The organism is Bradyrhizobium sp. USDA 4541 (assembly GCF_024171085.1).
GTDB lineage: Bacteria > Pseudomonadota > Alphaproteobacteria > Rhizobiales > Xanthobacteraceae > Bradyrhizobium > Bradyrhizobium australafricanum.
In genome coordinates this window covers 4,771,307-4,826,942 of record NZ_JALJZF010000001.1, presented here as the reverse complement: position 1 = coordinate 4,826,942, position 55,636 = coordinate 4,771,307, and the positions used below count along the sequence as shown (strand labels likewise).

At 64.8% G+C, this 55,636-nt stretch carries 52 protein-coding genes and 1 pseudogene (2 of these 53 cut by a window edge); 22 read left to right on the top strand and 31 right to left on the bottom strand.

Annotation, left to right across the window (positions count from 1 at the left end):
* Positions 1–60: the 3' end of a hypothetical protein gene (locus J2R80_RS22635; RefSeq protein ID WP_076825660.1), read on the top strand. It extends 261 nt beyond the left edge of the window; 60 of the gene's 321 nt are visible here — the last part of the coding sequence; the start codon falls outside the window, past its left edge; its stop codon occupies positions 58–60.
* Between the two features lie 30 nt (positions 61–90).
* Here J2R80_RS22635 and J2R80_RS22630 read toward each other — a convergent pair whose 3' ends face one another.
* The 5 genes from J2R80_RS22630 to J2R80_RS22610 all read right to left on the bottom strand — a co-directional run bounded on the left by J2R80_RS22630 (position 91) and on the right by J2R80_RS22610 (position 2,285).
* The gene (locus J2R80_RS22630; RefSeq protein ID WP_076825662.1) at positions 91–588 is read right to left on the bottom strand and encodes a GNAT family N-acetyltransferase; all 498 of its coding nucleotides are present in this window, start codon (positions 586–588) and stop codon (positions 91–93) included.
* Between the two features lie 34 nt (positions 589–622).
* Entirely contained in the window at positions 623–1,054 is a 432-nt protein-coding gene (locus tag J2R80_RS22625) for a DUF1801 domain-containing protein (RefSeq protein WP_076825664.1), read from the bottom strand.
* Positions 1,055–1,100: 46 nt separating this feature from the next.
* Complete coding sequence (locus J2R80_RS22620; RefSeq protein WP_076825666.1) at positions 1,101–1,334, bottom strand: hypothetical protein; 234 nt, start codon at positions 1,332–1,334, stop codon at positions 1,101–1,103.
* Positions 1,335–1,533: 199 nt separating this feature from the next.
* Positions 1,534–1,965 carry an SRPBCC domain-containing protein gene (locus J2R80_RS22615; protein ID WP_057018633.1) on the bottom strand — a complete coding sequence of 144 codons (432 nt, stop codon included), beginning with the start codon at positions 1,963–1,965 and terminating at the stop codon, positions 1,534–1,536.
* On the bottom strand, positions 1,962–2,285 hold the full coding sequence (locus tag J2R80_RS22610) for a helix-turn-helix transcriptional regulator (RefSeq protein WP_016846748.1): 324 nt from the start codon (positions 2,283–2,285) through the stop codon (positions 1,962–1,964). Before J2R80_RS22610 ends, J2R80_RS22615 begins: the two co-directional genes overlap by 4 nt.
* 741 nt (positions 2,286–3,026) lie before the next feature.
* Between J2R80_RS22610 and J2R80_RS22605 the strand changes: the two genes are divergently transcribed.
* On the top strand, positions 3,027–3,779 hold the full coding sequence (locus tag J2R80_RS22605) for a carbonic anhydrase (protein ID WP_057018635.1): 753 nt from the start codon (positions 3,027–3,029) through the stop codon (positions 3,777–3,779).
* Between the two features lie 112 nt (positions 3,780–3,891).
* On the opposite strand, the gene J2R80_RS22600 is transcribed toward J2R80_RS22605, so the two are convergent.
* Positions 3,892–4,677 (bottom strand): 2-keto-4-pentenoate hydratase, encoded by a 786-nt coding sequence (locus J2R80_RS22600; protein ID WP_057016665.1) that lies wholly within the window; start codon positions 4,675–4,677, stop codon positions 3,892–3,894.
* Positions 4,678–4,785: 108 nt separating this feature from the next.
* Entirely contained in the window at positions 4,786–5,814 is a 1,029-nt protein-coding gene (locus tag J2R80_RS22595; protein WP_253639452.1) for an aldehyde reductase, read from the bottom strand.
* Positions 5,815–5,912: 98 nt separating this feature from the next.
* Here J2R80_RS22595 and J2R80_RS43760 point away from each other — a divergent pair, with 98 nt between their 5' ends.
* Together J2R80_RS43760 and J2R80_RS43755 are read left to right on the top strand one after the other, a co-directional pair.
* The gene (locus J2R80_RS43760; RefSeq protein WP_200844524.1) at positions 5,913–6,134 is read left to right on the top strand and encodes a hypothetical protein; all 222 of its coding nucleotides are present in this window, start codon (positions 5,913–5,915) and stop codon (positions 6,132–6,134) included.
* A complete protein-coding gene (locus J2R80_RS43755) occupies positions 6,128–6,340 on the top strand; it encodes a winged helix-turn-helix transcriptional regulator (protein WP_371852102.1) in 213 nt (70 codons plus the stop codon). The genes J2R80_RS43760 and J2R80_RS43755 overlap by 7 nt, the downstream gene beginning before the upstream one ends.
* 30 nt (positions 6,341–6,370) lie before the next feature.
* Here J2R80_RS43755 and J2R80_RS22585 read toward each other — a convergent pair whose 3' ends face one another.
* The 3 genes from J2R80_RS22585 to J2R80_RS22575 all read right to left on the bottom strand — a co-directional run bounded on the left by J2R80_RS22585 (position 6,371) and on the right by J2R80_RS22575 (position 8,602).
* The gene (locus J2R80_RS22585) at positions 6,371–7,177 is read right to left on the bottom strand and encodes a phytanoyl-CoA dioxygenase (protein WP_253623683.1); all 807 of its coding nucleotides are present in this window, start codon (positions 7,175–7,177) and stop codon (positions 6,371–6,373) included.
* A gap of 238 nt (positions 7,178–7,415) precedes the next feature.
* A complete protein-coding gene (gene dksA / locus J2R80_RS22580; RefSeq protein ID WP_170991616.1) occupies positions 7,416–7,781 on the bottom strand; it encodes an RNA polymerase-binding protein DksA in 366 nt (121 codons plus the stop codon).
* Between the two features lie 209 nt (positions 7,782–7,990).
* Positions 7,991–8,602: an NAD(P)-dependent oxidoreductase gene (locus J2R80_RS22575; protein WP_057016668.1), complete on the bottom strand. Its 612-nt coding sequence runs from the start codon at positions 8,600–8,602 to the stop codon at positions 7,991–7,993.
* A gap of 104 nt (positions 8,603–8,706) precedes the next feature.
* On the opposite strand from J2R80_RS22575, the gene J2R80_RS22570 reads away from it, so the two are divergent.
* A complete protein-coding gene (locus J2R80_RS22570; RefSeq protein ID WP_028337693.1) occupies positions 8,707–9,093 on the top strand; it encodes a helix-turn-helix domain-containing protein in 387 nt (128 codons plus the stop codon).
* A 51-nt stretch (positions 9,094–9,144) separates the two neighbouring features.
* On the opposite strand, the gene J2R80_RS22565 is transcribed toward J2R80_RS22570, so the two are convergent.
* Entirely contained in the window at positions 9,145–9,558 is a 414-nt protein-coding gene (locus J2R80_RS22565) for a flagellar assembly protein FliX (protein ID WP_253639451.1), read from the bottom strand.
* Between the two features lie 268 nt (positions 9,559–9,826).
* Here J2R80_RS22565 and J2R80_RS22560 point away from each other — a divergent pair, with 268 nt between their 5' ends.
* The 4 genes from J2R80_RS22560 to J2R80_RS22545 all read left to right on the top strand — a co-directional run bounded on the left by J2R80_RS22560 (position 9,827) and on the right by J2R80_RS22545 (position 12,377).
* On the top strand, positions 9,827–10,951 hold the full coding sequence (locus J2R80_RS22560; RefSeq protein WP_038385504.1) for a flagellar basal body P-ring protein FlgI: 1,125 nt from the start codon (positions 9,827–9,829) through the stop codon (positions 10,949–10,951).
* Positions 10,951–11,307, top strand: coding sequence for a flagellar assembly peptidoglycan hydrolase FlgJ (gene flgJ, locus J2R80_RS22555; protein WP_168854999.1), 357 nt, complete (start codon positions 10,951–10,953; stop codon positions 11,305–11,307). The genes J2R80_RS22560 and flgJ overlap by 1 nt, the downstream gene beginning before the upstream one ends.
* Before the next feature lie 19 nt (positions 11,308–11,326).
* Positions 11,327–11,830, top strand: a complete 504-nt coding sequence (locus J2R80_RS22550; protein WP_229191934.1) for a hypothetical protein — start codon at positions 11,327–11,329, stop codon at positions 11,828–11,830.
* A 160-nt stretch (positions 11,831–11,990) separates the two neighbouring features.
* Positions 11,991–12,377 carry a hypothetical protein gene (locus J2R80_RS22545; protein ID WP_076825676.1) on the top strand — a complete coding sequence of 129 codons (387 nt, stop codon included), beginning with the start codon at positions 11,991–11,993 and terminating at the stop codon, positions 12,375–12,377.
* 18 nt (positions 12,378–12,395) lie between these two features.
* Here the strand turns inward: J2R80_RS22545 and J2R80_RS22540 are convergent, their stop codons facing one another.
* The 3 genes from J2R80_RS22540 to J2R80_RS22530 form a co-directional block, all read right to left on the bottom strand.
* Positions 12,396–12,761 (bottom strand): hypothetical protein, encoded by a 366-nt coding sequence (locus J2R80_RS22540; protein ID WP_016846761.1) that lies wholly within the window; start codon positions 12,759–12,761, stop codon positions 12,396–12,398.
* Positions 12,762–12,789: 28 nt separating this feature from the next.
* Positions 12,790–13,155 (bottom strand): flagellar biosynthesis regulator FlaF, encoded by a 366-nt coding sequence (gene flaF, locus J2R80_RS22535; RefSeq protein WP_016846762.1) that lies wholly within the window; start codon positions 13,153–13,155, stop codon positions 12,790–12,792.
* 207 nt (positions 13,156–13,362) lie between these two features.
* Complete coding sequence (locus tag J2R80_RS22530; RefSeq protein WP_253639450.1) at positions 13,363–14,532, bottom strand: flagellin; 1,170 nt, start codon at positions 14,530–14,532, stop codon at positions 13,363–13,365.
* On the opposite strand from J2R80_RS22530, the gene J2R80_RS22525 reads away from it, so the two are divergent.
* Positions 14,519–14,671, top strand: coding sequence for a hypothetical protein (locus tag J2R80_RS22525; protein ID WP_159109478.1), 153 nt, complete (start codon positions 14,519–14,521; stop codon positions 14,669–14,671). The two genes, J2R80_RS22530 and J2R80_RS22525, sit on opposite strands and share 14 nt — an antisense overlap.
* A gap of 227 nt (positions 14,672–14,898) precedes the next feature.
* Positions 14,899–15,330, top strand: a complete 432-nt coding sequence (gene flbT / locus J2R80_RS22520; RefSeq protein WP_028337700.1) for a flagellar biosynthesis repressor FlbT — start codon at positions 14,899–14,901, stop codon at positions 15,328–15,330.
* A 136-nt stretch (positions 15,331–15,466) separates the two neighbouring features.
* Here the strand turns inward: flbT and J2R80_RS22515 are convergent, their stop codons facing one another.
* From J2R80_RS22515 to J2R80_RS22495, 5 genes are all read right to left on the bottom strand, one after another.
* A complete protein-coding gene (locus tag J2R80_RS22515) occupies positions 15,467–17,350 on the bottom strand; it encodes a flagellar protein (protein WP_253639449.1) in 1,884 nt (627 codons plus the stop codon).
* A gap of 7 nt (positions 17,351–17,357) precedes the next feature.
* Positions 17,358–19,235, bottom strand: a complete 1,878-nt coding sequence (gene flgK, locus J2R80_RS22510; protein ID WP_168855002.1) for a flagellar hook-associated protein FlgK — start codon at positions 19,233–19,235, stop codon at positions 17,358–17,360.
* Between the two features lie 46 nt (positions 19,236–19,281).
* On the bottom strand, positions 19,282–21,114 hold the full coding sequence (locus tag J2R80_RS22505) for a flagellar hook-basal body complex protein (protein ID WP_057016673.1): 1,833 nt from the start codon (positions 21,112–21,114) through the stop codon (positions 19,282–19,284).
* Between the two features lie 183 nt (positions 21,115–21,297).
* Positions 21,298–21,798: a peptide-methionine (R)-S-oxide reductase MsrB gene (msrB, locus tag J2R80_RS22500; RefSeq protein WP_057016674.1), complete on the bottom strand. Its 501-nt coding sequence runs from the start codon at positions 21,796–21,798 to the stop codon at positions 21,298–21,300.
* Positions 21,799–21,874: 76 nt separating this feature from the next.
* Complete coding sequence (locus J2R80_RS22495; RefSeq protein WP_253639448.1) at positions 21,875–23,371, bottom strand: FAD-binding oxidoreductase; 1,497 nt, start codon at positions 23,369–23,371, stop codon at positions 21,875–21,877.
* A 95-nt stretch (positions 23,372–23,466) separates the two neighbouring features.
* On the opposite strand from J2R80_RS22495, the gene J2R80_RS22490 reads away from it, so the two are divergent.
* Together J2R80_RS22490 and J2R80_RS22485 are read left to right on the top strand one after the other, a co-directional pair.
* Entirely contained in the window at positions 23,467–24,009 is a 543-nt protein-coding gene (locus J2R80_RS22490; protein ID WP_253639447.1) for a histidine phosphatase family protein, read from the top strand.
* Positions 24,010–24,166: 157 nt separating this feature from the next.
* Positions 24,167–24,592, top strand: a complete 426-nt coding sequence (locus tag J2R80_RS22485) for a universal stress protein (protein WP_016840840.1) — start codon at positions 24,167–24,169, stop codon at positions 24,590–24,592.
* A gap of 232 nt (positions 24,593–24,824) precedes the next feature.
* On the opposite strand, the pseudogene J2R80_RS22480 reads toward J2R80_RS22485, so the two are convergent.
* A pseudogene (locus J2R80_RS22480) lies at positions 24,825–24,950 on the bottom strand (IS5/IS1182 family transposase); the annotation flags it as partial.
* 640 nt (positions 24,951–25,590) lie between these two features.
* A complete protein-coding gene (locus J2R80_RS22475; RefSeq protein ID WP_253639446.1) occupies positions 25,591–26,682 on the bottom strand; it encodes a transporter in 1,092 nt (363 codons plus the stop codon).
* A gap of 399 nt (positions 26,683–27,081) precedes the next feature.
* Between J2R80_RS22475 and J2R80_RS22470 the strand changes: the two genes are divergently transcribed.
* The 3 genes from J2R80_RS22470 to J2R80_RS22460 all read left to right on the top strand — a co-directional run bounded on the left by J2R80_RS22470 (position 27,082) and on the right by J2R80_RS22460 (position 32,651).
* Complete coding sequence (locus J2R80_RS22470; RefSeq protein WP_253639445.1) at positions 27,082–28,056, top strand: formylglycine-generating enzyme family protein; 975 nt, start codon at positions 27,082–27,084, stop codon at positions 28,054–28,056.
* A 32-nt stretch (positions 28,057–28,088) separates the two neighbouring features.
* Positions 28,089–29,729, top strand: a complete 1,641-nt coding sequence (locus J2R80_RS22465) for an arylsulfatase (protein ID WP_375162659.1) — start codon at positions 28,089–28,091, stop codon at positions 29,727–29,729.
* Positions 29,730–30,224: 495 nt separating this feature from the next.
* The gene (locus J2R80_RS22460) at positions 30,225–32,651 is read left to right on the top strand and encodes an arylsulfatase (protein ID WP_253639443.1); all 2,427 of its coding nucleotides are present in this window, start codon (positions 30,225–30,227) and stop codon (positions 32,649–32,651) included.
* A gap of 239 nt (positions 32,652–32,890) precedes the next feature.
* On the opposite strand, the gene J2R80_RS22455 is transcribed toward J2R80_RS22460, so the two are convergent.
* Positions 32,891–35,431 carry a bifunctional diguanylate cyclase/phosphodiesterase gene (locus J2R80_RS22455; RefSeq protein WP_253639442.1) on the bottom strand — a complete coding sequence of 847 codons (2,541 nt, stop codon included), beginning with the start codon at positions 35,429–35,431 and terminating at the stop codon, positions 32,891–32,893.
* 294 nt (positions 35,432–35,725) lie between these two features.
* Positions 35,726–35,887, bottom strand: a complete 162-nt coding sequence (locus tag J2R80_RS22450; protein WP_080583391.1) for a DUF1127 domain-containing protein — start codon at positions 35,885–35,887, stop codon at positions 35,726–35,728.
* 257 nt (positions 35,888–36,144) lie between these two features.
* Between J2R80_RS22450 and J2R80_RS22445 the strand changes: the two genes are divergently transcribed.
* A complete protein-coding gene (locus tag J2R80_RS22445) occupies positions 36,145–37,488 on the top strand; it encodes a PLP-dependent aminotransferase family protein (RefSeq protein WP_253639441.1) in 1,344 nt (447 codons plus the stop codon).
* A 90-nt stretch (positions 37,489–37,578) separates the two neighbouring features.
* On the opposite strand, the gene J2R80_RS22440 is transcribed toward J2R80_RS22445, so the two are convergent.
* Positions 37,579–37,935, bottom strand: coding sequence for a hypothetical protein (locus J2R80_RS22440; RefSeq protein WP_253589849.1), 357 nt, complete (start codon positions 37,933–37,935; stop codon positions 37,579–37,581).
* 86 nt (positions 37,936–38,021) lie between these two features.
* The gene (locus tag J2R80_RS22435) at positions 38,022–38,669 is read right to left on the bottom strand and encodes a hypothetical protein (RefSeq protein ID WP_375162605.1); all 648 of its coding nucleotides are present in this window, start codon (positions 38,667–38,669) and stop codon (positions 38,022–38,024) included.
* Between the two features lie 44 nt (positions 38,670–38,713).
* On the opposite strand from J2R80_RS22435, the gene J2R80_RS22430 reads away from it, so the two are divergent.
* Positions 38,714–39,148 (top strand): hypothetical protein, encoded by a 435-nt coding sequence (locus tag J2R80_RS22430; RefSeq protein ID WP_076825714.1) that lies wholly within the window; start codon positions 38,714–38,716, stop codon positions 39,146–39,148.
* Between the two features lie 14 nt (positions 39,149–39,162).
* On the opposite strand, the gene J2R80_RS22425 is transcribed toward J2R80_RS22430, so the two are convergent.
* Positions 39,163–41,565 (bottom strand): EAL domain-containing protein, encoded by a 2,403-nt coding sequence (locus J2R80_RS22425; protein ID WP_253639439.1) that lies wholly within the window; start codon positions 41,563–41,565, stop codon positions 39,163–39,165.
* Positions 41,566–41,712: 147 nt separating this feature from the next.
* Positions 41,713–43,101 carry an MFS transporter gene (locus J2R80_RS22420; RefSeq protein WP_253641019.1) on the bottom strand — a complete coding sequence of 463 codons (1,389 nt, stop codon included), beginning with the start codon at positions 43,099–43,101 and terminating at the stop codon, positions 41,713–41,715.
* Between the two features lie 640 nt (positions 43,102–43,741).
* Here J2R80_RS22420 and J2R80_RS22415 point away from each other — a divergent pair.
* Together J2R80_RS22415 and J2R80_RS22410 are read left to right on the top strand one after the other, a co-directional pair.
* On the top strand, positions 43,742–44,818 hold the full coding sequence (locus J2R80_RS22415; protein ID WP_253639438.1) for a YbhN family protein: 1,077 nt from the start codon (positions 43,742–43,744) through the stop codon (positions 44,816–44,818).
* A 102-nt stretch (positions 44,819–44,920) separates the two neighbouring features.
* Entirely contained in the window at positions 44,921–46,888 is a 1,968-nt protein-coding gene (locus tag J2R80_RS22410; protein WP_375162604.1) for a hypothetical protein, read from the top strand.
* Between the two features lie 166 nt (positions 46,889–47,054).
* On the opposite strand, the gene J2R80_RS22405 is transcribed toward J2R80_RS22410, so the two are convergent.
* Positions 47,055–47,621, bottom strand: a complete 567-nt coding sequence (locus J2R80_RS22405; RefSeq protein WP_253639437.1) for a DUF2147 domain-containing protein — start codon at positions 47,619–47,621, stop codon at positions 47,055–47,057.
* 137 nt (positions 47,622–47,758) lie between these two features.
* Positions 47,759–48,787, bottom strand: a complete 1,029-nt coding sequence (locus J2R80_RS22400) for an NAD(P)/FAD-dependent oxidoreductase (RefSeq protein WP_057016688.1) — start codon at positions 48,785–48,787, stop codon at positions 47,759–47,761.
* A 164-nt stretch (positions 48,788–48,951) separates the two neighbouring features.
* Between J2R80_RS22400 and J2R80_RS22395 the strand changes: the two genes are divergently transcribed.
* Positions 48,952–49,413 carry a thioesterase family protein gene (locus J2R80_RS22395; RefSeq protein ID WP_076825837.1) on the top strand — a complete coding sequence of 154 codons (462 nt, stop codon included), beginning with the start codon at positions 48,952–48,954 and terminating at the stop codon, positions 49,411–49,413.
* Between the two features lie 6 nt (positions 49,414–49,419).
* Here the strand turns inward: J2R80_RS22395 and J2R80_RS22390 are convergent, their stop codons facing one another.
* Entirely contained in the window at positions 49,420–49,740 is a 321-nt protein-coding gene (locus tag J2R80_RS22390) for a 2Fe-2S iron-sulfur cluster-binding protein (RefSeq protein ID WP_016841525.1), read from the bottom strand.
* 161 nt (positions 49,741–49,901) lie between these two features.
* Positions 49,902–50,279, bottom strand: a complete 378-nt coding sequence (locus J2R80_RS22385; RefSeq protein WP_076825720.1) for an Hpt domain-containing protein — start codon at positions 50,277–50,279, stop codon at positions 49,902–49,904.
* A 382-nt stretch (positions 50,280–50,661) separates the two neighbouring features.
* Here J2R80_RS22385 and J2R80_RS22380 point away from each other — a divergent pair, with 382 nt between their 5' ends.
* Positions 50,662–55,636, top strand: partial view of a negative regulator of septation ring formation gene (locus J2R80_RS22380; protein WP_253639436.1) — the 5' portion only. 1,043 nt of this gene lie beyond the right edge of the window; only the first 4,975 of its 6,018 coding nucleotides appear in the window; its start codon is at positions 50,662–50,664; the stop codon falls past the right edge of the window.

The following is a 55,636-nucleotide window of genomic DNA, read 5'->3' as shown; positions in this document are numbered from 1 at the left end:
GAGCAGGCGTTCCAGAAGAACGCCGGCAAGGCCGGCCAGGCGGTCGACATCTCGGCCTAGCTTGCCTGCGCGGGAGCGCGACGGCCGCATTCACGCGTCGGGCCTGTCGCTCAGGACAATGAAGACCTTGCCGCCGAAGTCGTATCGCGCGACCTCGCGCATGCCGAGCCGCAGATGCGCCTTGAGCGAACGCGGGTTGTCTTCCCTGATGAACAGGATTGCCTCGCGGCCGGGGAACGTCGCCTGAAGCTTCGCGTACAACGCATCCAGCACGCCAAGGCCGCGCGCGTCCCGCGAGACGCACACCGGACCATAAACATACGCATCTGCCCGCCCCGGCCAGGCCTTCAGCATGGCCTGCACCGGCGGCGCCTCGCCATATCCCTTCTCCGATGTCAGGAGCGCGCCGAGCAGTCTGCCCTCATCGTCGGTCGCGACGACGATCGATTGCCCGCTTGCAATGCGCGTCTCGATCACGTCGCGCGGCCATTGCCCGAGCAGCATGCCACCGTGCTCCCCGTTGTTGGCCGTCAACAGCGCGGAGATGGCGTCCGCATCGGACAATGTGGCGAGCCTGGTCTTGATCATCGCGGATGGATCGCGAGCACCATGGCGGCGCAGCTCACGCCTTCTTCTTTGCGGTCGCGCGGGTACCCGCGGCCTTCTTTGCCGGCTTCTTCGCAGATTTCCTGGATTTGGCCTGGTTGAGTTCGATCGCAGCACGAATGAGCGTCTTCAGCGCAGGGGCGTTGATCTTGTCGCCCTCGAACAGATCGATCGCGCGCCGCGCATTGCCCTCGAAGCCGGTGTTGAACAGCTTGTCGGGGTCGGGCAGCTGCGCGCCATACATGAAGGTCAGCTTGACCTTGCCCTTGTGGGCGTTGCCGACCGCAATGATGCCGTCGCGCGACCACACCGGGCTGCCCATCCACTTCCACTCCTCGATGATCTCAGGATCGGCGGCGAGGATGCTCTTGCGCAGGCTGGCGAGCGTCTTGCCGCGCCAGTCGGTGAGGTCCTCGATCATCCGGTCGATACGTTCCGATGCCGTCATTGCTGTCTCTCGCGCCTCATCCGCCCCAAGTCGTCACGTCATGCAATCACACTTGGGACGCGGACGTCGATCCCCCATGCTGACGCCGCGGCGACAGATATGGCAACGCGAACAGATAAAGGCCGCTGAGCAGCATGAAGATCAGCGGGAACAGCGCTAGCAAGCCGATCCAGACCGCCTGCTGCTGCAGGACCATGGCGACGATGTTGATGATGACGGCGACCGTGAAGGCGATCGAGAGCCAGCGGTGCGATTGCCGGATCCAGTTGTTCCAGTTCAATGTGACCTCCTGTTGGTGAGTGAATGATCCAGCGTCATTGCGAGGAGCTTCCGACAAAATTGCAGAGCAATTTTGCGCTGAAGCGACGAAGCAATCCATCTATCCGTGTATGCGGCACGATGGATTGCTTCGCGGAGCCTGTCATCGGGCGGCGCTATGCGCCGACCCGTTGGCTCGCAATGACGAGAGAGAGAGGCCGTCAACCTTGCCGCGCCATCAGCTGATCGAGATTCTCGAGGAACTGCTTCCATCCGGCATGAGCGCCGCCATAGGCCTGCTTCTGATGCGGCTGGAAGCCGGACTGCTCGACGCGCAGATGGGTGCCGGTCGCCGTCGGCGTCAGCGTGAAGACCACAACGCTCTCGAGATTGTAGGCGGCATCCGCATGCACGAAATTCCAGGTGTAGGACAGCGTCCTGTGCGGCTCCACAGCGAGCACCTTGCAGTCCAGCACGCCGCCCCACTCGCCGCGCAGGTTGAAGCTGTGCCCGACCTCGGGCTTGAAGTCGTTCTTCATCAGCCACTCCTCCATCAGATGCGGTTGGGTCAGCGCGCGCCAGAGCTTTTCCGGCGGATGAGGAAATTCACGCTCGACGATCGCGGAACGCGTTTCAGCGGTGGTCTTGTTCATTGGTCCATCCTTTTGAGGAGATCTTCGAGGTGGTCGAACCGGTTCTGCCAGAAGCCCGCCATCTGGCTGGTCCAGTCGATCAGCGGCGCCAGCGCGCCGAGTTGCGCGCTGTAATGGGTCTGCCTGCCTTCATGGCGGTCGCGCACCAGCCCGGCCTGCTTCAGCACGCCGAGATGCTTCGACACCGCCGGCTGCGAGATCCTGGCGCGGGCCGTCAGCGCGCCGACGGTCTGCTCGCCCTCGCGGCACAGGCGCTCGAAGATGGCCCGGCGGGTCGGGTCTGCAAGGGTTCGAAACAGGATGTCGTGAGCGTCGGGCATTTGCGATCAATAACCCATTGGTTATGGATTGACGTATAACCAACCAGCTATGGATGAGTCAATCGCAAACTTCGCGCGATGGCACACCAAGACCGCCCGCGCCTTTCATAACCAGCAGGTTATCCGGTGGCACCGATCGGCCCGTCGGGCAACTCAGGGCGGAACGAAGAGCAAAGCTCGGGCAAATCATGTCGCGAGAATGCGGAAGTTTGACTCACAGATCGCGCAACACATTCCATGTCGTCCTGGCGAAAGCCAGGACCCATTACCCCAAATGAGCGTTGTTGCGCGATGCTGGGGCCACGATCCCGCTCATCATCAAGTGCGGTGGTTATGGATCCTGGCTTTCGCCAGGACGACGATCGTGTGTGTGTGGAATCCGCTCTGTCATCACCCGGCTCGCCGCCTCCGCTGAAGCTTCGGCGCGCCAAGGGTGCATGGCCTCGTCGAAGCCTTGGCGAAGACGGGACCGGGCGATCCAGTACGCCGCGGCCGCTCGGCTCAAGCATAGCCGTCTCTGCAATACTGGATCACCCGCTTTCGCTTTAGCGGGTCATCACACCGCGCTGTTTGACATCTTGAATTGCGAGTCGTCCTCACCGTCATCCCTGCCTTGTGCGCAATTGCACATGGGAGCAGGGACCGAGCATGAAACCGTGTCGTTGCGGTGGCACTGCGCATGATCTACAACCTTTGCACGGACGCGATTGCTATTCTCGGATAATTTTACGGAGATTCTTGATGTGCCAGCTTTGCGAAATCGCAGCTCCCACCCAGACCTCCCGGCGCCGCTTCCTCGCTGCCGCGGCCTGCACCGCCGCCAGCCTCGCCCTTGCCCCGCCGGTTTCCGCCAGGGAAACCAAATCGCCGCCGAAGCCGCAGAATGTGCTGGCGCCGGACGCGGCGCTGGAGCGGCTGGTGAAGGGCAATCTGCGCTATGTCGAAGGCGTCTCGCGGCGGCATGATTTCAAGCACGAGCGCGAGGCGCTGGCCGGCGGACAGAATCCGTTCGCCGGCATCCTGAGTTGCGCGGACTCCCGCATCGCACCGGAATACGCCTTCGACACCGGCCGCGGCGATCTGTTCGTCTGCCGCATCGCGGGCAATTTTGCCAGCGACGAGACCATCGCGAGCCTGGAATATGCATCGGCCGTGCTCAACGTGCCGCTGTTCATGGTGCTCGGCCACGACAGTTGTGGGGCGGTCGACGCCGCCATCAAGTCGCTGAAGGACAACACCACCCTGCCCGGCCATCTGCCCTCGCTGGTCAATGCGATCGCACCGGCGGTGAAGGCGACCGAGGGCAAGGGAGGCGACCGGCTCGCCAACGCCATCAGGCAGAACGTCATCGACAACGTCGCGAAACTGAAATCGGCGACGCCGATCCTTAGCGCCGCGGTCGATCAGGGCAAGCTCAGGGTGGTCGGCGCGGTCTATCGGCTGACCGACGGCAAGGTCGAACTGGTCACGGACGCCAAGCGCCCGGCGACTTGAAAGTCAGGTGAATTCAGTAAAGTCAGGTCAAGGTCGCGCAACACACTCGGTGTCGTCCCTGCTTTCGCACGGACGACGTCCTTATGTGGAGGCAGGCTCGCACAACGTCACCTCACGTAAAGGCCGCTTCCACCTTGCCGAGGCCGTCGAGCTCCATCACGACCGTGTCGCCCGCGTTCAGCCACACCGTCTTGACCAGGCTGCCAGTCAGTACGATCTGGCCGGCATGCAAGCCACGGCCTTCAGTGGCGAGATGATTGGCGAGCCAGGCGAGCGCGTTGTGGGGATGCCCGAGCACGTCGGCGCCGGTGCCGCGGCCTTCTTCCTTGCCGTTGACGATCGCGCGTCCCGCGACCGCGCGCAAATCGGGCACGGTGATGCGCGGCACCTCCTCCCCGAGCACGCAACCGGCGGCGAAGAAGTCGTCGGCAATCAGCGTCGGCGCGCCCAATGTCTCCCATTTGACGTAGCGGTCGTCGACGATCTCGATCGCGGGATAGTAGGCATCGATCGCTTCCGCGACCCATTCGGCGGTGAACGGCGCCTCGCTGGGAGCGAGATTGCGGGCGAGCCGCACCGCGATCTCGCACTCGACGCCGACATGGACGAACTCGGCCGCCGGCAGCCGCACGCCGCTGTCATGCACGACCTTCTCGAACACGCCACCGACGCAGGGGTGCGGGATGTTGATATATTCCTGCATCACCGCGCTGGTGCAGCCGATCTTGTAGCCGACGAGGCTGCCGACGTGTGGCTGCATCAGAGCGTGCAACGCGTACTGCACCTGATAGCCTTCGGCCTCGTCGCGCGGCACCACGTCCTTCGGAAGCGCCTTGAGCGGCGCCCGGCTGCGGCGCGCGCTGGCAATCGCCTTTGCGGCCGCGAGGACCCGATCCATCTGCGCAGCCTCCCTGGTGTTCTCGGCGGCGCGGTGGCGCCTCCGTCTGCTCGCTGCAATTCAGCACTCGCCGACGCGTCTGGCAAGCACGCTGCACGGGAGCTGCCGTCAGGCCTTGACGAGGCCGAGCCGGATCAGGCTCTCCGCGGTCGCGACGATCATCTCCTCATTGCCGCGCGGGCGCCAGCCGAGCAGGTGCTGCGCCTTGGCGCTGGTCGCGCGGCGCACCTTGCCGAGCAGCGGCAGCGCGGCACGGGCCATCGGGTTGCGCCGTGCGGCGAGCCGCATCATCCAGTCCGGCGCCTGGAACCGCGGCACGCGCCGCGCCTTGCTGCCGAGTTTTGCGCGCAGCACTCGGGCGACCCCGAGGATCGACATGGTCTCGCCGGCGACCGCCAGGAAGCGCTCACCGCTGGCCTCGGGCGACATCATGGCGCGCAGATGCAGGTCGGCGACATCGCGGACGTCGACGAGGCCGAAATGGATCCGCGGCACCGCCGGCATCGCGCCGTCGAGCAGCGCCTTGATGATGCCGATCGACTCGGAGAAATCGGCACCGAGCGCCGGGCCGAACACCGCGGTGGGGTTGACCACGGCAAGCTCGAGGCCATTGCCCTGGCGCGCCACGAAATCCCAGGCGGCGCGCTCGGCCAGCGTCTTGGATTTCGGATAGGCCTGCACGCCCTCGCCATCGAGATTGGACCATACGGTCTCGTTGAACGGCGCCGCCTGCGGCGGATGGCCGTAACCGATTGCCGCGAACGACGACGTCACGACCACGCGCTTGACGCCGGCGTCGCGCGCGGCGCGCAACACCCGCAGCGTGCCTTCCCGCGCCGGGACGATCAGCTCGTTCTCGTCCTCGGGCACACGGGCGCCGAGCGGTGATGCGACATGCAGCACGTAGTCGCACCCGGTGACCGCTTCGCGCCAACCGTCGTCGCGCAGCAGGTCGGCGGTGACGAAGCCGACCTGGTCGGGCGCCAGCGCGCCACCCTCGCGCAGCATCGCGATCACGTCGTTGCTGCGACCCGGATTGCGCACCGTCGTTCGCACCGCATGCCCGTTGGCGAGCAGCTGCAGAATCGTATGCACGCCGATGAATCCCGATCCGCCTGTGACCAAAACCGTGCTCATGTCCCTGCCCTCTTCATGGTTCGGCGGATCGGCCCAACATTGCACTGCCCGCCCTGCACAGGCCGCATCTGGTCACTATCTGATCTTGGACAAGTAGGATGAAATTCGAGACCGGTATGGAAAACAATACCAGCGATATGTGTGACGGCGGTGAATGCGAGAGCTGCCCCACCGACCCCAATGTGCTGATCGAATTCAAGCACGCGATCCATGCGCTCGGGGGGAAATGGAAGCTCGAGATCCTGTTCACGCTGATGAATGGCGTGTGCGGTTCGGCGCGCTGCGCCGCGCGCTCGCGCCGATCACCCAGCACATGCTGACTGCGCAGCTGCGCGAGCTCGAGCGCGACGGCCTGGTGGCGCGCAGGGTGCTCGCCGAGAAGCCGCTGCAGGTCGAATACGAGCTGACGGATTCGGCCTGGAGCCTGACGCCGGCTTTCCGCGAATTGCTGGCATGGTCGAAGACGTTCGGCCCGCGCCGTCAGGCGGAGGCAAGCGAGGCGATACTCGGAGCCGGGTTGGCCTGAATATCGCCTCGCCTTCAGATCGGCGTCCGATCACTCCATGCCAAGCGCCTTTCGGATCGCGATCTCGACCGGCGAATACGCGCCGTCCGCACGTTCCAGCCGGTACGGTTCGCCGGCAGCGAGCGACGGCTGGGCCATGAAGCGCGGCGTCGTGCCCCGATGCTTCTGCGCGGCATGCACCAGCAACGGATGGCACAGATAGACCGTGCCGGCCTCCCCGGTCGCGAGCGCGACCTCGCAGTCGGCGCCGACATCGTCGAGCACCATGCGTGCGCGCCCGGCCTCGCCCGCCGGCGCGAGGTGGCGCGCCATCGGCCAATGCGAGCCGACCCTGATCCGGGTCGGCGCGTCGTCCTCGCCGACGTCGGAGAACAGGAACAGCATCAGCAGCGCCCGACCGCGCGAGACGACATTGGCCCGCCAGGCGGAGAAGTCGCTGCGCTCGTTCGGGTCGCAATCCTCGCCGGGGAAGCTGACGTCGATGTGCCAGCCAGCATCGCCGGGATCGTCCGGATGCGGGAAGCGCACCGGAAAGGTTCCGATGTCGTCGCGCGGACGCCAGCGGCCGGGACCGGCGATCTGATCGAACGCCCGGTGCAGTAGCGGCGTGTTGATCGCTTCGCGAAACGGCGTACCGCCGTAGCCCGGCAACCGGATCACCGGTTGGGTCCAAGTCAAAGGGTCGTGCTCGCTGCATGGCAGGTCGCGCCACATGATGGCGCGTCCCCGGTCGGCGAGTTCCCGGGGAAAGGCGCTGTCGATCCGGACAAAGCCCTGTTGGATGAATTGCTCGATCTGCGCGCCGTCAAGCGCACGCGCGTCGTTTCGATGGGTCATGATTGTCTCTCAAACTGTCGCCAGCCATCGATGCTCCGCGATGCGCGGAACCTGACCGGCTCATTCGGTTTCACTGGAATCCCAGGAGCGAAAGCTCGTGGGGCCGCTCGGCGCTTCCAGGAGGAAGCGGGATCAGCCCAGCAAAAACACCGAAGCGATGCTGAGAGTGCGTGTCATCATGGCGGCGCGAACGTACAACCGGTACGCGCCGGCAGCAATCCGTGGCGATCCGTCGCCACTATTCGTCGCGATAGACCTTCTCGCGCTTCTCGTGGCGTTCCTGCGCCTCCACCGACAGCGTTGCGATCGGGCGGGCTTCGAGCCGCTTCAGCGAGATCGGTTCACCGGTCTCTTCGCAATAGCCGTAGGTGTTGTCTTCGATGCGCTGGAGCGCCGCGTCGATCTTGGAGATCAGCTTGCGCTGACGGTCGCGGGCACGAAGTTCGATCGCGCGGTCGGTTTCCGAGGACGCTCGGTCCGCGAGGTCGGGATGATTGACGTTCTCTTCCTGCAACGTCTGCAACGTGACCTTCGATTCGCGGAGGATTTCATCCTTCCAGGCCAGCAGCTTGGCGCGGAAATAATCGCGCTGCCGCTCATTCATGAAAGGCTCTTTTTCAGTCGGCCGGTAGTTCTTCAGCTTTTCCAAAGGCAGCCATGTCCCTGTCAGGCGGAGGGAACACAACTCCTCCGCGCGGCGCCTTATATAGCCACGTCATGTGACAGACAATATCTGCCACCGCGAAAGGCGGGCCGCCCCCAAGGCCTTGCACAGGCAAACTTATCCGCCCTGCCCGGGGACGGCCCTGCCCCTCAATAGCCGACCGTGAAACGCCGGCGAATATGGGCCGGGCGCTCGATTTCGTCGGCGAGTGCAACTGCGAAATCCTCGAAGGAGATCGAGCTTTTGCCGTCGGCGGCGGTCAGGAGCTGGTCGGTTCCGAGGCGGAACTTGCCGGTCCGCTCGCCGGCCACGAACAGCGCCGAGGGCGACAAGAAGGTCCAGTTCAGGTCCTTCTCCTGGCGCAGCAGGTCGAGGAATTCAGCCCCCTTGGAGGCCTCGGCCTTGTATTGGGGCGGAAAGTTGGGGGTGGTCACCAGGCGGACGCCCGGCGCCACCTCGAGGCTGCCGGCGCCGCCGACCACGAGATAGCGGCCGACCCCGGATGCCTTGGCCGCCCCGATCAGCTTGGCGGGGTCGCTGACCAGGAAATGGATCGAGCTGATCGCGGCATCGTGGCCGGCCCACAGCGCGGCCAGGGCGGCCTGGTCGTTCGCGTCACCCTTGCGGGCGGCGACATTGGGCAGGCTGGCGATCTTCTCAGGGTTGCGGGCGATGGCGGTGACGGCGTGGCCGCGGCGGGCGAGTTCCGCGGTGATGCGCGAGCCGGCCTGGCCGGACGCGCCGGCGATGGCGATCTTCATCTCAAGTCTCCGATTGATGGTTTCCAATGGTGACTAGATAGCGAAAAGGATGTAGGTGTGAAGAAGGCACTCTCGCCTCACCTGATCACGCCGGAGTAACCGCGATGAAAGCCACGAGCCTCAAGCCGGACGCCTATGCCGCCAATTGCCCGACGCGCCAGATCCTCGACCGGGTCGGCGACAAATGGGCGGTGCTGATCCTGCTGCTGCTGCGCAGCGAGCCGATGCGCTTCAACCAGCTCCGACGCGCGATCGAAGGCATCTCGCAGAAGATGCTGTCGCAGGTGCTGAAAAGCCTGGAGCGCGACGGGCTGCTGCGCCGCCGGGCGATCGCAACGGTGCCGGTGACGGTGGAGTATTCAATCACGCCGCTCGGATCGACGCTCGCCGAAGCCGTCGATCCGCTGCGCGACTGGGCCGAACGGAATCTGAAGGACGTGCTGGCCGCGCAGCGCCGCTACGACGCGCAGCGCAAGGCGCTGGCGGCCTGAGGCACCTGCAGGCACCGGCGGCGTCGGACAGGTGAGTTGATCGGGAGGAGCCTAGTATTGCCCGGCCTTGGCGAGCTCGACCTCGACGCGCAGTTCGATCTCGCCGAGCACGGCATCGAGGCCGGGGTCGCCGGAGGATTCCTTCAGGCTCGCCGCGGCGTCACGCAGCCGGTTCACCGTGGAGGAATCGAAATTGCCGGACAGCAGACCGAGCTTGAGCGCATCGAGCACGTCGAGCGCGCCCTTGCCGCGGGCCACCGAGCGCTTGCGGCGCTCGGTCGGGTCCTCGACGCCCTGCAGCGCGAGCAGCGCATCGAGGCTGGCGGCGGCCTTCGGCGCCGCGGTGGAGCGGACCTCCTCCTGCGCGGTCGTCGCATCCGGCAGCGAGAAGCCGCTCGACGAGGCGCGCCGCGAGGCGCTGGTGGACGTGCCAAGCGTGGTGCCGTTCGGTCCGTAGATGCGCATCGTCGTGATGATCCCGCAGGCCTGAATGGGCCGAGCATCGCTGTTTTATGGTTAACGGCGCGTAAACGACCCGGCAATTTCTGCCGCCGCGCGGCAGTTTCGCGCTCCCTGGCGAACCGGAGCAAAATGACGACCCGACAATTTCGATAAATATATCAACACATTGCCCAAGCGAAGCAGAGTGGCACGCAGCTCGCATGGTTAATGGCGGATCGCCGTCATGGGAGTGTCGCGCGATCCGCGAGTTCAGTTCGAGGGGAGCATCGGGATGCCCGGCATCCGCATCGCAAATCTGTTCGGAGTGGCCTGCGCCGCGCTGCTGGCGCTGGCGGCCTCCGTCATGCCGGCGGCCGCGACGTCGCGGATCAAGGATCTCGCCAATATCGAGGGCGTGCGCCAGAACCAGCTGATCGGCTACGGCCTCGTGGTCGGCCTCAACGGCACCGGCGATACGCTCAACAACATCCCCTTCACCAAGCAATCGCTGCAAGCGATGCTCGAGCGCATGGGCGTCAACATCCGCGGCGCCACCATCCGCACCGGCAACGTCGCCGCGGTGATGGTGACCGGCAATCTGCCGGCGTTCGGCACCCAGGGCACGCGCATGGACGTCACCGTCTCGGCGCTCGGCGATGCCAAGAACCTGCAGGGCGGCACCCTGCTCGTCACCCCGCTGCTCGGCGCCGACGGCAATGTCTATGCGGTGGCGCAGGGATCGGTGGCGGTCGCCGGCTTCGCGGCCGAAGGTGCCGCCGCCAGCGTCGTGCGCGGCGTGCCGACCGTCGGCCGGATCGCCAACGGCGCCATCATCGAGCGCGAGATCGAGTTCGCGCTCAACCGCCTGCCCAATGTGCGCCTCGCGCTGCGCAACGCCGACTTCACCACCGCCAAGCGGATCGCCGCTGCGGTCAATGACTATCTCGGCGTCAAGACCGCCGAGCCGATCGATCCCTCCACGGTGCAGCTTGCGATCCCGACGGAGTTCAAGGGCAACGTCGTCGCCTTCCTGACCGAGATCGAGCAGCTGCAGGTCGATCCCGATCTGGTGGCCAAGATCGTGATCGACGAGCGCTCCGGCATCATCGTGATGGGCCGCGACGTTCGCGTCGCCACCGTCGCGGTCGCGCAGGGCAATCTCACCGTCTCGATCTCCGAGAGTCCGCAGGTCAGCCAGCCCAATCCGCTGTCGCGCGGCCGGACAGTCGTGACGCCGCGCACCAGCGTCGGCGTCAGCGAGGACGGCAAGAAGTTCGCAGTGGTCAAGGACGGCGTCTCGCTGCAGCAGCTGGTCGACGGCCTCAATGGCCTCGGCATCGGACCGCGCGACCTCATCAGCATCCTGCAGGCGATCAAGGCCGCCGGCGCGATCGAAGCCGACATCGAGGTGATGTGATGGCGAGCCTGATCAACAGCACCACCGGCAGCATGCCGAACAAGGCGTTGATGCCGATGTTCAACGGCCGCCCCGATCCCGTACTGCAGGACGCGCTGAAGAAGGTGACGCCGCAGCAGGCCGCCAAGGCGAAGGCGACCGCGACCGATTTCGAATCGATGTTCCTGAATTCGATGTTCTCGCAGATGACGACCGGCCTGAAGGGCGATGGCCCGTACGGCGACACCGTCGGCACCGGCGCATGGCGGTCGATGCTGACCGACGAATACTCGAAGAATTTCGCCAAGGCTGGCGGCGTCGGCATTTCCAACGAAGTGTTCCGCTCGCTGATCCTGCAGCAGGCGAACAAGGGCTAGGGTTTCAAGGAGCAGCGCGATGAACCAGCGTCCACAGCAGCCGCGGCCAGTAGCATCCGCCCCCGCCGCGCGGTCCGCGACGTCGACGCCGCCGGACGTCGCGCGTCTCGCCAACGAGCTGACCGAGGTGATGAGCGGCCTGCTTGCCGTGATCGAGCAGGAGACCGAGTTCGTCCGCGCCGGCAAGATCCGCGAGAGCATGCGGCTCGAGCCGCAGAAGTCCGAGCTGTCGCGGCGCTACATGCTCGCGGTGGAGCATCTGAAATCGATGCAGAAGATGCTGTCGCAGACCGATCCCGAGCTGCTCGCGACACTGCGCCGTCATCACGAGACATTCCGCGCCATGCTGCAGGTCAATTTGACCGTGCTCGCAACGGCGCACGCCGTCTCCGAAGGCATCGTGCGCGGCGTCAATGCCGAGGTGCAGCGCCGCAACATTCCGAACACCTATACCGCAAGCGGACAGCGCGCCACGCCGGGCCCGCGCAACATGACGCCGATCGCGGTCAGCCGCACGCTCTGACGCCTACGCCTACAATTTAGCTCAATTCGACGCCGCCCAGGCAGCGCGGCATTCAGCGTGTTTTCTAACAGCCTGTTGAGAGGTTCCCCGTAGAGTTGCGGACCGTGAGGGGTTGGGATTTGACTCAAGCAAACTAGTGCCTGTGCACTACGAGGCTGCCATGAGTACAGATTTCAACATCAAGCCGGTGGGGGCACCGGTCGCGGCGCCGATGGTCTCTCCCACGAGCGATACGGCGCAGAAGGCGGTCAAGACTGAACTGCCGGCGAGCCAGAGCGTCACCGCTCCGGAGCCGAGCGTGCGCGTCACCATCGATCCCGACGCCGTCAACGCATCGATTTCAAACCAGGCTCCGTCGGTCAGCGACCAGGTCATCATCGACCGCGACGCGCGCGCCGTGGTCTATCAGGTGGTCGATAATCGCACGAATTTGGTGGTGAGGCAGTTTCCGGAAGAAGCCGTATTGCGCCGCCGCGCCTATTTCCACGCGCTCGATCTCAGCAAGGACGCGCCGACGCGGGTGCGCGCCACCGATCGTCGCGCCTAGACGCGGAGCAACGACCGCTCAGGTCTTCTGCGTGGCGTAGGCCTTGTCGAGATAGGTCGCCCCGGTGGCCGGATCGGTGACGACATTGGCGATCAACGCCGTCCCCTGCTGCACCAGCGCGAACTTGGTATCGCCGATCCGGAACCCGCCATCCTTGATCAGCACGTCCTGATACTTGCTGGTGCCGTCGCTCTGGTAGTGGACCTTGGCGCGGAAGCCATCGACGTTCGACACCGAGATGTTGAACGACTTGTTGTTGGCGTACTTGCCGCTCCAGCTGCCCTCATAGAGGTTCGGATCGACGGCCACATAGGGCGTCTTCGACGGGACCGTCAGGCCGGCGGCCTTGTAGTTGGCCGACAGGATGCTCAACACGTCGGCCATGCCGAGGGCTCCGTCAGGAATCGATCGATCAGCCGCGACCCGAGAGGCCGGCAGCGATATTGCAGTTGATATCGATCAGCGACTTCAGTTTCGCCGGATCCGGATTCATCTGGATGTCGACGGTCTGCTTCATCACGAACACGCCGATATTGGCGATGTTCTGGCGAATCTCGAGCGGCTGCGGATTGTCGTCGCCCTGCGCGGCACTGAGAAAGATCGACCACAGCCGGCGGTTGAACAGCAACGCGTGATCGAGCGCCTTGTCGGGACCGTTCCAGTTCGTCTGGACTTCCTGCAGCTGCCGCGCGGCCTTCAACAGCGCCTGCGCTTCGATTTCACGTGGGGACGCCGTCGTCGTGGAGGTACGAGCGTAGGCCTGGGCTGCATTCGACATTCAATGACCTCGATGGGATGCGGATTTCTCGAGCCGCGAAGACGCAATTCTAGCGCCCGATATTTATGCATCCGGCGCCTTTAAATATGGTTAGCAGGCGTTACGAAATGCGTCGTTCTGACGGCATGGACAGACACCGTAATATCCCGGAGACAAAAGAAAACGGCGGGGTTTCCCCCGCCGTTCTCGAAGCACTTGCCGGCGCGCTTAGCGGAGCAGCTGCAGCACGCTCTGCTGGCTCTGGTTGGCGAGCGCCAGCGCGGAGACCGCGATCGACTGGCGGGTCGACAGCGCCTGGCTGTTGGCCGCTTCCTCGTTGGTGTCGGCCAGCGTCAGGTTGGACGAACCGGTCTGCAGCACGTTGATCAGGTTCTTCGAGAAGTCCTGACGGATCTGCACGATCGACAGGTTCGAACCCAGCGTCGAGGCTTCGCTGCGCAACGCGGAGCTCGCCGAGCTCAGCGACGAGATGACGCTGTTCGCCGAGTTGTTGTCGAGGAAGTCGGTGCCGGCGGTCAGCGCCTTCAGTCCGAGGCCGCTGGCATTGAAGGTGACGCCGGTGATGCTCAGCGTCGACCTTCCGGTCTCGTTGAAGGTCAGCTTCAGGCTGTCGCCGTTCAACAGGTTGATGCCGTTGAACGAGGCGTCCTGCGCCGTGGTCGTGATCTGCGCGATGGTGTTGTTGTACTGCGTCACCAGAGCGGCACGCGCCGACTGCGAGGCCTGGTCGGCGACCGGGGCCGTGCCGGCCGCGCTGAACGTCGCGGTGCCGCCGCCGGTGTTGGTGAAGGTCACCGCACCGATCGTCGAGGACGCCGCGTCATTGGTCGTGGTGATGACAAGCTTGTTGGAGCTGTCGAGGCTCGCCGTCAGGTTGCTGGCCGCCAGCGACGTGTTCAGCTGCGCCAGCGACGTGCTGGCCCCGAAGGTGAAGCTGAAGGCGGGTTGGCCGGCCGAAGCCGCGATCGCCAGCACGTCACCGCTCTTGATCGTGGTGCCGTCGACGAGGTTGGCAGACGTGCCGCCGAGCGCCGCAGTCGAAGTGACCTGCGACCTGGTGGTGTAGCCGGTCGGGCTCTGCAGCACCTGGTTGGCGATCGACTTCGCGGTATCGACCAGCTTCTGCAGCGAGGTGATGCCGGTGTTGGCGGCCTGCAGCACCTGCACGCCGTTGCCGATGCCATCGAGCAGGTTGTTGATGTCGCTGGCGCGGTTGTCGAGCGATTGCGCGGTGAAGAAGTTGGTCGGGTTGTCGAGCGCCGTGTTGACCTTCTTGCCGGTGGCAAGGCGGTTCTGCGTCGTGGAGAGCAGATCGGCGGTGGACTGGAGGGAGAGGAGGTTCTGGCGAACGGAGGAGGAGAGAATGATATCGGACATTTTCATACCTTTCTGGTGTGAAACTGAGGAAAAAGCCGCTCCAATCCTTTCTGATCGGGCGGATGGCCGATCCTGCGGTCTGGCCGCGAAGGAAAAAGAAATCTCCGGCACGGTATTTGAGACAAAAGCCGAAGAATAAAATTGTCACCATTGGGCGAGGTTCGCCCCGAAAACTACTGAGACGACTGACAATTCCGGCTAGATAACGACGCTAGCGCCCGCCCCTCGTTCACCAAGCATTAACCATCATGGGAAAGGATCGCTGTCGCATCGGCCCCTGCCCGCAACGGCGGCTGCTAAGCAGTGCCGAACCACTTCGCTCCGCCAGCGAAGACATCGCGCGACTGCAGGCAAAGGAGAACGGTCATGGCCCTGAAGGTCGAACTCAAACCGAACGAACGCATCATCGTCGGCAATTGCGTGATCACCAACACCGACCAGCGCGCCCGCCTGCTGATCGACGGCGACCGCATCCCGATCCTGCGCGAGAAGGATATCCTGACGCCCGAGACCGCGGACACGCCGGCGAAGCTGATCTATCTCGCCGTGCAGCTGATGTATCTATCGCCGGACCCGATGGCGCACCACCCGACCTATTTCAGTCTGGTGCGCGACATCATCACCGCGATGCCGAGCGCATGGCCCTTCATCGAAAGCGTCAACAACTTCATCCTCAACGGCGACCTCTATCACGCGCTGAAGGAATCCAAGAAGCTGATCGCACACGAAGAGAAGCTGCTGGAAACCGCGCGCGACCAGCAGAACGCCGAGCGGGACGACACACGCAAGAGCGCGTAGAGCTTCTTGTTTTGACGCGTTTTCTTTGCGCGAACCGGCGTCCGCTTCGCTTGAAAACGCTCCAGCCCCACTCGCCTCAACGAAAAAGGCCTCCGCGCGGAGGCCTTTTTGCTGGCTGGAGTTCAGGAGCGCGCGATCAGCTGATCGGCAGGTATTTCAGGAGCGTCGTCTGATACAGCATCGACGTGGTCTGGTACGACGCCTGCAAGCTGGTTTGCAGCGCCAGGATCTTGGTCGCGACCTCGTCCTGATTGACGCCCTCGACCGAGTCGAGCATCGTTTCCGCCATCCCCTTCAGCTGGGTCTGCCGATCGGTGGCCGCCTTGGTCGCGGTCTGGGCACCGGCGAACTCGGCCTGCACGTCCTGGATCTGCTGCTGACCGTTTTGCGGGGCGAGGTTGCCGCTCACGCGCTGCGCGAGCGCCGTCACCTGCGCGCTCGCATTCGGGTTGCTGGCATTGGTGGTGACGGCTGCGTACACCGCGACGTTCTGCAGCAAATAGCGGAAGGCCTGCTCGTTGGCGCGCGCGCCATACTGCACGGTGATCGACTGATCGACCTGGGCGACCGCGGTGCCGCGCGCCGACCCCGGGCCATTCTCGCCGGTGTACCAGTAGACGGTGTTGCCGGGCGTGCCCGCGACCAGGTTGGTCGCGGTGTCGAACGGCGGTCCTCCTACCCTGAGCGGCGCCGGCGCTGCGGTGGTGTTGTTGGCGATGCCGAGCGCGCCGAGCGCGGCGGTGTTGGAGCTCGAGATCGACAGGCTCTCGCCGTCGGCGCCGTGCAGGGTGATCGCGCCGTTGCTGATGGTCGACGGGTTCTTGGTGCCGCTGATCTGGTCGATCTTGGCCATCAGCGTCTGCACGCTGTCGGTGACGTTGACCTGGTTGCCGGTGGCGCCCGAGGCCACGAAGGTGATCGGCGTGCCGTTCACCGTGATGGTATCGCCGGCGGCAAAGCTCGTCGACAGCGAGTCGGTGCCCGCCGTCCCCGACAGCGCCGTGGCGCCGCTGATCGGCGCCGGCGGCGTGTTCTGGTTGTTGACCGCCGCACCCGAGACGGTTGCGACCGGATTGAAGAAATTGTTCGACGCCGCCACCGCGGACGCCGCGACCAGCGACGTGTCGCTCAACGTCTTGATCGACGAGGTCAGCGTCGATTGCAGGTTGGCCGTCGTCGCCGCGGTGTCGGCGCCGATCAGGAACGAACCGGCGGGCGGCGGGTTCGTCGTCGTCGCCGTGAGTTCGATCGCTTCGGTGGTGCCGTCGGGCAGCGTGAAGTTGAACTTGATCTTGTCGCCGTCCTTCGGATTGACGGCGCCGAGATCGACCGACGCCGACTTCGGCGTGCCGGTCGGCTGCGTCACCGTGGCGCCACCCGTCAACGACGACTGCACCGACAAGAGGTTCAGGCCGAACGGCGAGCCGTCCTCGGCGATACTCGTGACCGTCGTGGTCGCCGGCGGCGACGAGACGCTCAGGCGCCCCATCATGCCGGCGCCCTGATCGGCCTGCTTGCGCTCATTGATGAGCTGCGTGAGGCCGGCCTGGGTAGCCGTGCCCTTGAGCATGGTATCGGCGGACACCGTGGCCGGCGTATCCATCGCGCGGCCGGAGAACAGATAGCGGTCGCCCGACTGGCTGTTCAGCATCGCGACCGCGTTGGCGAAGGCCGCCTGCGCCGTGATCTGGCCCGAGGTCTGGCCGCTGTCGTTGAGCGTCAGCGTCGCCGTCGTCGCGGCGTTCTTCACCTGGGTCCCGACGTCGGACAGGCCCTGCAGGGTGAGGTTAGCGACACTCAGGCGCGTGTTGAGGTTGGTGGCGGTATCGGAGAATGCGTTGATGCCGCTGATCTGCGCGCGCAGGCTGAGCGCGAAACCGCGATCGAGCCCCTGCCCCGCATAGGTCGTCGATACCTTGCCGGTCGCAAGCTGCGTCGTCAGGTCATTGAGCTGATTCCGCAGGTTGAGGATCGTGGTGCCGATATAGGAAGTTCTGCCGCTTACGCCGTCGATCGACATGTTACCCTCACGTGAGCTGCAGCAGCGCGTCGTACATCTGCTTGATCGACGACATCACGCGCGCATTGGCGGAATAGGCGTTCTGCAGCGAAAGCAGATGCGCCATCTCCTCGTCCATGTTGACGCCGGAGGTCGAGTCCATCTTGGTCTGCAGCGTGTTCAGCACGACGTCCTGGCCGTCAGCCAGTTGCTTGGCGGCGGTCGCCGACTCGCCCTGCTGGCTGATGAACTGCTTGGCAAAGTTGAGCAGCGTGCCGGTGAACGGCGCGCCTGACGTGCCAAGGCCGGTCTGCGGCGAATAGCTGTACGAGGCGTTCGACAGCTGGTTCAGAACGAGGTTGGCGCGCGTGGTGTCGCCGGCCGGCGTCTGCGGATTGGTCGAGTACACCACCATGCGCGAGGGATCGCCGATCAGGCCGGTGTTGACGCTGATGCGCGCGGCAAGGCCGGTGGTCTGCGAGCCGTTCGCGGTGATCGCGCCGGTGTAGAGTCCGCCATTGTCGGTGAACAGCGGAAGGTGCGGATCGCCCGAGGTCAGCGACGAAACCGTCGACGTGACCGACGCCGCGGTCACATCGGCCTTGTTGACGGCGCCGTCGTCGAGCACGCGCAGCGTCGACCCGGACGGATTGGAGAATTGCAGGCCGGTTCCGCCGAGTGCGCCGTTGAGCTGCGACAGCACCGAGCTCATGCCGCCTGAGAAATCGATGCCCAGCACCTCGTCGTTCGGATCGACGGTCGCGGTATTGCTCAGCGGCAGCACGTTCGGATCGTCGACGCGAATGATCGACAGATTATGCGTGAGGCCGGTGGTGTTGTCCTTGTAGGAGACGTGGATGGTGTTGCCGTTCTGCAGCCCCGAGAGGTCGAGGTCGAAGCCGGACTGCGCCCCCGCCGTCGCCGCGGTGCCCGCGGTCGTCTTGTCCGACAACGCGCTCGACATCGCGGCCGCGAACTGATCGATCTGTGTCTGGGCCTGCGCCAGCGTGTTGTCGCGCAACTCGAGATAGGCGGCGATCTTGCCGGAGCGAATCGAGTTGGTCGACACCATGTCATAGGTGCCGCCATGCGGGAACGTGATGGTGATGGTGCCGACCGTGCTCTTGGTCGGGTCGGTATTGTACAACGTGTTGGGCGTCATCGTGCCCTGGGCGTTGAAGCTGAGCGTCGCGGCCTCGGTGCCGACCAGCTGCACGCCGGAATTGGTGAACACGCTCACCTGGTTCTGGCTGTTGGTGACGGTACGGATGTCCATCAGCTGCGAGAGCTGCGTGACGTAACGGTCGCGCTGATCGAGCAATGCCGCGGTCGAGGCATCGGTCGTGCCGCCATTGGCCGCCAGCTGGACATTGAGGCGCGCAATCTGCTGCAACGCATTGTTGGCGCTGTTGATGGAGTCGCTGATGCCGGCCTCGGCGTTGGCGCGCAGCGTCTGGATTCCCTGCGAAGTCGCGTTGAGCTGCTGCGCCATCGATTGCGCGGCATTGATCACGCCGATGCGGGCCGACTGCGATTCCGGGCTGGTCGACAGCCCCTGCAGCGCGGTCAGGAACTTGTTGTAGGCGTCCTCGATCGTGCCGGTGGAGTCGGGATTGCCGTACACGCCCTGCAGATTGGCCAGGAAATCCGAGCGGACGTCGGCATAGGCCGCGCCCGACGTCTCGGTGCGAAGCTGGGTCTGCAGGAATTCGTCGAGCTGGCGGTTGACGCCGGTAATGAGGACGCTCGATCCGTACTGGCCGGTGGTGCCGGTGACCTGGTTGAGCGTCTTCCTGACGTAGCCGGGCGTCTCCGCGTTGGCGACGTTCGACGACACGAGCGAGAGCGAGGCCTGCGTGGCGCGCAGGCCCGACATCGCGGTGGAGAGGGCTTGGCTCAAACCCATGATGTGTACTCGCCTTTACTTCTTCACACGTGCAGCAACGATGCGATCAGCGCACCACGTTCAGGAGATCCTGCACCATCGAATTGGTTGTGGTGATCACCTTGGTGTTCGCCGAATAGGCCTGCTGGGTCACGATCAGCTTGGTGAATTCGTCGGCAATATCGGTGTTCGAGCTCTCGAGCGAGGAGCCGACGATGGTGCCGGCCTTGCCGAACAGCGCCGCGCCGGACTCGTCGGTTGCCTCGAACGCACCGCCGTCGATGCGCTTGAGGAAGTTGGTGCCGTTGAAGGTCGCCACCGAGATTTCAGCGAGGTCGATGTTGCGGCCGTTGGTGTAGTTGCCGACGATGCGACCGTTAGTCGAGACGCTGACCGACTGCAGCTGGCCGGCGGGGAAACCGTCCTGCTGGATCTGGTTCACCTGAACGTTGCCGTTGGCGTCGGCGAACTGGGTCACGCCACCGGAGCCGAAATTGATCACGGGGCTGCCGAGCGACACGCCGTTGACGACGGCATTGGTGAGCGCCACCGAGGAGATCGCCGGCGACATCTGGCCGTTCGAGGCGAAGGTGAAGTTGACGTTGACGTTCTGCCACGAGACCTGCGTGCCGGTCGCATTGGGATTGACCTGATAGAACAGGTTCCAGGTGTCGGTATGTCCGCTGCCCAGCGAGGAGCTGTCGGTCTTGGCCCAGCGGAATTGCAGGTTCACCGGCGCGCCCGACACGTCGTAGGCCGTGACGGCGCCGCCCGAGACGGATTCGTTCAGGAAGGTCGAGTTGTCGTTGCCGATAACCTGGCCGGTGCCGACCGTGCCGCCGCCGCCGCGAACCGCAACCGCCGACCCGGTGAAGCCGAGCGCCGCAAAGGCGGTCGCGTTCGAGCTCGTCACGTTGAGATCGGCCAATTTGCCGGAGTGCAGGGTGATCTTGCCGCCGCTGATCGTCGATGGCGTCGTGGTACCGGTGATCGCGTCGATCTTCGCAAGCAGCGTTCCGATGCTATCGGTGACGTTGAGCTGGTTGCCGGTCGCCCCCGACGCCACAAAGGTGATGACGGTGCCGTTGACCGTGATCGTGTCGGCGGGCACGACGGGCGGGCCCGCAGAGCCGGCGCTGAAGTTGGTATTGATCGAATCGGTGCCGGCTGCGCCCGAAAGCAGGGTCGCGGCGGTAATGGCCACCGACGGCGTCGCCTTGTTGTTTTGCGCGGTGCCGGTGATCGCGGAATCGGTATACGGCGCAGCCGGCGTGCCCAGCACCAACGGATTGTTTCCACTGCTGAACGCGCCCGGCCGGATCAGCTCGGAACCGGGAACCGAAGTGTCGTGCGCGGTGGTCAAGGGATAGGACGCGAGGTTGGCGCGATAGTCGATCTTGGTGGTCTGCTGCGCCGGCAGGAAGTCGTTCTTGAATTGCAGCACCTGCGGCGATGAGCCCGCCGGGTTGCCGGTGGTCGGGTCGATCGGCACGCCCTCGAGATAGTAGCCGGCACCGTTGACGAGATAGCCGTCCTTGTTGAGCTGGAAATCGCCGCGGCGGGTATAGCGGTCGACGCCGTCGAACACCGGGGCGCCGTCGGTGAAGCTGCCGGGCTTCTGCACCGCGAAGAAACCGTTGCCGTTGATCGCCATGAAGGTCGCGACCGATGCCGACTGGACGTCGCCCTGCACCGAGTTGGTCGAACGGGACTGCGCGGTGACGCCGCCGGCAAGTTGCGCGGTCAGCGCGGTCTGCGGCACGAGGTCAAGGAATGAGGTATCGATGCGCTTGAAGGCGGTGGTCTGCGAGTTGGCGATGTTGCCGGAGATGTTTTCGAGCGCGTACGACCCCGCGCGCAAGCCACCGACAGCCGTCGTGAGAGCGCCGAAGATACCCATGACATGTTCTCCAATTCGATTCCCGGCGGCTGGCAATCACAGGAATGGCCGCATCGGCGGAGCATGTCGCAAAGGTCGTGCCACGAAACAAAACGTAACAAAATCATCCGCTTGAAAAAAATGCCCCGGTCGTTCGACCGGGGCACATTTGCCGGGAGCGGCAACAATTGCCGGGAAGGAATGTCAGGTCGCCGATGGCGCCGCCGGGTGAAATACCAGCGCGAAACCGTCCATGCAGTAGCGCAGCCCGGTCGGTTTCGGGCCGTCGTCGAAGACGTGGCCGAGATGGCCGCCGCAGCGGCGGCAATGCACCTCGGTGCGCACCATGCCGAAGGTGCGGTCCGACGTCGTGCCGACCGCATTGTCCAGCGGCTTGTAGAAGCTCGGCCAGCCGGTGCCGCTCTCATACTTGGTCTCGGACGAGAACAGCGGCAGGTCGCAACCGGCGCAGGCGAAGGTGCCCTTGCGGTGCTCCTTGAGCAGCGGGCTCGATCCCGGCCGCTCGGTGCCCTGGTTGCGCAGGATCTCGTATTGCTGCGGCGTCAGCTGGGCGCGCCATTCGGCGTCGGTCTTCTCGATCTCGAATTTCTCGGCGGCCTGCGCCGGCGAGGCGCGCAGCCAGCGGAAGGCGGCGAAGCCGAACAGGCCGGCGACGGAAGCAAGCAGGATGCGGCGATCGATCATCAATCATCTCCGGTGCGGACGGCTCAGGGGGCGTGCCCCGAGGTTCGTCAACAGATACGAATCCCGCCGGCGGACGTTACATCCGCCCGTCGGAGATCCGCTCACTTTCTTGCGAGGCATCCGGATACGGCGCCTCGCCGTCCTCGATCTGCCTGGGCGCGGGCGGACGCGCCGGCCGCACAGCCGACGGGGGTGGACGGCGGAGTGCGGGTCCCCGGGTTCCCGCCCTGAGATTGGCCTCGGCGAGCCGCGCCTCGCGCAGGCGCTCCTTCGCACGCGCACCCTCGCGGTAGCGCGCCAGAACACCCGCCACGGACGAGGCCCCCCTCGCCCACAGGCTGACGAAATGACCGGCGACGCGGCCGGTGGTGCCGCCGGCCCAGACCAGCTCGAACGGCGAAAACAGCCGCCAACGATCGTCACCCCACAGGATGCTGCGCGCGATCAGCTGCCCGGCGAGCGCCGAGGTGTTGAGTCCCTGCCGGCCGAAGCCGCTCGCCACCCACAGGCCTCGGCGCAACTGGCCGATCTGCGGCATACCGTGCACGGTAACGCCGACCGCGCCGCCGAACATCTCCGCGACCGGAACCTTGCCGAGTTGCGGAAACACCGTGGCGACGCGGCGCTGCACCGCCGAGCTGAGGCGCTCCGGCCGTGCGTCCCAGGTGGTCTCGGGGCTGGCCCACAGCAGCCGATCGCCATCGACGACACGGAAATGGTCGATGCCGTCGCTGTCGACGACCGAGCCGGGAAAGGCGATGGACTCCGCCAGCCGCTCCCCGAGCGGCTCGGTCAATGCCGCGTAGCGCCACACCGGCAGCAGCGTATCGGACAGCCGCTTCAACGGCGCACCGAGATGGATATTGCCGGCGAGGACAATATGGTTGGCCCGCAGCCGCGCCGTCGGCGTCACGATGCGTTTGCGGATGCCGGAAAAATCGATGCTGACGACCGGCGTCTCCTCGAAGATCCGCACGCCAGCCCGCGTCGCCAGCGCGGCGAGGCCGTGCACATATTTGCGGCCATCGATCTGGAACGCCTTCGGATAATAGATGCCGTGGAAATAGCGGCCGGTCCTGAGCACGCTGCGCACGCGATCGACCTGCCAGCCCTCGACCTCGGTCGCGAAATCCTCGCCCAGCGTCTGCAGACGGCCGATCAGCGCCTCGCCGACATCGACATTGGAGACTTCCAGCGCGCCATCGCTCGGCTTGATGCCCGGGATCAAATCTTCGGTAGCGGTGGCGCGGACATAGTCGGCGCCCTCCTTCGACAGCGCCCACAATTCGCGGGCATCGTCGAGGCCGACGCGCTCGATCACATCTGATATCGGCAGGCCGAATCCCGGCATCACGGTGCCGAGATGATGACCGGAGGCGTTCCAGCCGATCTGGCGGCCCTCGAGCACCGCAACGCTCGCACCGAGCCGCGCCGCCTCACGCGCCACGGTCAGGCCGGCAAGCCCGGCCCCGACCACGCAAATGTCGACGTCGAGGTCGAACGCCAGACGGTCGCGGAACGGCGAGGCCGCCTGATCGGGGCCGTCCGCCGCACTTGTGGAACTCTCGCTCATGGCGTTTCTTACGGACCGCTGCGGCGCTTGTCACCTTGTCCAGGGCATGAGCCTGTAGAATTAATTCGACCTGACCGAATCGAGAATGGAAGTCCATGCGCCGTTTGCTGCTGCTGCGTCACGCCAAGACCGAACACGACGCGCCTTCGGGGCACGACCAGGACCGCCGTCTCGACGAGCGCGGCCACCGCGACGCAGCGGAGATCGGCGGCTGGATCGCCCGTCATCCACCCCTGCCCAATCTGGCGCTGGTCTCGCCGGCAGCCCGCACCAGGCAGACCTGGGAGATCGTGCGCGAGGTGCTGAAGGGCGCCGGGCCTGCGCCGAAAGTCGAATTCGTGCCAGACCTCTACGGCGCCGATCCGGCGCAATTGCTGACCGCGATCCGGATGGCTTCGGTCACCGATCCGAAGCGGCTGATGCTGATCGGCCATAATCCCGGCATGCACGAACTCGCGCTGACCTTGACCGGCAGCGGCGACGAGGCCGCAAAGCGCGCGCTCGGCGACAATCTGCCGACCTCGGGGCTCGCCGTCTTCGACTTCGCGACCGACGACTGGAACGACGTCTCGTTCCGGCGCGGCAAGCTCGTCTTGTTCGTCAGCCCTAAACTGTTGAAGCAGGCCTCGCGCAGCTGACGCAAGCGGACAGCGCCGCGCCGCCATGCTATATTGACGTCTGCGCGACAGGGGGACCGGTTCGCGTCGATACCAGACCGACTTCAAGAAAAAGAAGGCGCGCGTCCCGGGCACAGGGACCAAACGGCTCCAGACCAATCGCGGACAGGAGGCGCAGATGTACAAGTCCATTCTCGTTCCGATCGACCTCGCCGATACCGACCTGGCGAAACCGGCGATCGCAACCGCTGCAACATTGTCGCAAACATGGAACGGGACGGTGCGTCTGCTCAACGTGCTGCCGATGACGCCAGTGATGCTCGCCGAATACGTGCCGGCGGATTTCGACAGCCAGCAGCGTGAGACGTCGGAAGAGGCGCTTGCGATCGTCGCGCGCGAATCCGGCATCGCACCCTCCCGCATCTCGGGCGTGGTCCGCCAAGGCGGCATCTATCACGAGATCCTCGAAGAGGCGGCGACCATGAAGGCCGACCTGATCGTGATGACCTCGCACCGGCCGGCGATGCGCACCTACTTCCTCGGCTCGAATGCCGGGCACGTGGTGCGCTACGCCAAATGCTCGGTGCTGGTGGTGCGGCACTAAAGCAGAATGAGTTATGGGGCCGTCGCAGGAGGCGCTGCCAAAATATCGAAAACAACCCCATGCAAAGTAGCCGGCGGCTGCCGGCGCTCGGCCAGGGCGACTTGACACGTCGGGCAACTCAGGAATATTCTTCTAATATTCCGAAATTGCGCCCACGTCCCCTCGCCCTACACGTCGCAGGCGGGAAAGGGAACGCGCCCAATTTGCGGGCGCAGCCTAATCTCAGCCTGCTTTAATCCAACCAGGACGTGGACTCATTAGCGCGTAGCCACAGCCGGATTGACGCGAGTTGGACGAACCCGAGGCAGTTGGCAGCGCGTTTGTCGTAGCGCGTTGCCACACGCCGGCAGTGCTTGAGCGGACTTCGCTGACGAGTTTGGAATAGTGGTCCGATGCTATCTCCTTAAGGTTGAGGCAATCAAGCCACGCTATTGTCTCGCCCGTGTCCTTCAAGATGGTAACGGTTGGCACCAAGGGTAATGTCTGGTTACTTCCTCACGGCTTGTCTGATCGTGGTAGCCTTGAGTTTCGAGGTGTCGTTTCGCCGATCCTGGAATCTATCACGGAACTCCGAGCTGCTTGGCCCGGCCCAGCGGCTCGCAGTTCGGCGGCGTGCGACGTGGCCGGCAGGCTGCGGGCTAATCTGCATGCTGCTGGGGTGGATCGTACTTCATTTTGTTCAAGACAAGCTTGTTCTCTCCGTGACGGGCAGTCTAATGATGCTTAGTGCCTCTTTCTTCACCGGATCGTTTATCGGCTTTATGGCCGGGACAGTGAATCGGGTTTGAAGCGCCGCAATCAAGGCAAGCGAAAAGCGCATCAGGCTATGGCCGCCGACAAGCTGCCGTGGCTTTGGCATCGTCCTGTTGATGTCCCTGTTTTGGCCCCAACCCGGACATGTCCGCACGCTCGCGGAGTGTCCATTGGCTGATTGCGTCGCTACCGCCGCGCGAGATTGAGCCTTCAGCACGGCGCCGGTGGCAGCGTTACCGGCGCTGCTATTTCGTGAATCTCGGCCTTGTGGATGTGGGCGGCGTTGGCGCCGCGGGCTGAAGATTGAACGTCAGCCAGACGTTCCAGCCTGCTGGCCGATTTTCATTGGCGAATTCGCCATAGCCCTTCAGGTTCAGATATCCCTGCATGTCTCCGACCGGGAAAATGTAGCCGACCTGCGGGCCGACACCGGCCACGCGCGACCGGAAGCAGCCGACGCGATCGCCGGAGCCGCTGTCGCAGCCGAGCTGCTGATAGAGGTAACCGACGAGGCCGACCTGCCACTGCTTGGTCAGGAATTGCGATGCGCCCCAGTCGAGGTGCATGTCGACGCCGCTTTGATATTGGGTGGAGGGGTTGACGAAGTTGTAGGTGAATCCCAGCACCGTCGAAAATTCATGCCCGGTCTTTGGATCGAAATAGGTGTAGCCGCCGCCCGCGTCGACCGCCCAGTGCCCAAGCCCCAGATTCGCCAGGCGGCCCGACTGATAGGCGCCGACCGGAAGGTCGGCGGTAACGTACGTCATGTAATTGTTGACACCGGCATTCCAGCGCAGCGCGAACTGCGGGATCAGGTCGCCGAATGCAATGAGCGAGCTGTCGATGCTGTCAAACCGGGAGAAGGGGAACGTGCCGCCGCCCGGTCCTGTCAACGTCCCAACGAGCGATCCCGCCAGCGACGTGGAGTTGGAGCCGTAGGTCGCCAACAGGCTGGCAGAGGCCTGACCGCCCAGCACCGGCGTTGCAAAGGTATAGGTCCCGGCGACAAGTCCAAGGTTCACATTCGCATTGACGCTCGCGTTGACGTTGGCCGTCAGATTCGCGGGAAAGCGACCAAGCGTGATTTCGCGCGACCGCGCCACGTCGCCGCCGGCGGAAACGGAGGTGTGATAATAAACCGTGGTCACCGACCAGCCCGGCGCCTGCTGCGGAACGGCCGCGAGGCTGCCAAAAAATCCGGGTATCCAAAAGCTGATGCCATTTTCATCGGCGCGAGCCGGTTGGGTGGAAAGCACCAGCAGAGCGGCAAGCGCCCCAACACTCAAACGCCACCGCGAAAAAAATCTGCGTCCCAAATTCGGTTTAAAGCGCCGCATCGCCGATTCCCCGACTCTCGCGATCCCACCATTGCCGGCGGGGTAGAAATTCGGAAAGAATAAGCTGACGCCGCCGTTCGTCCACGCGAATTCGGCACACTTGAGTTCAGCCGGAGGTTTATTGGAAGGTTGTGTCTATGACGCCACAACCTTGGCACTTTTTGCATAGTCATCAGGACTCTCCACAAGGAACGGGCGGCCTGGCTCGATTGATCTAGATCAATGGGAGAAGGTTGTGCCGCTGCGAACGTGCCACCGCCTCAGATGTTCGATTGTCATGTTGACTAACTAAGGTGTTAAGCCGCGCTCCTCCCCGGCAGAATCGACGCTAGGAAGCTGCCGAGAGATTCCGGGGGGCGACGCTCGTAATTTTGAAAACTCGTTCATTGCGAGTAGCCCATGCACGACGTTGGCGTTGCGGCAGGCATACCTCTGTCGGATGGGCCCAGCCAAAGGGGCATGATCTGGATTCCGGGCGGCACGTTCCGCATGGGCTCAGACAGGCACTATGCCGAAGAGGCGCCGGTCCATCGCGTCTCGGCGAGCGGCTTCTGGATGGACCGGACGCCGGTCACCAATCGCGATTTTCGCAAGTTCGTCAACGCAACCGGCTACGTGACGTCAGCGGAGACGCGGCCTGACGCCAGGGACTATCCAGGCGCACTGCCGCACATGCTCAAGGCAGGCTCGCTGGTTTTCACGCCACCGAAGCGTCCGGTCGATTTGCGCGATTGGTCGCAATGGTGGAATTTCAAATTTGGCGCCAACTGGCGCCGGCCATATGGCCCCCGCAGTTCGATCAGCGGCCTCGACGATCATCCCGTGGTCCACATTGCCTATCGCGATGCCGAGGCCTACGCGATATGGGCTGGCAAGGACTTGCCGACCGAAGCCGAATGGGAGTTTGCCGCGCGCGGCGGCCCCGACGGAGCCGAGTTCGCCTGGGGCGACGAGCTGATGCCCGGCGGCAGGCCAATGGCGAATACCTGGCAAGGTGTTTTTCCATACCAGAATCTTACTGACGATGGTCACGCGCGCACCTCGCCGGTGACGGCGTTCCCGCCGAATGGCTACGGCCTTCATGACATGATCGGCAACGTCTGGGAGTGGACCACCGATTGGTGGTCCACCAGGCATGCGCCCGACGCGGCCAAGGCGTGTTGCGTTCCTCAGGATCCACGCGGCGGGCGAGAGCAAGACAGCCACGATCCGTCTCTGCCCAAGATCAAGATTCCCCGCAAGGTTCTCAAAGGCGGCTCGCATCTCTGCGCGCCGAACTACTGCCGTCGCTATCGCCCGGCTGCGCGCCATGCGGAAGCGGTGGATACGTCCACGAGCCATGTTGGCTTTCGATGCATCATAAGGAGCAAGTGATGAGCGACGACAAGGATAACGCCTCACGCGATATGAGCCGTCGAAATGTTTTGCTCGCGACGACAAGCCTGGCGGCGGCATCCGCATTAGGCGCCGCCGCATCGGTCGAAAAGGCTCTGGCCCAGGCGCAGCAGGCACCGAGCGGACAGCGGCCCAATATCGTCGTCATCATGGGGGACGATATCGGCATCTGGAATATCGGTGCTTACCATCGTGGCATGATGGCCGGCCGGACGCCGAACCTCGACAAGATCGCCGCAGAAGGCATGCTGTTTACCGATTATTACGCCGAGGCGAGTTGCACCGCAGGCCGCGCCAACTTCATCACCGGCGAGCTACCGATCCGTACCGGCATGACAACGGTCGGCCAGGCCGGCGCCCCCACAGGCTTGCCGGCGGAGGCTGTGACCATTGCCACCGCGCTCAAGGGCATGGGCTATACCACCGGCCAATTCGGCAAGAACCACCTTGGCGACAAGAACGAATTTCTGCCGACCGTGCACGGCTTCGACGAGTTCTTCGGCTATTTGTATCACCTCGACGCGATGGAAGATCCGGCTCACCCTGCCTATCCGCAGGAGCTGTTGAACAAGGTCGGCCCGCGCAACATGATCCATTCATGGGCGACCAATGTGGACGACGCCACCGTGGATCCCCGCTGGGGCAAGGTCGGCAAGCAGAGGATTGAAGACGCCGGAACGCTCTATCCCAAGCGGATGGAAACGGTGGACGATGAAATCCGAGACTTTGCGTTGAGTTTCATTGAAAAGGCTAAAGCAGACAACAAGCCGTTCTTCTTGTGGCTCAATCCGACCCGCATGCACATCGTCACGCATTTGTCGCCGAAGTACGAGGCGATGCGCAACTCCAAGAACGGCTGGTCGATTCATGAAGCCGGCATGGCGCAGCTCGACGACGATGTCGGCCTCGTCATGAAAAAACTCAAGGACATGGGCGTGGATGACAACACCATTGTCATCTTCACCACGGATAACGGCACCGAGGTCTTCACTTGGCCGGATGGCGGACAGACGCCTTTCGCGCAAAGCAAAGGTACGGTCATGGAAGGCGGCTTCCGCGCGCCGGCGATGATCCGCTGGCCGGGCAAGGTGCCGGCGGGCAAGGTCGAGAACGGAATCATCTCCGGTCTGGACTGGTTCCCGACCTTGCTGGCGGCTGCCGGCAATCCGAACATTGCCGAGGAACTGAAGAAGGGCAAGCAGATCGGGGATCGCACCTACAAGTGCCATCTGGATGGCTATAATCAGATGGACATGATCACCGGCAAGGGGCCGTCGAACCGGCACGAAATCTGGTACTTCGGCGAGAGCGAGCTGGGGGCCGTGCGCATCGACGACTACAAGTATCGCTTCATCGACCAGCCCGGGGGTTGGCTGGGCGAAAAAGCCAAGGTTGACGTGCCCTACCTGATCAACCTCCGCCTGGATCCGTTCGAGCGAACGGGCTGGCCCGATAGCGGGACCAAATACGGCGCCCAACAATATTTCGACTGGTTCAAATATGAATTCTGGCGCTTCGTGTTCGTTCAACAGGAGGTCGAGAAGCTGGCCATGACCGCAATCGAGTTTCCGCCGATGCAGAAGGGCGCGAGCTTCAACCTCGATGCTGTGAAGGCGAAAATCGAGGCCGCCAGGACGGCAATGGCAAAATGAGATTCATGATCGTGTTGGGCGGCGTCCATGCCGCCCAACACCGTCTCGCCTTTCGGCCGGCGTTCGACCAGGCGATTTGACACGTGGGGGCAGCTCAGGGACATTCTTCTAATGTTCCGAAATTGCGCACGATGCCATTGAGGACGCGGCGGTCATTCGCTCGTCGCACGCCGCGCGGCTTGTTGGGCAGCATCGGCTCGGCAGTCCGGCTCAATCAGGCGCTGACCGACGGCGATTGGTCGCTATGCCCCCAAAGCGGATGCATTGTGTTCACATCGAGTTCTTCAGCTTCTGACCAAAGCGGTCGCGAGACCCGGTTTTGGCCCGAAGTACCAAGGGGCTCTCCGTTGATCTAGATCAAGGGAACAAAGCGGCGCTTCCATTTCGATCCCCCAATGGTTGTACAGCGTCGGGTGAGCGGGGTGACACCTCTCCGTACCACACGTTAGCGGAGGCGTCCGAAAGCCCAAGCGGGTAACAGAAGGAGAGGCATCGATGAATCGTCGTCAGCTTTTTCTTTCCACCGCAAAGGGCGCGCTTGCGTCGGCACTCGGTTGGTCCTGGCTTCGCGAGTCGGCGCAGGCTCAGGAAGTGCTGCCGCTTCCGCAGCCGCCATTCAAGGGAAAAATCGGCACCACCTATAAGGACTCGTTTCCAGACAAGATACCGATCATTAGTGCACCAAGCGGCGCGCCGAACGTCCTGCTCGTTCTGATCGACGATTGCGGCTTCGGACAATGGGGGACTTTCGGCGGCCAAATCCCCACCCCGAACCTGGACCGGCTCGCAAAGGCCGGATTGCGCTACACGCGCTTCCATACCACGGCGCTATGTTCTCCAACGCGGGCCGCGCTGCTCACCGGCCGTAATCATCATTCCGCCGCAACAGGCAACATCACCGAATTGGGCGACGGCTACCCCGGCTACAGCGGACAAATTCCAAACAGCGCCGCCATGGTGGCCGAGCCGTTGCGCCAGCATGGCTACAGCACAGCCTGGTTCGGCAAGAACCACAACGTTCCGGATTGGGAGACCAGTGTGTCGGGCCCCTATGACCGCTGGCCAACCCGGCAGGGATTTGATCACTTCTACGGTTTCTTGGGGGGCGAAGCGAACCAGTGGACGCCGGCGCTCTATCGCGACAATACGCCCATCGAGATGGAGGTCCCGAGCGGCCGGAAAGCCGATTACACCCTGAATGAAGCCCTCGCCGACGAGGTGATCAGTCACATCAACAAGCAAAAGTCGGTGACACCGGACCGGCCATTCTTCATCTATTACGCGCCCGGTGCCACGCACGCGCCTCATCACGTGCCGAAGGAATGGATCGACAAGTTCAAGGGACAGTTCGATCAGGGGTGGGACAGATATCGGGAAGAAACATTCCAGCGGCAATTGGGCCTCGGCGTGATCCCTGCCGGCACCAAGCTGACCCCGCGGCCGGCGGAGATTCCTGCCTGGGATTCCCTTTCCGCTGATCAGAAGCGCATCGCCTCGCGGCTGATGGAGACCTTCGCCGCCTACACGGCCCAAACCGACTTTCATGTTGGGCGCGTCCTCGATGCTCTGGAAGCAGTCGGCCAAACGGACAACACGCTGATCTTTTGGGAGATTGGCGACAACGGCTCCTCGATGGAAGGTACCCTCAATGGCACCTTTAACGAGATGGTCGGCGTTAACGGTCAGCAGGAGGACCCGAGCTATATCCTGGCGCATCTCGACGAGATCGGCGGTCCCAAGTCCTACAATCATTTTCCCGTGGGATGGGCGTGGGCGATGGACACACCGTTCCAATGGGGCAAGCAGGTCGCCTCGCATTTCGGCGGTACGCGCAATCCGCTCGTCATCTCATGGCCCAACAGGATCAAGGACAAAGGCGGCATTCGCACTCAATTCCATCACGCGATCGACATCGTTCCAACGATCCTGGAGGCTGCTCAGATCGAGCAGCCGTCGTCGGTCAACGGCGTTGCCCAAAAGCCGATCGAAGGCGTCAGCATGGTTTACACCTTCGACAACCCGAAGGCCGAAGAGCAGCGTCGCGTTCAATATTTCGAGATGTTCGGCAACCGTGCGATCTACAGCGACGGATGGGTTGCGTGCGTCCGCCATGGACGGCTGCCTTGGCAAAACATCGGCTCGTATGATTTCGCCAACGACAAGTGGGAGCTTTACCGAATTGAGAGCGACTTCAGCGAGGCCAACGACTTGGCGGCTCAGGAGCCCAAGCGTCTGCGCGACATGCAGGACCTGTTCTGGGTCGAGGCAGCAAAGTACGAGGTGCTCCCGCTGGACGACCGGTTCATCGAGCGCGCCGACCCGAGCTTGCGTCCGAGCCTGATCGCGGGCCGCACCGATTTCACCTATTACCCCGGCGCCACGCGGATTCCCGAAAGCTCATCGCCCAACGTAAAAAATCGCTCGCACAGCATCACGGCGTATGTCGATGTCCCGCAAGCAGGCGGTGATGGCGTGTTGGTCGCGGCCGGCGGCCTCGTTGCCGGCTACGCTCTCTACGTCAAGGACGGTAAGCCAACGTACGAATACAACTGGTTTTCCCTGCAGCGCTACAAAATCACGAGTTCGGAGAAGCTCGCACCCGGCCCCGCAACCATTCGCGTGGATTTCAAGTACGACGGCGGTGGGGTTGGAAAGGGTGGCGCGGTCACGCTTTTTGTCAACGACAAGAAGGTCGGAGAAGGTCGGGTCGAAAAGAGTGTCTTGGGCCGGTTCTCGGCCGATGAAACTTTCGACATCGGGTTGGATACGGGATCGGCGGTCAGCGATGATTACGCGTCGCCAAATCCCTATACCGGCAAACTCCGAAAAGTGGAGATTCACCTCGCCCCGGTGAACCACACCGAAAACGACATCAAAACGATCCGCAAAGCGGAGTTGGCTGCTCGGTCAGCCATCGAATAGGGATCGATGAGATCGAAGCGAAAGTCAGGAGGTTTGTTGGGTCGCGGTCCATGTCGGCTTGTGGCCCCCCTCCTCGAACCTCCGGCGAGGTCCGCCTTCTCGCGGCTGTCGGGGTGAGAACGGACATCAAGCGTCCCTCATCCAGCACCGATTTGTGAGTACACGGTCCACCTGATTGGTCAGGTGCCACCATCGAGGCAAAGCCGCGGGCAAAAGAATGCGGCCAAAGCGATGTTCGGCTAGAGGCGATTCCGTTGCGGCTGCATCCGACGCACCTCGCGCTCGATACTGGCGGCGACCAGCGGCGCCTTGTCGGCGGCGATGGGCGGGGAAAACACGAAGCCCTGCACCAAATCGCAATCGAGCCCGCCGAGCACGTCCAATTCGGCGGACAATTCGGCGCCCTCCGCCACGACCGTCATGCCGAGCCCGTGCGACAGGGCGATGATGCCGCCGAGCAGCTTGCGCTTCTCCGGCGCGGTGGAAATGCCATCCACGAAGGCCCGGTCCACTTTCAGGCAGTCGAACGGCAGGCGCGTCAGATAGCCGAGCGAGGAATAGCCCGAGCCGAAATCGTCCAGCGCCAGCCGGGCGCCCAAGCCGGACAGCGCCGTGAGCGTGCGACTGATCCGTTGCTCGGTATGATCCACAAACAGGCTTTCGGTCAGCTCCAGGCAGAGCAGCTCCGCCGGAAAGCCAGTCTCCGCCAGGATGGCCGAGACCGCGGTCTCGAAATCCACGCTCCAGATCTGCGCCGGCGAGACATTGACCGAGATGGAGCGCGGCGGCAGCCCGGCATCCAGCCAGGCGCGGCCCTGCCGGCAGGCCTCGCGCAGCACCCACAGGCCGAGGTCGACGATGAGGCCGGAGCTTTCGGCGATCGGAATGAACTCCGCCGGCGAGATCGGCCCGCGCTCGGGATGGGTCCAGCGCAACAGCGCCTCGAAACCGGTGACGCGGCCGGTCTTCAGATCGACCTGCGGCTGGTAATGGGCCTCGAGGGCGCCGGCCTCCACGGCGTGACGCAGATGGCGCCCGAGATCGAGCCTTTCATCGACCGCCTGCGCGTAGACCGGCTCGAACAGTTGCGCCCGGCCGCGCCCGGCCTCCTTGGCCATGTAGAGCGCGAGGTCCGCGTTGCGCACGGCGGTCTCCGCGGTCGCGCCGTGCTCCGGCAGGCGGGCGATGCCGATGGTGGCGCCGACCGAGGCCTCGCCCTCGGCGAGATCGACAGGGCCGGACAGTTTGCCGACGAGCCGGTCGGCAAGCCCGGTCAGCGCGGCGTCGGACGTGTCGCATCCTTCCGCCAGCACGGCGAATTCGTCGCCGCCGAGCCGGGCGATGAAGGCGCGCGGCCCCAAGTCCTGCCGCAACGCAGCCGCCACCTTGATCAGCAATTCGTCACCGGCGGCATGGCCGAGGGAATCATTGACCTCCTTGAAGCGATCGAGGTCTATGAGCAGCAGCGCACCGGTCCGGCCTCCCCGGGCGCAGCCTTCGGTCAGGGCGGCGAGCTGGCGCGTGAACAGCGCGCGATTGGCAAGGCCGGTCAACGGATCGCTGTAGGCGAGCTGCTCGAGCTGGCGCTCGGCTTCCTTGCGCTCGGTGACGTCCTGCACGGTACCGATGATGCCGATGACCTTGTCGTGGGCAACCTCCGCCTTGCAGATCACAGCCAGATCGCGGGGCATGCCGTCCGCGTGCAGGATGCGCAGGTCGGTGGCCTCGGTCCGGCGGGTGCGCAGCACCCGTTTCTGCACGTCCCGGAAGCGGTCGGCGTCGCCGTCCAGGAAATAAGGTCCCATGTTCTCGTCGGTCGGCTCGAACGTGTCGGGCAGGCCGAGAAGCTGGTAGAGCTCGGGCGCCCAGATCGTGCGGCCGCTGTCCAGCCGAAAGCTCCAGGTGCCGATCTTGCCGAGGCGGTGGGCCTCCTCCAGCGCCCGCGTGCGCTGGTCGAGCAGCGCCTTGGCCGCCCTGAGCTGGGTGATGTCGCTGGAGGTGCCGCGATAGCCGAGAAAGCTGCCGTCATCGGCGAAGATGGGCTTGCCGCTGGTGCAGATACTGACGCGCGAGCCGTCCTTGCCGATCAGCGTATAGGTGAAGTCGCGAAAAGGGCGATGGGCCTCCATATCGGCCCGGTGCCGCGCCATCGCCTCCCCGTCCTCGGGTGCATAAGTCAGCTCCCAGCGCGCCTTCCTGCCAGCGGCCACCGTCTGGAACGCCGCATTGCCGGCAAGCGATTTGGGATAGGGCAGCAGCCGATGCTCGGCGTCGGTCTCCCAGCACCAGTCCGAGGCGGTCGAGACAAAATCGGCCAGCCGTTGCTCGCTCTCCGCCAGGCGCCGCAGCGCGGAGGTCTCCTCCGTGACGTCGCGGACGATGCCGGACACGCGTCGAACCTGGCCGTCCGCGTCGAATTCCGGCTCGCCATGCACCACGCAGTCGAGCAGGCTGCCATCGAAACTGCGGAGTCTCGCGCGCACCGCATAGGGCCGCCCCTCCGCCCAGCAAGCCGCGTAATGCGCCTCCAGGAGCTTCCGGCTTTCGGGCAAATAGCGCTCGCGCACCGTGGCGATGGGGATGTAGCCGTCGGCGGTGTCGAATTCGTAGAAGGCGGCGAGCTCGGGCGATATCCAGAGATCGGTCGCGGCGGCACTCTGCGACTCCCAGTAGCCCATGCGGGCCAACCGGATCGCACAGCGCAGCGATCGCTCCTCATGCCAGCGGCGACGCGCTTCCCGGGTCGGGGCCTGCCCTTGCGACAATTTGCGAGCGGCCATCGGTCCCCAACTCAACGCTAGCGTACGCAGCTAACAGGCTAGCATAGAGCGTCACAACCTTGGAGCGACGGCGGTGACGAGATGGGGCTCTTCCGCTTCTTTGGTGTAGTTTCGGTGAATTCTGCAACCGGCAGTCGGCGCCCGGCCCTAAAGCGCGACGTGATTGGGTTGAATCGTCATCGCGCTTTAGCTCTTTGTTTGAGCATGACCTCCGCGCAAACGCGTCCCGCGTTTGTCGCGAGGGAAAACCGCTTCGCACTTTTCCGGATCATGCATTAGCGCAGCACCGGCATCTTAACGGATCCGCACCAGCTCCAGGTCGAAGTCGCCGGTGACGGCGGTCTCGATCTGGCAGCGCGAGAGTCCGATATCGCGCAACGCCCGGTCATCGAGCTGGCGCAGCGTCTTGATCGCCTCGCGGCGCACCCAATAGGTCGCGAGCGCATCGCCCCACACTCGGAGCAATCGGAGCAATCCGCTCAATGTACTAGGCCGCGCGGGCGCTGCGGCGGCTGAGGATATCGCTGACATTGTCATCTCTCCTTCGCTGCCCATAGACAAAGCTACGCCGTTGACGCAAATGCTGTTTCAGCGCCTGCGTCGCCGGGACCTCGGACTGCTTGCGCACTCCTCGGTGCAATCATGGGCTTGTTCCCTCTTAAATGATCCGGTACATTGCTCGGAGCAAGTAAAACATTGCTCTCGGTGCAATAATGTCGAGGTTCGAGTATCTGAAGCTGGCGGATGCGGTGGCCGCCGAGATCGCCAGCGGCGCGCTGAAGGCGGGCGACCGGCTGCCGCCGCAGCGTCATTTCGCCTATGACCGCAACATCGCCGTCTCGACGGCGAGCCGGGTCTATACCGAGCTGTTGCGGCGCGGGTTGGTGGTCGGTGAAGTCGGCCGCGGCACTTTCGTGTCCGGCGAGGCACGCCGCGGCATCACGGCCCCGACCGAACCGCGCGGGGTCCGCATCGACCTTGAGTTCAACTATCCGCTGCTGCCGCACCAGGCGACGATGATCGCCAAGAGCCTCGAAGGACTGGAGCGGCCCGAGGTGCTCGAGGGCGCGCTGCGGCCGGCGACCAGCTTTGGCACGCGGGCGGCACGCACCATCTCCTCGGAATTTCTGGCGCGCAAAAGCTGGACGCCAAATCCCGACCAGATCGTGTTCACCGCCAATGGCCGGCAATGCATCGCCGCCGCGCTCGCCGCCGTGGTGCCGCCCGGCGGACGCTGCGGCGTCGAGGCGCTGACCTACCCGTTCGTCAAGGGCATCGCGGCGCGGCTCGGCATCTCGCTGGTGCCGCTCGCGATGGACGAACACGGCGTGCGGCCGGATGCGGTGCAGAAGGCGCATCGCGAGGCGCATCTCTCCGCGATCTACGTCCAGCCCACGATCCAGAACCCGCTCAGCATCACCATGCCGCCCGAACGCCGCGCCGAGCTGCTGCGCGTGGTGGAGAAGCTCGGCCTCATCGTCATCGAGGACGGCGTCTACGGATTTCTCGACGATGAGGCGCCGCTCGCCGCGCTGGCGCCCGACAGCTGCATCATGCTCGACAGCCTGTCGAAGAAGGTCGCGCCGGGCCTTGCGCTCGGCTTCATCGTGTCGCCGCCGCGGCTGCGCGAGAGCATCATGGCCGCGGTGCGCTCGGGCGGCTGGACCGCGTCGGGCTACGCCTTCGCCGCGGGGCAGCGGCTGATGGCCGACGGCACCGCCGCCGAATTGTCACGGCTGAAGCGGATCGATGCCGGCCGCCGCCAGCTTCTGGCGGCCAAGCATCTGGCCGATTTCGAAATCCAGACCAATCCGAAGTCGTATCATCTCTGGCTGACCTTGCCGCCGCATTGGCGCTCGCAGACATTGGTCGCGGCCGCGGCGCGCCGCGACATCGCGCTGACGCCGTCGACCACCTTTGCGGCCACGCCGGGGCACGCGCCCAATGCGGTGCGGCTCGCACTCGCCGCACCGCCGATGGAGCAACTCGACCTCGGCCTGCGGACACTGGCGGGAATGCTGAGCGCGACCGAAGAGGATTTTGACTCGACGGAGTGACATCGCACCTTCACTCCGAAGCAGCGCCGCAGTCCAGAATTGGATAGGAGTGGCACTCGCAGCGGCCCATTTCCAGTGAGCGCCAGGGCATCAAAAGCCACAGGCCGCATACGTCTTTCTCACGAGACGAAAATGCGCGCCCTCGGCTACGAAGTCCACATCCATGCACTGGTTACCTTTGCGATACTCCCCGATCACGCCGCACTGCAGATATTCGAGGTTTATCCGCCAGCGCTTTTCTTGCGGCGAGTAGGTCGCAAAGTCGTGCTGCGCGACCGGCGTTCCCCTGCAGATTCCGGCAACGTATCGCCGCACGTCGGGCGGCAGATTGTCGACGTGATTGGGATCAAGCGGATCATGTTTGTTGCCCACGCTGCCCTTGGAAAGAGCCGGCGGGATGCTCAGGAGCACAAGGCACAGAGCCAAAAATGGGGTCCGGATTGTCATCTGACGCTCCAGCCAAAAGCAAATCCGTCGCCGAGTTTACAGCGCGTTGCTTACAACCCGCTTACAGTCCGGCCGCGCGAACCGCTTCACCGATTGCGAACCGCCTTCGGCAGCAGCGCATCGGGCAATTGATCGAAGCTGTAGCGCCGCGGCCGATTGCGCGTGACGAAACCGCCGACCTGCCAGGTGAACAGCGCCGCAAAGCCGACCAGGAACAGCGCCCCCATCCAGTTCGAGGTCAGCAGCGCCGTCAGCAGCAATCCGATCATTGCCACCGCAAGGCAGGCCAGCAGCGCCAGCGCGGCGGTGTACGTCTTCGGTCCGAGGCCTCCGACCAGCCTGGCCGTGCTGCCCGCCGCCTGCATCCGGCGATGCAGTTCGACGATGAAGTCGCGGTAGAGATGGCCCTGCGGCGCCACCAGCGTCGCGGTCTGCCAGGTGGTCGAGAGGATCGCGATCCGCCCGCCCCTGGCGTTGTCGATGTCGGCGCGAAACCGCTGCTGCTGCATCGAGACCGGGCGATAGGACAATTTCACCGCGGAGATGTCGGCATAGTCCCACACGCCCGACCTGCCGGCGATCCGCCACGACAGCCCGTCCTCGGTCAGCTCGAACTGGTGCGCCGAGCCGATCAATGAGGCCTTGTAGGCGTAGCGCAGCGGCGAGCCCTCGCCTGCCTCCGATCGATCCTGCAACGTTGTTGGCAAGCCGCCGTTCCACCCGTCCAAATCCATCCACGCGCTTGCGCGGGACGTCACGGCTATCCTACAAGCGAGCCATGCCCGAGACGACCTATTTTCCGCGCTACCTTATCCTCGGCGGCGCGATGATATCCGGCGTGCTGCTGGCGCTTGCCGTGCACATGCTCGGCGCGCGCTACGGGCTCGATCTCGGCGGCCTGTGGCGCTCCGACAGCCACGAGTTCATGCCGGCGGGCGCCGCGATTGCGTGGTGGCTGATCGCGACCGTCGGATTTTCGGGCGGCTACTTCACCGCCAATCTGATGCACAGCGCGGTGGCCGGCCAGATCCCGCAGCGGATGCGTAACTTCCTGATCGTCGTCGGCGTGCTGATGCTGGCCGGTGCCGGCCAGGCCGCGTCGGCGCCGAGCATGGTCTCGACCATATCCGCCGTGCTCGCAGGCCTTGCCGCCCTGTGCCTCGGCGCATTGATGGCGTTCTGCGGCGCCTATTTTGCCCTGCGCAAGAGCTGAGCTAGCCCTCCAACTCAGGCGACCGACCGTTCCGGCACCCTGCGCAACATCTTGGCGACGTCGGCTGCCGGTCGCGGCGGGCTGAACAGATAGCCCTGCGCCTGCGTGCAGCCCTCCCGACGCAGCAGATCGAACTGGGTATCGGTCTCGACCCCTTCGGCTGTCGTGACGATGCCGAGGCTCTTGCCGAGGCCGGTGACCGCGCGCACGATCGCCATCGAGTCCTCGCGTGTCGCAAGGTCGGTGACGAAGGACCGGTCGATCTTGATCTTGTCGAACGGGAAGCTGCGCAGATAGCTCAGCGAGGAATAGCCGGTGCCGAAATCGTCCAGCGAGATGCGGACGCCGAAGCCGCGCAGCTCATGCAGCACCGCGAGCGTCGCCTCGCTGTTCTGCAGCAGCACCGATTCGGTGATCTCGAGCTCAAGCCGATCCGCCGACAGGCCCGATGCTTGCAGCGCCGCCTTCACCGACGACACCAGGTTCGGGTTCTTGAACTGCACCGGCGAGAGATTGACGGCAACCGCGACGGCCTCGGGCCAGCCCGCGGCATCCGCGCAGGCCTTGCGCAACACGATCTCGCCAAGCGGAACGATCAGCCCGGTTTCCTCGGCGACAGGAATGAAATTGTTCGGCGCGATCAGGCCGCGCAGCGAATGGTTCCAGCGCGCCAGCGCCTCGAAGGCGACGATCCGATCGCCCGCGACATCGCGGATCGGCTGGTAGTAGACCTCGAACTCGTCATGCTCGAGCGCGAGCCGCAGGTCGCGCTCCAGCAGGCGGCGCGCCTGCGCACGCGCATCCATCCCGGTCTCGAAGAAGCGATAGGTGCCGCGGCCGTCGGCCTTGGCGCGGTACAGCGCGAGATCGGCCTTTTGCAGCAATTCGTCGGGATCCTTGCCGTCCTCGGGCGCGAGCGAGATGCCGATGCTGACGCCGATCACGAGCTGATGGCCGCTGATCTCGTAGGGCGCGGCGATCCGCTCGACCACGAGACTTGCCAGCGACGACACGACGGACGGCTCGCAATTGCTGCAGAACTGCACGATGGCGAATTCGTCGCCGCCAAGCCGCGCCACGGTGTCGTGCTCGGTGACGCATTCGCCCAGCCGGCGCGCCACTTCGCGGAGCAGCGCGTCGCCGATCGGATGTCCGAGCGTGTCGTTGATTTCCTTGAAATGATCGAGATCGAGACAGAGCACGGCCAGCTGGTCGGAACGCTTGGCCAGTCTCGAGGCCTTCTCGAGCTGCTCGCGGAACAGCGTCCGGTTCGGCAAATTGGTCAGCGCGTCATGCCGCGCCATGTGTGAAATCTGTTCCTGGGCCTGCTGCCATTCGGTGATGTCCTCGAAGGTCGCAACCCAGCCGCCGCCCTTCATCGGCTGGTCGACGACACGGATCGCGCGCTCGTTGCGGCTGACGATCCGCGTCGCGCTGTGGCCGGCCTTTGCCTCGGCGACGAGAGCATTGCAGAACTCCTCGGGATCGCCGTCCCACTCGCCGATGGAATGGAGGTCCTGCAGGACATCGATCAGCAGGCGTCCCTGCAGCGGTATGCGACTGCGCCCCATCATCTCGCTGTAGCGCTCGTTGAACAGCATGATGCGGCCGTCGGCATCGAACATGCACAGCCCCTGCGACATGTTCTCGAGCGCGGTATCGAGCACCACCTTCTGCTTGTGAAGTTCGGTCTTGGCGCGACGGTCGAGGATCGAGGCGATCAGCGAGAGGCCGAGGATCGCGAAGGCCGCAACGGCGGTCATGAACGAGAGCACGCGCGGCGAGACCGTAAGTCCGCCGGAAACGATGGTCGGATCCGGGACGAGCGTCACCGCGCCCATCGCGGTGAAATGATGCGAGACGATCGCGACGGTCAGAAGACCGGTCGCGGCGGCGGTGGTGCCGAAACGTTCGCCACGGGTGGCAACGACGAGCGCGAGCGCGCCGAACAGGCTTCCGAACGCGATCGACGAGGCGACGATGCCGGGCGACCAGACGATGCGCGCGGGCAGCTCCAGCCCGAGCATGCCGGTGTAATGCATCGCCGCGACACCGGCGCCGACGATCGCGCCACCGGCCGCAACCGTCTGCCAGCGTCCATCGAGCGTGGCGACGGCCAATCCGACCGCCAGGATCGCAACCGCGAGCACCAGCGACAGCAGCGTGATGGGAATGTTGTACCCGGCCTCGATGCCGGGATCGTACGCCAGCATGGCAACGAAATGGGTGGCCCAGATACCGCAACCGCCGACCGCCGCATCGAGGCCGATCCAGATCTCGCGGGCCCGCCCCTGCGCAGCGCGGGCACGGTGAAACAGGCTGATCGCGACGGCGCTGGCGAGCAGGCAGATCACCCCGCCGAGGACGACCAACCGCCAGTCATGTTCCAAAGTGAGACAGGTCAGAACGCGATACATATAGGCCCCCTTTATGGACCTATAAGAACAGACGCATTCGTGTAGGAACGGTAACCGCACCGCAGCAAGGTTCCACGCATGGTGAAGAAGCCTTGAATGCAGGCGATCGGGTCAGGGCAACGCGGAGATGCCTCGCTGCGGTTCGTCTCAGCGCCGAGCCTCTGACCATGCGCCGATCCAGATCAGCGCAGCCGCCGCCAGCAACACGCCGGCGGAGATGACGAGGGCCGCATGCAGGCCGGTGATGAAGGCCGCGGACCGGCTGACCATCGAGCCGAACAGCGCGACACCGAGCACGCTGCCGGTCTGCCGGGTCGCGTTCAACACCCCGGCCGCGATGCCGGCATGCTGTGGCCCGGCACTGCCGAGCAGCGCCGATGTCAGGGGCGGCACCAGCAGGCCGAGGCCGCCGCTCATGGCCAGCAATTGCAGGCAGATCGCGAGGTAGCTGGTGCCGGGGCCGATGAACAGCATCGCAAGACATCCGGTGACGGAGAGAGCGGCGCCGAGCGCGATTGTCGCCGGCGCGCCGATCCGCTCCGCGACATGCGGTGCGATCAGGTTGGCGGGCAGCACGGCGCCGAGCATCGGCACGAACGCGAGGCCAGTGGCGAACGCCGACAGCCCGTTGACCTGCTGGAAGTAGAGGCTGAGCACGAAGATCAGGCCGTAGAACGCGACATTGACCAGGAGGCCGACCAGCGAGGTCAGGGCAAACATCCGGTGGCGGAACAGCGAGAGCGGCAGCATCGGCTGCGGCGCGCGCGCCTCACGCCAGACGAACAGCACGGAGAAGACGGCGGCGAGAGCGAAGCCTGCGATCACGAACGGGTTGCCCCAGCCGAGCGCGCCGCCTTCGATCAGCGCGCCGGCCAACATGCCGAGCGCGGCGATCGCCGCGACCTGCCCCGGCAGATCGAGCCGGTGTTGCTGATGACGCGCGGTTTCGCTGGCAAAGCGCCAGGCGAGCCACAAGCCGGCGAGGCCGATCGGCAGGTTGACCAGAAAGATCGCGCGCCAGCCGACCAGCGCGATCAGTCCGCCGCCGACGAACGGGCCGGCGGTCAGCGCAAGGCTCGCGCCCGCGGCCCAGACACCGACCGCGCGTCCCCGCGCCTTCTCGTCTTCATAGGCATGGCGGAGCAGCGCCAGCGAGTTCGGCACCAGGATGGCCGCGGCCAGCCCCTGCGCGCAGCGGGCGGCGATCAGCGTCGCCGCATCAGGCGCGACCGCGCAGGCAACCGATGCCGCGGTGAAGATCGCAAACCCGGCCATGAAGATGCGCTTGGCGCCGATCCGGTCGCCGAGCGCGCCCGCGGTCAGGATGAAGGCCGCAAAGGCAATCGTGTAGGCGCTGACCACCCATTGCAGTTCGACAACGCCGCCGCCGAGCGAGGCGCCGATCGCGTTGAGCGCCGTGTTGACGATGGTGACGTCGAGCTGCACGACGCCATAGCCGAGACTCATCGCGGCGAGCGTCAACGTCGCCGCGAGCCCGCTCGTTTGCTGATGCGACGTTGCGCGGCGGCCCGGCATGTGCCGGACGTTCAGGGATGTCTGTTGCATGGTCTTGTCCTTGCTCTCGGCAACCAATGCGAGACATAGGCCTTCGTTTCGCCGCAACACTTCGCCACGGATCGAAGTGTGAAATCGCGTGCCTGGCCGTCTATCCGACGGCGGCCCGCTTGCGCGGCGTTTTGCCTCAATAGACCTACGGACCGCCCTCGCGCGGCTCACTGGCCCGAGCGCAGGGCGCATCATGCGCATGCGCGCGTCGACTTCACACTTTGGTAAACGTCACAGCCGGCTCAGCCGTCCCACGCTGACGCATATCGTCCATTCGCCTCGCGCCAATGAACCCGCATCGACGCCGGGACGGCCGCAAAATCGGCAAAAAAGCCTGCGAAACCGCCTAAGCGGCGGAACATGCAGTGGCCCCATCGCGGTCCTGCGACTCACATTCCGCAGAGCGAGAACATATGTACATTCCGCAGAGCGAGAACATATGTAGCCAATATGACAATGACGCTGGACGAGGGCCGAAGGTTGGCTTGTCAAGGGCTGCACAACGCATCGGTTTTGCCTTATGGGTCATCGCGTACGGTGCGTTTGCCCGTCACCCGTCGCCGTCCGTGACCGGGTCCCACTGAAATTTGCCGCCCCGCCGGGAGGATGAATGCTTCGGCTGCTGACCACGCTTGGGCGTGGTTTCAAGGAAAAGATCGGCTGGAAACGGCTCGGGATCGCCGCGAGCGTGTTGATCATCGCGTTCGCGATCACGTCGCTTGTTCACACCCTGAAGGGCGTCGATACCGGCATCATTCTCACCGCGCTCACCAACATCGCGCCGCACCGGATCGCGCTGGCGGCGCTCTGCGTGGTCGGGGCGTTCTGCACGCTGACCTTCTACGACTTCTTCGCGCTGCGCACGATCGGCAAGATCCATGTCCCCTACCGCATCGCAGCGCTGTCGAGCTTCACGAGCTACACGATCGGCCACAATATCGGCGCCACGGTTTTCACCGGCGGCGCGATCCGCTTCCGGATCTATTCCGATTATGGCCTCTCCGCGATCGACGTCGCCAAGATCTGCTTTCTGTCGGGCCTGACCTTCTGGCTCGGCAATTTGTTCGTGCTCGGCTTCGGCATGGCCTGGCACCCGGCGGCGGCGTCGGCGATGGACCTGCTGCCGCCGGCGATGAACCGGCTGATCGCGCTCGGCTGCCTTGCCGGCATCGGCGCCTATTTCGTCTGGCTCCTGACCGGCGTGAAGCGCCGCGAGCTCGGCCAGAACGGCTGGAAGGTGGTGCTGCCCTCGGCCAAGTTGACGCTGCTGCAGATCCTGATCGGAGTGGTCGACCTCGGTTTCTGCGCGCTCGCAATGTACCTGCTGATGCCGACCGAGCCGCATATCGACTTCGTCTCGCTGGCGGTCGTGTTCATCCTGGCGACGCTGCTCGGCTTCGCCAGCCACGCCCCCGGCTCGATCGGCGTGTTCGACGCCGCGATGCTGGTGGCGCTGCCGGAGTTCAGCAAGGAACAATTGCTGGCGACGCTGGTCGTGTTCCGCATCCTCTACTTCCTGATCCCGTTCGGGATTTCGATCTCGATCATGGGCATGCGCGAGCTCTGGCTCAACGTGGTGCAGCCCTGGCAAGAGCGGAAACGACTAAGCCAAGCCTGCACGGCTTCGGCGACCGTGCGGCAACCGATCGAAAGCCGGCAGCAGCGGGTCAGGCAGCTGAAACGGTAACGGACAACGTTATCGGCCCTGTGCGGGCCCCTCGACCCCGGATTTTCGATCCTCGCGGCCGCTTCTCTTATTTTCGCCGTACCGCTCGCGTCAAACCGCGCCATGATTGGCTTTTTGGTTAGATTTTCGTTTCGGGTGACGGTCTGCAGCGTGCTGCTCGGCAGCGCGCTGGCCGCGGTCTTCGCATCGGCCGCGGAGGCGCAGGACAACCAGCTGCAGATCTCCTGGGAGGTCCGCAACCGCTTCCGCCTGTTCCGCGAGGAACGCGACTTCCGCCTGCATGTCGAGAGCGGGCTTGGCCGCAGCGTGCTGGCCTCGGAACAAACGCTGGAACTGCAAAGCGACGGCCGCGGCTGGGCGCGCAACACCGTGAACCGGCTCTGCATCGACCTGCAGGGCCGCGTCAGCGAACCCTGCACGCGCGACAACGTCAAGGAAAGCTATCTGACGCCGATCGATCATCCGATCGTCGTACGGCTCACCGGGCCGGTTCCGGTCGGCGCGACCTGCGCCTGGTCGTTCGACGACGGCGACGGGCCGCAATCCTCGACATTCGATTGCGCCGAGCCGATCAACCTGCGCGTCCGCTACGGCCGCACCACGGTCGCGACCGTCGACGTCGCAAGCGGCTCGGACGCCAACCAGCGCGTGACGACGCAGATCGAGGTACGCGACTTGCTGATCGCGGGCCTCGGCGACAGCATCGCGTCCGGCGAGGGCAATCCCGACCGCGCGATTGCGCTCTCCGACGAGGGGTTCTGCTTCCGCTCCTATCTCGGCGGAGCGCAATATTACCGGCCGAGCCGCGCCGGCTACAAAGGCGGCCGCGCCTGCGAAGCACCGGACACCCTGACCAACTGGCAGCGCCAGAGCGCGCTGTGGCTCAACTCGGCCTGTCACCGGTCGCTGTACAGCTACCAGACCCGCACGGCGCTCGCGCTCGCCGTGCAATATCCGCACATCGCGGTGACCTATCTGCCGCTGGCCTGCACCGGGGCCACCATCGCCGACGGCCTGCTCGGCTCGCAGCAGGCGCGGGAATGCCTGCCGACGAAGACAGCCAACACCTGCTCGGGCACCGTCAACGGCCAGATCGCGGAGCTGCGCACGGCACTCGCCGCCGCCAAGCGCCGTCAGCCCGACCGCACCCTCGACCTCGTGCTGCTGTCGATCGGCGCCAACGACATCTACTTCTCCGGCCTGGTCGCCAACGTGATCGTCGATACTCCGACCGAGCGCACGCTATTCAGCCGCGGCGGCTCGATGGCCAGCGTCGAGGATGCCCGTTCGGCGCTGGCGCGCGACCTGCCGGCCGATTTTGCCAAGCTGCGCGATGCGCTGAAGCCGCTGGTCGGCGGCGATCTCTCGCACGTGATCTACACGGCCTATGCCAATCCGGCGCTGGCCAATGGCGGCGCGCCCTGCCCCGGCGGCCGCGCCGGCTTCGAGATCCATCCCTCGTTCAATGCGGATCCCAACCGCCTCGCGTCGGTCTCGAGCTTCGTGCAGAACGAGTTCCTGCCGCAGCTCAAGGCGATCGCGCAGTGCCAGTCCGGCATCATCTGCCGCAATCCGCAGGCCGACCGCATGACCTTCGTCGATGCGCATCAGGACGCGTTTGCGAGCCATGGCTTCTGCGCACGCGCCTCGACCGATCCGGAACTCGACCGCGACTGCTTCGCCGCCAACGGCGACAGCTTCGTCTCGGACATCGTCGCCGCGGCCAACCAGCCGCTGAAATGCGGCCGCAGCGCCGGTGAATACCGCGCCTATCTGCCCCGCGCGCGCTGGATCCGCGACGCCAATGACAGCTACTTCACGGCGATGACCTACCCGCAGGGCCTGCCGTCCTCGATGCAGCCAAGCGACATCCACGACGCGACATGGGGCATCCTGTCGGCGGTGTATGGCGGCGCGGTGCATCCGAGCGCCGAAGGCCATGCCGCGATGGCCGATGCCGCGGTCCCCGCGGCCGCCACCGTGCTGCAGCTGAACACCGCGGTGCCCGAGGTGATTACCGAGCCGGTCGCGCCACTGCCGATGCCGATTGCACCGACGGGACAGCGCTGAACGCTCACGTTGCCACGCAAGAGCGGAGCACGAGCGTGCGCAGATCGGAGCGTTAGAGAGAAGTGCTAAAGCATGGTCCGGAAAAGTGCGAAGCGGTTTTCCGAAAAGATCATGCTCAAACAAAGAACTAAAGCGCGATGACGATTCAACCTAATCTCATCGCGCCTTAGTGCCGCTTCGTCGCGGGCACCGGCGCCGCCGGCTTCGCCACGGCGGCTTGCGCCGGCAGATATTTGGCGACGATCGCGGGATCGAGTTGGGCCACCGCGGTGTCAGGCAGCCGGGTCCAGACCTCATCCTTGCCGAACAGCGAGATGCCGAGAAAGCCGCGCATGGTCAGCGTCTGACCATCGGCGCTCAACGTCATCTTGGCCTTATAGACCTTGCCGTTGCGCGGATCGAGCACGTTGCCGCCTTCATAGGCGAGCCCGTTGCGCTTCATGTCGCGGATGAGGGGAATGCCGAGCCACGGCATGTCCTTGCGATCGTCGGTGCATTTCGAGCAAACCGGATTGGGCGGGTCGCCGGGCGATAAGAACATCTTTGCGATCATGCCTTCGAACAGGCCATTGCGCTCGATCACCAGGAACCAGCCCTCGGGCTTGCCGTCTTCGATCTTTTGCCACAGACCGGCAGCCGACGGGTCGGCCGCCGAGGCCGCAAGCGGAGCAGCTAGCGCAAAGGCCGTGGCGATCGCGAGGATCAGCCGAAGTCTGGATAGCGTGTTCCGCATCATCATCACCTGATCAATCGACCAACTCGACTACAAGCAGACTACGGCCATTTCACGGAGCGTTCCAGTGCCCGCGCCGCGCAGGAGCCGCGCAGGAAGTGGCCCATGCCCCTGGCATTGGTCTCTGCCCGAGTGAATCAGTTCACCCCGAGCTTCTTCTGCAGACTCGATGACGAGGTTGTGTATTGGAACACCAGCCGCTTGTCCGGATACACGTAGCGGTGCGCCTTCTGCGCCATCAGCGCACCCTCGTGGAAGCCGGAGAGAATGAGCTTGAGCTTGCCCGGATAGGTGTTGATGTCGCCGATCGCGAAGATGCCTGACACGTTGGTCTCGAACGCCGCGGTGTCGACCGGCACCAGATTGTTCTCCAGCGCCACGCCCCAGTTCGCGACCGGGCCGAGCTTCATGGTGAGTCCGAAGAACGGCAGCATCGTATCGCAGGCGATCGTCGAGACCGCATTGTCGTTGCCCTTGAGCGCCGCGCCCGAGAGCTGGCCGTTGGCGCCTTCGAGCCCCGTGACCTGGCCGATCTTCAGATCCATCCTGCCGTCGGCAACGAGCGCACGCATCTGCTCGACGCTGTGCGGCGCCGCGCGGAAATCGTCGCGCCGGTGCAGCAGCGTGATGCGCTTGGCGATCGGATGCAGATTGAGCGTCCAGTCGAGCGCGGAGTCGCCGCCGCCGACGATCAGGATGTTCTTGTCTCGGAATTGCTCCATCTTGCGCACGGCATAAAACACCGACGTGCCTTCATAGGCCTCGATGCCCGGCACCGGCGGGCGCTTCGGCTGGAACGAGCCGCCGCCGGCCGAGATCACGACGACCTTGCACTCGAACTCCTTGCCGGCATCGGTCTTCACGCGGAACAAGGGATCGCCGATCTTCTCGATGCTCTCCACCATCTCGTTGAGATGGAAGGTCGGATTGAACGGCTTGATCTGCTCCAGCAGCTGTTCGGTGAGGCCCTGACCGGTGACGAAGGGAATTCCGGGAATGTCGTAGATCGGCTTCTCGGGATAGAGCTCGGCACACTGCCCACCGATCTTGTCGAGGATGTCGACCAGATGCACCTTCATGTCGAGCAGGCCCAGTTCGAACACGGCGAACAGTCCGCAGGGGCCCGCGCCAATAATCAGCACATCGGTCTTGATCGCTTCGCTCATGTCCGCTTCTTTTCAGTTGAAATCGACTGGACGGCTTTTTCGCCTGTCCAGCCAAGTGGGCCGGATCGCGACATGCATAATAGGGACAGCGGCTGGCGCGGCAACCCCTTGCCGAGCCTGCGCAAGTCGGCTGTATGGGCGGGAAACCGACGGAGATCCCCCTCGTGAATGCCCCTGTTCGTGCTGACGATGCGCCGCGCCTGGAAGACTTTCCCTACCGCCTGTCCGACAATGTGCGCTTTGCCGATCTCGACCCCAACGGGCACGTCAACAACGCCGTCTATGCGAGCTATTTTGAAACCGGCCGCGTCACGCTGGTGAAGGACCGCAGCATGGGGCTGATGCCGGCGGGGCTCGGCTGGATCATGGTGCGCCTCGACATCCATTTCCGCGCCGAGCTGCACTGGCCGGGTCAGATCGAGCTCGGGCTCGGTCTCGTCAAGTTTGGACGCACATCGACCACCTTCGACCAGGTGGTGTTTTCGGAAGGCAGATGCGTGGCGTCGGCGAAGGCGGTCACGGTGATGATCGATGAGGCCACGCGCAGGCCGACGCCGCTGCCGGCGGAGGTCAAGCAGAACTTCCGCCGCTGGGTCCGTCGCGGAGTGAATCCGGACGGCGAATAAGAGATCTTAGGCCTGTCGCTCCGGCGTCGACACGACCAATCCGTCGAGATCGTCGGTCACCTTGATCTGGCAGGACAGCCGCGAATTCGGACGCACGTCGAAGCCGAAATCCAGCATGTCCTCTTCCATCGGTGACGGCGCGCCGACCTTCTCGCGCCAGGCTTCATCGACATAGACATGGCAGGTCGCACAGGCGCAGGCGCCGCCGCATTCGGCTTCAATGCCGGGAATGGCGTTGCGGATCGCGCCTTCCATCACCGTCGCGCCGTTCTCGATGTCAACTGTGCGTTTCTCGCCGGAATGGTCGATAAAGTGGATTTTGGCCATGATTGCTCGTGCTGCCGGAATGCGCCGGACGATGGATGGAAAGGTCCCGGGCAGTCGTATAACGGGTCGGTCCGCACAGCGCTAGCGCGGAGACCGAAAACCTGCCCGCCGGTTGGGATGCCGCCCAAGCTGTCGCGGCGGACCGCCGAGACGCCGGACGCCTAGGAGCGGCCCAGGATCAGCTCGATCGCCGTGCGCGCCTCGGCAATCGCGGCGCCGAGCGCGGCAAGCGGCTGGGCCGCATCGGAACCGCCGCTCAGCGCGGTCTCCAGCTGGGCAGCAGCCTCGGCGACGCCGAAGGCGCCGATCGCCCGCGCCGATCCTTTCAGGGTATGGGCATGGGTCGCCGCCTCGGGCGGCAAGGCGGCCAGTTCACCGAGGATCCGGGCCGACTGGGTCGAGAACATGGCCAGCACTTCCCGCTCGAGGCCCGGATCACCCAGCGTCATGCGCTGAAGATGATCGACGTCGATCGGCCCGGCGCCGGGAGCCAGCGGCGGCGATTGCGTCCATTCGACCCGTTCGAGGTGAAGCGGCATGGCCTGTCCCTGTCGTCTCCGCCGGGCCCTCGCCGGCGGATCGTTGCCCCAGCCAATCACGAAACTGGTTAACGGATTGTTGTTGGGATGATCGGCAAAACCGCCCGATTCTGGACAATTTCCGGACACAATCGGCGCTCTACAGCCGGAATTTCGAGTGCCCATAAGGCCTTATGGCGCAAAGCTGTTAACGATGATTAAGAAAGTATTAATCGCAAGCATTTCATTCGCATCGCTCTCCCAATAGGATGTTTGCGGATGTAGCGGACAAGCCGCCCAGGGGGCCGGCTTGCGCTCCGCTTGTGGGCACCGGCTTCGAGCTTGCGTGGGGACGATCGCAGGCTCGCCGACGCGTAAAATAGTGAGAGGGCTCAGACTGAACATGGCGAACACTCCCAAGAAGGTCAAAGATCCCACCGAAGTCGCGCTTTCTGCCATCCAGGAAGCCCTCAACATCAGCGAACAGGGCGCGGAGAATCGCAGCCCCCTCAACGAAGGCGCCGCGCCGCCGAACCTGCCGCCCGCCGCCGATTTTTCAGCCTCATCGTTCGAGTCCCGTCCGAGTAATACCGATCGTTCCGCGTTCGAGCCGATCGAAGAACCGCGCGCGCCGCGCCGCGCCGCCAATGATGATCGCGAAACCATCGGCCAGATGCTGCAGACGCTGCAGGGAGGACGCGCGCGCAACGCCTTCACGCTGTTCTTTGTCTGCTCTGGCGCCTGGCTGCTGGGCGGCGTCATCCTCACCATCGCGTTCTGGCCGGCCCTGCAGGCCTCGATGGCTCAGGGCACCGGCGTCCTGGTGCTCGCCGGCCTGGCCGCGCTGTTCGCCGTGCCGATCCTCCTGTTCTACTATCTCGCCAGCCTCGCCGCGCACGGTCAGCGCATGCAGATGATCGCGCAATCGATGGCGCAGGTCGCGATGCGATTCTCCGAGCCGGAAAACGCCGCCGCCGATTCCATGGTGACGGTCGGCCAGGCGATCCGCCGCGAGGTCGCGGCGATGGGCGACGGCGTCGAGCGCGCGATCGCGCGCGCCGGCGAACTCGAGACCCTCGTTGCCAACGAGGTCGCGGCGCTGGAACGCGCTTATTCCGACAACGAGGTGCGCATCCGCGCGCTGCTGCAGGACATCGCCCACCAGCGCGACAACCTGGTCGGCCAGGCCGAGCAGGTGCGCAGCGCGATCTCCGGCGTGCAGATCGACCTGCGCCACGACATCGCGCTGATCTCGGACGCGATCGCCTCGCGCGTCGACGAGGTCGCCAAGAGCATCACCGGCGCGCTGGAAGAGCGCGGCCAGCACATCACCACCGCGCTGAGCCATGCCGGCGACAACATGATCCTCGCGCTCGGCGAGCGCGGCGGCGACCTGCTCGACCGTCTCGAGGAGGCCAGCGCCGAGACCACGCGCGCGGTGATGGACGCCTCAGAACGGCTGACCACCAGCCTCAACTTCAAGACCGGCCATGTCCATGACGAGTTCGTCGATCTGGCCGATCGCGTCCACGAGTTGCTGAACGAGCGCATCGACCGCATCACCGGCGAGTTCGAGCAGCGCTCGTCCGTCATCGTCGACGGCATCTCCGACCGCACCGAAGAGGTCCACGACTCCCTGAAGAACTCCGCCGACTCGCTGCTGCTCGAGCTCGAGCTGCGCAGCAACGACCTCGTCAGCAAGATCGACGATGCCGGCAACCGCCTCGCCGGCCAGATCCTGACGTCCGGCGACAAGGCAAGCGAGGCGCTCGACGTCACCGTCAATTCGCTGGTCGCCAAGGTGGTGGGCCAGACCGAGACCGCGCACGACTCGCTGTCGCTGCAGATGAGCGCGTTCGACGACCTGGTGAAGAACCACGGCAGCGAGCTCGCCGAGAAATTCGCCCGCGACTCCGGCACGCTCGGCGCGCTGATCACCCGCCACATCTCGGAATTCGACCGCACGGTGAAGACCTTCGGCGGCGACATCGTCGAGCGCATGGGCCAGCGGACCCAGGACATCGCCGACAGCCTGAAGACCTATGTCGACACCTTCGACCACCGTGTCACCAGCAACAGCGGCGAGATCACCGCCTCGCTCGACCAGCGCCTGCTGCAGTTCGAGACCACGCTCGGCAGCCGCGTCACCAATCTCGACGCCTCGCTGACCGACAAGCTGTCGTCGTTCGACAGTTCGCTCGCCAGCAAGATCGGCTCGTTCGACGGCCGTCTGCAATCGCTCGATGACGCGATCGACGGCCGCATGAAGTCCCTCGAGGTCACCTTCGAGAGCCGCGCCAAGTCGGTCACCGAGACCATCGACGGCCATCTCGGCACGCTCGCGACCCAGCTGACCGACGGCGCCTCCCAGGCGATCCAGTCGATCGACTCGCGGCTTGGCCTGCTCACCACCACCCTGACCGAAGGCACCGTGCAGGCGATCGCCGCGGTCGACCATCGCATCAACGGCGTCACCGAGACCATCGACGGCCACAGCGTCCGCCTGGTCGACACCCTCAACGGCCACAGCACCCGCCTCGCCGACACCATCAATGGTCACAGCGCGAACCTGACCGACACCATTTCGGCGCGCTTCGCCGACATCCAGCAGGGCATCGAGAGCCGCGTCGGCGTCATCGCCAGCGACATCGACACCCGCGTCGCGCAATTCGAGGACCTGCTGGGCTCGCGCGTCGAGGCCGTCGCCGGCCGCATCGAGAGCAGCGGCCGCCAGGCGAGCGAGGACCTGATGTCCCGCGCCGAGCTGTTGTCGTCGAGCATCAAGTCCCATGTCGAGGACGCCGAGCGTTCGCTGACCAACCTCGTGGTCAACACCAGCGAAACCATCCAGACCGGCGCGCGCACGGCGCAGCAGGCGCTGCTCACCGTGTCCGCGGACGTCGGCAACCAGCTCAAGCTGAGCTCGGCCGAGGTTGAGAGCGTGCTGACCGCCGTCGGCACCAGCGCCGCCAACTCGATCCTCACCAGTGCCCGCGACGCCCAGGTGTCGCTGGTCTCGGCCTCCGGCGACGTTGCCTCGCAGATCAAGGCACTGTCCGAGGATGTCGAACGCACGCTGCAGGCGGCCGGCAGCGCCACCGCAGCCTCCGTGCTGTCGGGCGCCCGTGACGCGCAGACCACGCTGGTCAGCGCCTCTGTCGAGGCCGCAAGCCAGGTCAAGTCGCTGGCCAGCGATGTCGAGCAGTCGCTGTCGATGGCCGGCTCTGCCGCCGCCGAGGCGATCATGACCGGTGCCCGCGAGGCCCAGACCACGCTGATCTCGACGTCGACCGACGTCACCGGCCAGGTCAAGTCGCTCGCCAGCGACGTCGAGCGTTCGCTGTCGATGGCCGGCTCCGCCACCGCGGAAGCCGTCGTCGCCTCCGCTCGCGAAGCCCAGAGCACGCTTGCCGGTGCTTCCACCGAAGCCGCCAACCTGGTCCGCACGCTCGCGGCCGACGTGCAGCACTCGCTCTCGACCGCCGGCTCTGCCGCCGCCGAGGCAATCATGACCGGCGCCCGCGAGGCCCAGACCACGCTGATCTCGACGTCGACCGACGTCACCGGCCAGGTCAAGTCGCTCGCCAGCGACGTCGAGCGCTCGCTCTCGATGGCCGGCACCGCAACCGCGGAAGCCGTCGTCGCCTCCGCCCGCGAGGCCCAGAGCACGCTGGCGGGCGCGTCGACCGAAGCCACCAACCTGGCCCGCACGCTGTCGGCCGACATCGAGCGCTCGCTGTCGATGGCGGGCTCCGCCACCGCGGAAGCCGTCGTCGCCTCCGCTCGCGAGGCCCAGAGCACGCTGGCAGGCGCATCCACCGAGGCCGCCGATCTGGTCCGCTCGCTGGCGGCCGATATGGAGCGTTCGCTGTCGATGGCCGGCTCCGCCACCGCGGAATCGATCACGTCAGGCGCGCGTGAGGCCCAGAGCACCCTGGTCAACGCGTCGACCGAGGCCGCGACCAAGGTGTCGGCGCTTGCCGCCGACATCCAGCGTGCACTGTCGATGGCCGGCTCCGGCACCGTCGAGATGCTGACGGCCGGCGCCCGCGAGGCGCAGAACACCCTCGTCACCGCGTCGACGGAAGCAGCCAACCATGTCAAGTCGCTGGCCGTCGATGTCGAGCGCACCCTGACCTCGGTCGGCACCAACACCGCGCAGGCGATCCTCGGCAGCGCCCGCGATGCCCAGAGCTCGTTCGTGGCGACCTCCAGCGAGGCCGCAAGCCAGATCCGCGAGATCTCCGCCGAGATCGAGCGGTCACTGACCACGGCCAGCGCGGAGACTGCGCAGACCATCCTGGGCAGCGCCCGCGAGGCCCAGAGCTCGTTTGCGGCGACCTCCGCCGATGCCGCCGCCCAGATCCGCACGCTCTCGACCGATATCGAGCGCGCGCTGGGTGCGGTCACGGCCAAGACAACCGACAACATCCAGACCTCGGCGCAGAACGCGCAGGCCGCGCTGATCACCATGTCCAACGAGGTCTCGACCAAGGTCAAGACGACCTCCGCCGACATCGAACGTTCGGTGCTGTCGGCCTCCAGCGCCTTCGGCTCGGCGATGACCGGCAAGACCGACGAGATCGTCACCTATGTGCAGCAGCAGACCGAGCGTCTGTCGCAGATGGTCGACGGCCGCCGCGGCTCGCTGGTCGAGGCGCTGACCGCCAAGACCACGCAGCTGTCGAGCGACATGGATCGCGCCACCGCGGATGCGCTGAAGGCGATCGAAACCCGCGGCCTCGCCTTCTCGCAGTCGATGTCGGCCCACGGCAGCGATGTCGCGCGCAACATCACCTCGGCCGGCGATCAGGCGACCGGCGCGGTGGCGAAGTCGCTCAAGGAGCTCGAGCAGGCTTCGCGCGCGGCGATCGACCAGTCGCGCCAGGTCTCGATCTCGGCCGTCACGGAGATGCAGGAGACCAGCAAGATCCTGCGCACCGATACGGTCGCGCTGTTCGAGCGGCTGCGCGAAGGCAACATCCTCTTGCAGGAAGTGTTGACCGGCGCCCACGACAACCTCAACTCGCTGGAGCGCGCGCTGGTGACCCGCGTGGCCGACTTCGTGTCCGCCATGAACGACGTCACCTCGCGCAACGGCGTGGCAACCCAGACGCTGGAAGACCAACTGACGGTGTTCAACAGCAAGACCGGCAAGGCGCTGGAAGATCTCGGCGCGCTGTCGAGCCAGTTCGAGACCCATGGCAAGGCGCTGATCGATGCGGCTGCCGTGGTCGAGCAGGCCAACCGCTCGACGACGGCCTCCGTCAGCGAGCGCAAGTCGGCGCTGGAAGCGCTGGTCACGACCATCGACCTTCGCACCACCGATCTCGACCAGCGGCTGTCGCGCTTCACCGGGCTGCTCGATGAATCGCTCG

What these genes read in the sequence shown, in the direction of transcription:
- J2R80_RS22540 (WP_016846761.1), bottom strand. Translation starts at nt 12,761, where the DNA reads ATGGCCGACGTGTTGAGCATCCTGTCGGCCAACTACAAGGCCGCCGGC.
- J2R80_RS22430 (WP_076825714.1), top strand. Translation starts at nt 38,714, where the DNA reads ATGCCCGAGACGACCTATTTTCCGCGCTACCTTATCCTCGGCGGCGCG.
- J2R80_RS22545 (WP_076825676.1), top strand. Translation starts at nt 11,991, where the DNA reads ATGAGTACAGATTTCAACATCAAGCCGGTGGGGGCACCGGTCGCGGCG.
- J2R80_RS22485 (WP_016840840.1), top strand. Translation starts at nt 24,167, where the DNA reads ATGTACAAGTCCATTCTCGTTCCGATCGACCTCGCCGATACCGACCTG.
- J2R80_RS22420 (WP_253641019.1), bottom strand. Translation starts at nt 43,101, where the DNA reads ATGCCGGGCCGCCGCGCAACGTCGCATCAGCAAACGAGCGGGCTCGCG.
- J2R80_RS22615 (WP_057018633.1), bottom strand. Translation starts at nt 1,965, where the DNA reads ATGAACAAGACCACCGCTGAAACGCGTTCCGCGATCGTCGAGCGTGAA.
- J2R80_RS22435 (WP_375162605.1), bottom strand. Translation starts at nt 38,669, where the DNA reads ATGGATTTGGACGGGTGGAACGGCGGCTTGCCAACAACGTTGCAGGAT.
- J2R80_RS22465 (WP_375162659.1), top strand. Translation starts at nt 28,089, where the DNA reads ATGAGCCGTCGAAATGTTTTGCTCGCGACGACAAGCCTGGCGGCGGCA.
- J2R80_RS22560 (WP_038385504.1), top strand. Translation starts at nt 9,827, where the DNA reads ATGCCCGGCATCCGCATCGCAAATCTGTTCGGAGTGGCCTGCGCCGCG.
- J2R80_RS22390 (WP_016841525.1), bottom strand. Translation starts at nt 49,740, where the DNA reads ATGGCCAAAATCCACTTTATCGACCATTCCGGCGAGAAACGCACAGTT.
- J2R80_RS43760 (WP_200844524.1), top strand. Translation starts at nt 5,913, where the DNA reads ATGAAATTCGAGACCGGTATGGAAAACAATACCAGCGATATGTGTGAC.
- J2R80_RS43755 (WP_371852102.1), top strand. Translation starts at nt 6,128, where the DNA reads ATGCTGACTGCGCAGCTGCGCGAGCTCGAGCGCGACGGCCTGGTGGCG.
- J2R80_RS22550 (WP_229191934.1), top strand. Translation starts at nt 11,327, where the DNA reads ATGAACCAGCGTCCACAGCAGCCGCGGCCAGTAGCATCCGCCCCCGCC.
- J2R80_RS22455 (WP_253639442.1), bottom strand. Translation starts at nt 35,431, where the DNA reads ATGGCCGCTCGCAAATTGTCGCAAGGGCAGGCCCCGACCCGGGAAGCG.
- J2R80_RS22600 (WP_057016665.1), bottom strand. Translation starts at nt 4,677, where the DNA reads ATGGATCGGGTCCTCGCGGCCGCAAAGGCGATTGCCAGCGCGCGCCGC.
- J2R80_RS22425 (WP_253639439.1), bottom strand. Translation starts at nt 41,565, where the DNA reads ATGTATCGCGTTCTGACCTGTCTCACTTTGGAACATGACTGGCGGTTG.
- flbT (WP_028337700.1), top strand. Translation starts at nt 14,899, where the DNA reads ATGGCCCTGAAGGTCGAACTCAAACCGAACGAACGCATCATCGTCGGC.
- J2R80_RS22400 (WP_057016688.1), bottom strand. Translation starts at nt 48,787, where the DNA reads ATGAGCGAAGCGATCAAGACCGATGTGCTGATTATTGGCGCGGGCCCC.
- J2R80_RS22585 (WP_253623683.1), bottom strand. Translation starts at nt 7,177, where the DNA reads ATGACCCATCGAAACGACGCGCGTGCGCTTGACGGCGCGCAGATCGAG.
- J2R80_RS22625 (WP_076825664.1), bottom strand. Translation starts at nt 1,054, where the DNA reads ATGACGGCATCGGAACGTATCGACCGGATGATCGAGGACCTCACCGAC.
- J2R80_RS22530 (WP_253639450.1), bottom strand. Translation starts at nt 14,532, where the DNA reads ATGTCCGATATCATTCTCTCCTCCTCCGTTCGCCAGAACCTCCTCTCC.
- J2R80_RS22385 (WP_076825720.1), bottom strand. Translation starts at nt 50,279, where the DNA reads ATGCCGCTTCACCTCGAACGGGTCGAATGGACGCAATCGCCGCCGCTG.
- J2R80_RS22575 (WP_057016668.1), bottom strand. Translation starts at nt 8,602, where the DNA reads ATGAAGATCGCCATCGCCGGCGCGTCCGGCCAGGCCGGCTCGCGCATC.
- J2R80_RS22440 (WP_253589849.1), bottom strand. Translation starts at nt 37,935, where the DNA reads ATGACAATCCGGACCCCATTTTTGGCTCTGTGCCTTGTGCTCCTGAGC.
- J2R80_RS22610 (WP_016846748.1), bottom strand. Translation starts at nt 2,285, where the DNA reads ATGCCCGACGCTCACGACATCCTGTTTCGAACCCTTGCAGACCCGACC.
- msrB (WP_057016674.1), bottom strand. Translation starts at nt 21,798, where the DNA reads ATGATCGATCGCCGCATCCTGCTTGCTTCCGTCGCCGGCCTGTTCGGC.
- J2R80_RS22605 (WP_057018635.1), top strand. Translation starts at nt 3,027, where the DNA reads ATGTGCCAGCTTTGCGAAATCGCAGCTCCCACCCAGACCTCCCGGCGC.
- J2R80_RS22565 (WP_253639451.1), bottom strand. Translation starts at nt 9,558, where the DNA reads ATGCGCATCTACGGACCGAACGGCACCACGCTTGGCACGTCCACCAGC.
- J2R80_RS22525 (WP_159109478.1), top strand. Translation starts at nt 14,519, where the DNA reads ATGATATCGGACATTTTCATACCTTTCTGGTGTGAAACTGAGGAAAAA.
- J2R80_RS22595 (WP_253639452.1), bottom strand. Translation starts at nt 5,814, where the DNA reads ATGAGCACGGTTTTGGTCACAGGCGGATCGGGATTCATCGGCGTGCAT.
- J2R80_RS22495 (WP_253639448.1), bottom strand. Translation starts at nt 23,371, where the DNA reads ATGAGCGAGAGTTCCACAAGTGCGGCGGACGGCCCCGATCAGGCGGCC.
- flgK (WP_168855002.1), bottom strand. Translation starts at nt 19,235, where the DNA reads ATGGGTTTGAGCCAAGCCCTCTCCACCGCGATGTCGGGCCTGCGCGCC.
- J2R80_RS22460 (WP_253639443.1), top strand. Translation starts at nt 30,225, where the DNA reads ATGAATCGTCGTCAGCTTTTTCTTTCCACCGCAAAGGGCGCGCTTGCG.
- J2R80_RS22570 (WP_028337693.1), top strand. Translation starts at nt 8,707, where the DNA reads ATGAAAGCCACGAGCCTCAAGCCGGACGCCTATGCCGCCAATTGCCCG.
- J2R80_RS22410 (WP_375162604.1), top strand. Translation starts at nt 44,921, where the DNA reads ATGATTGGCTTTTTGGTTAGATTTTCGTTTCGGGTGACGGTCTGCAGC.
- J2R80_RS22475 (WP_253639446.1), bottom strand. Translation starts at nt 26,682, where the DNA reads ATGCGGCGCTTTAAACCGAATTTGGGACGCAGATTTTTTTCGCGGTGG.
- J2R80_RS22415 (WP_253639438.1), top strand. Translation starts at nt 43,742, where the DNA reads ATGCTTCGGCTGCTGACCACGCTTGGGCGTGGTTTCAAGGAAAAGATC.
- J2R80_RS22505 (WP_057016673.1), bottom strand. Translation starts at nt 21,114, where the DNA reads ATGGGTATCTTCGGCGCTCTCACGACGGCTGTCGGTGGCTTGCGCGCG.
- flgJ (WP_168854999.1), top strand. Translation starts at nt 10,951, where the DNA reads ATGGCGAGCCTGATCAACAGCACCACCGGCAGCATGCCGAACAAGGCG.
- J2R80_RS22470 (WP_253639445.1), top strand. Translation starts at nt 27,082, where the DNA reads ATGCACGACGTTGGCGTTGCGGCAGGCATACCTCTGTCGGATGGGCCC.
- dksA (WP_170991616.1), bottom strand. Translation starts at nt 7,781, where the DNA reads ATGAATGAGCGGCAGCGCGATTATTTCCGCGCCAAGCTGCTGGCCTGG.
- J2R80_RS22515 (WP_253639449.1), bottom strand. Translation starts at nt 17,350, where the DNA reads ATGTCGATCGACGGCGTAAGCGGCAGAACTTCCTATATCGGCACCACG.
- flaF (WP_016846762.1), bottom strand. Translation starts at nt 13,155, where the DNA reads ATGTCGAATGCAGCCCAGGCCTACGCTCGTACCTCCACGACGACGGCG.
- J2R80_RS22445 (WP_253639441.1), top strand. Translation starts at nt 36,145, where the DNA reads ATGTCGAGGTTCGAGTATCTGAAGCTGGCGGATGCGGTGGCCGCCGAG.
- J2R80_RS22405 (WP_253639437.1), bottom strand. Translation starts at nt 47,621, where the DNA reads ATGCGGAACACGCTATCCAGACTTCGGCTGATCCTCGCGATCGCCACG.
- J2R80_RS22490 (WP_253639447.1), top strand. Translation starts at nt 23,467, where the DNA reads ATGCGCCGTTTGCTGCTGCTGCGTCACGCCAAGACCGAACACGACGCG.
- J2R80_RS22630 (WP_076825662.1), bottom strand. Translation starts at nt 588, where the DNA reads ATGATCAAGACCAGGCTCGCCACATTGTCCGATGCGGACGCCATCTCC.